This window comes from Microcoleus sp. D2_18a_B4 (assembly GCF_036702475.1).
GTDB lineage: Bacteria > Cyanobacteriota > Cyanobacteriia > Cyanobacteriales > Microcoleaceae > Microcoleus.
Window position 1 is genome coordinate 24,410 of sequence record NZ_JAUBTL010000031.1, and the last position, 57,671, is coordinate 82,080.

General features: G+C 44.7%; 48 protein-coding genes, 1 tRNA gene and 1 pseudogene (1 of these 50 cut by a window edge). 27 read left to right on the plus strand and 23 right to left on the minus strand.

Translation table 11 applies throughout. The features are described from left to right. Positions 1–319 precede the first annotated feature (319 nt). Positions 320–1,396 (plus strand): DUF3616 domain-containing protein, encoded by a 1,077-nt coding sequence (locus QUB04_RS18350; RefSeq protein WP_333286487.1) that lies wholly within the window; start codon positions 320–322, stop codon positions 1,394–1,396. A gap of 204 nt (positions 1,397–1,600) precedes the next feature. On the opposite strand, the gene QUB04_RS18355 is transcribed toward QUB04_RS18350, so the two are convergent. Both QUB04_RS18355 and QUB04_RS18360 read right to left on the minus strand, forming a co-directional pair. Further along, entirely contained in the window at positions 1,601–3,238 is a 1,638-nt protein-coding gene (locus tag QUB04_RS18355) for an AAA family ATPase (protein ID WP_333286489.1), read from the minus strand. 192 nt (positions 3,239–3,430) lie between these two features. Then, positions 3,431–3,715 (minus strand): DUF2470 domain-containing protein, encoded by a 285-nt coding sequence (locus QUB04_RS18360; RefSeq protein ID WP_333286491.1) that lies wholly within the window; start codon positions 3,713–3,715, stop codon positions 3,431–3,433. A gap of 143 nt (positions 3,716–3,858) precedes the next feature. Between QUB04_RS18360 and QUB04_RS18365 the strand changes: the two genes are divergently transcribed. Together QUB04_RS18365 and QUB04_RS18370 are read left to right on the plus strand one after the other, a co-directional pair. Then, positions 3,859–4,167, plus strand: a complete 309-nt coding sequence (locus QUB04_RS18365; RefSeq protein WP_333179556.1) for a type II toxin-antitoxin system HigB family toxin — start codon at positions 3,859–3,861, stop codon at positions 4,165–4,167. A gap of 37 nt (positions 4,168–4,204) precedes the next feature. Next, positions 4,205–4,621: a transcriptional regulator gene (locus tag QUB04_RS18370; protein WP_333286493.1), complete on the plus strand. Its 417-nt coding sequence runs from the start codon at positions 4,205–4,207 to the stop codon at positions 4,619–4,621. A 177-nt stretch (positions 4,622–4,798) separates the two neighbouring features. Here QUB04_RS18370 and QUB04_RS18375 read toward each other — a convergent pair whose 3' ends face one another. From QUB04_RS18375 to QUB04_RS18400, 6 genes and pseudogenes are all read right to left on the minus strand, one after another. Then, positions 4,799–6,154 (minus strand): WD40 repeat domain-containing protein, encoded by a 1,356-nt coding sequence (locus tag QUB04_RS18375; protein WP_333286495.1) that lies wholly within the window; start codon positions 6,152–6,154, stop codon positions 4,799–4,801. A gap of 102 nt (positions 6,155–6,256) precedes the next feature. Beyond that, positions 6,257–6,835, minus strand: coding sequence for a ferric reductase-like transmembrane domain-containing protein (locus QUB04_RS18380; RefSeq protein WP_333286497.1), 579 nt, complete (start codon positions 6,833–6,835; stop codon positions 6,257–6,259). 473 nt (positions 6,836–7,308) lie between these two features. Further along, positions 7,309–9,486 (minus strand): flotillin family protein, encoded by a 2,178-nt coding sequence (locus tag QUB04_RS18385; protein ID WP_333286499.1) that lies wholly within the window; start codon positions 9,484–9,486, stop codon positions 7,309–7,311. Positions 9,487–9,626: 140 nt separating this feature from the next. Further along, positions 9,627–10,004 carry a response regulator transcription factor gene (locus QUB04_RS18390; RefSeq protein ID WP_333286501.1) on the minus strand — a complete coding sequence of 126 codons (378 nt, stop codon included), beginning with the start codon at positions 10,002–10,004 and terminating at the stop codon, positions 9,627–9,629. A 53-nt stretch (positions 10,005–10,057) separates the two neighbouring features. Next, positions 10,058–11,116, minus strand: a pseudogene (locus tag QUB04_RS18395) (protein kinase domain-containing protein); the annotation flags it as partial. A 662-nt stretch (positions 11,117–11,778) separates the two neighbouring features. Beyond that, complete coding sequence (locus QUB04_RS18400) at positions 11,779–11,928, minus strand: isochorismate synthase (protein WP_333143642.1); 150 nt, start codon at positions 11,926–11,928, stop codon at positions 11,779–11,781. Between the two features lie 499 nt (positions 11,929–12,427). Here QUB04_RS18400 and QUB04_RS18405 point away from each other — a divergent pair, with 499 nt between their 5' ends. The 8 genes from QUB04_RS18405 (at position 12,428) to QUB04_RS18440 (ending at position 20,183) form a co-directional block, all read left to right on the plus strand. Continuing rightward, complete coding sequence (locus QUB04_RS18405) at positions 12,428–13,831, plus strand: nicotinate phosphoribosyltransferase (RefSeq protein WP_333286503.1); 1,404 nt, start codon at positions 12,428–12,430, stop codon at positions 13,829–13,831. Between the two features lie 227 nt (positions 13,832–14,058). Then, entirely contained in the window at positions 14,059–14,658 is a 600-nt protein-coding gene (locus QUB04_RS18410; RefSeq protein ID WP_333286505.1) for a nicotinate-nucleotide adenylyltransferase, read from the plus strand. Next, positions 14,619–15,368, plus strand: a complete 750-nt coding sequence (locus tag QUB04_RS18415; protein ID WP_333286507.1) for an NrtR DNA-binding winged helix domain-containing protein — start codon at positions 14,619–14,621, stop codon at positions 15,366–15,368. The genes QUB04_RS18410 and QUB04_RS18415 overlap by 40 nt, the downstream gene beginning before the upstream one ends. 70 nt (positions 15,369–15,438) lie before the next feature. Next, positions 15,439–15,732: an isochorismate lyase gene (locus QUB04_RS18420; protein ID WP_333105335.1), complete on the plus strand. Its 294-nt coding sequence runs from the start codon at positions 15,439–15,441 to the stop codon at positions 15,730–15,732. Positions 15,733–15,819: 87 nt separating this feature from the next. Then, entirely contained in the window at positions 15,820–17,583 is a 1,764-nt protein-coding gene (locus tag QUB04_RS18425; protein ID WP_333286509.1) for an NAD+ synthase, read from the plus strand. Positions 17,584–17,590: 7 nt separating this feature from the next. Next, positions 17,591–18,520 (plus strand): DUF192 domain-containing protein, encoded by a 930-nt coding sequence (locus QUB04_RS18430; RefSeq protein WP_333286511.1) that lies wholly within the window; start codon positions 17,591–17,593, stop codon positions 18,518–18,520. Positions 18,521–18,691: 171 nt separating this feature from the next. Continuing rightward, positions 18,692–19,024 carry a CRISPR-associated ring nuclease Crn3/Csx3 gene (gene crn3, locus QUB04_RS18435; RefSeq protein WP_333083735.1) on the plus strand — a complete coding sequence of 111 codons (333 nt, stop codon included), beginning with the start codon at positions 18,692–18,694 and terminating at the stop codon, positions 19,022–19,024. A gap of 529 nt (positions 19,025–19,553) precedes the next feature. Next, complete coding sequence (locus QUB04_RS18440) at positions 19,554–20,183, plus strand: hypothetical protein (RefSeq protein ID WP_333286513.1); 630 nt, start codon at positions 19,554–19,556, stop codon at positions 20,181–20,183. A gap of 234 nt (positions 20,184–20,417) precedes the next feature. On the opposite strand, the gene ureC is transcribed toward QUB04_RS18440, so the two are convergent. The 6 genes from ureC to QUB04_RS18470 form a co-directional block, all read right to left on the minus strand. Then, positions 20,418–22,208, minus strand: a complete 1,791-nt coding sequence (ureC, locus tag QUB04_RS18445) for an urease subunit alpha (protein ID WP_333286515.1) — start codon at positions 22,206–22,208, stop codon at positions 20,418–20,420. Positions 22,209–22,281: 73 nt separating this feature from the next. Next, on the minus strand, positions 22,282–22,953 hold the full coding sequence (locus QUB04_RS18450; RefSeq protein WP_333105345.1) for a DUF4276 family protein: 672 nt from the start codon (positions 22,951–22,953) through the stop codon (positions 22,282–22,284). After that, the gene (locus QUB04_RS18455; protein WP_333286517.1) at positions 22,950–24,092 is read right to left on the minus strand and encodes an AAA family ATPase; all 1,143 of its coding nucleotides are present in this window, start codon (positions 24,090–24,092) and stop codon (positions 22,950–22,952) included. Before QUB04_RS18455 ends, QUB04_RS18450 begins: the two co-directional genes overlap by 4 nt. Positions 24,093–24,248: 156 nt before the next feature. Beyond that, complete coding sequence (locus tag QUB04_RS18460) at positions 24,249–24,560, minus strand: urease subunit beta (protein ID WP_333286519.1); 312 nt, start codon at positions 24,558–24,560, stop codon at positions 24,249–24,251. 33 nt (positions 24,561–24,593) lie between these two features. Continuing rightward, a complete protein-coding gene (gene ureA, locus QUB04_RS18465) occupies positions 24,594–24,896 on the minus strand; it encodes an urease subunit gamma (RefSeq protein ID WP_006635319.1) in 303 nt (100 codons plus the stop codon). A gap of 172 nt (positions 24,897–25,068) precedes the next feature. Further along, entirely contained in the window at positions 25,069–25,944 is an 876-nt protein-coding gene (locus QUB04_RS18470) for an urease accessory protein UreD (RefSeq protein WP_333286522.1), read from the minus strand. A gap of 203 nt (positions 25,945–26,147) precedes the next feature. On the opposite strand from QUB04_RS18470, the gene fmdA reads away from it, so the two are divergent. From fmdA to QUB04_RS18490, 4 genes are all read left to right on the plus strand, one after another. Further along, positions 26,148–27,323, plus strand: a complete 1,176-nt coding sequence (gene fmdA / locus QUB04_RS18475; RefSeq protein WP_333286524.1) for a formamidase — start codon at positions 26,148–26,150, stop codon at positions 27,321–27,323. A gap of 281 nt (positions 27,324–27,604) precedes the next feature. Further along, complete coding sequence (locus QUB04_RS18480) at positions 27,605–27,868, plus strand: zinc ribbon domain-containing protein (protein ID WP_333286526.1); 264 nt, start codon at positions 27,605–27,607, stop codon at positions 27,866–27,868. A gap of 320 nt (positions 27,869–28,188) precedes the next feature. Next, positions 28,189–30,903 carry a DNA methyltransferase gene (locus QUB04_RS18485; protein ID WP_333286528.1) on the plus strand — a complete coding sequence of 905 codons (2,715 nt, stop codon included), beginning with the start codon at positions 28,189–28,191 and terminating at the stop codon, positions 30,901–30,903. Positions 30,904–31,153: 250 nt separating this feature from the next. Then, positions 31,154–32,929 carry an ATP-binding protein gene (locus tag QUB04_RS18490; RefSeq protein ID WP_333286529.1) on the plus strand — a complete coding sequence of 592 codons (1,776 nt, stop codon included), beginning with the start codon at positions 31,154–31,156 and terminating at the stop codon, positions 32,927–32,929. 338 nt (positions 32,930–33,267) lie between these two features. On the opposite strand, the gene QUB04_RS18495 is transcribed toward QUB04_RS18490, so the two are convergent. Continuing rightward, positions 33,268–33,352: transfer RNA gene (locus tag QUB04_RS18495), tRNA-Leu, on the minus strand. A 196-nt stretch (positions 33,353–33,548) separates the two neighbouring features. Here QUB04_RS18495 and ndhL point away from each other — a divergent pair. From ndhL to QUB04_RS18525, 6 genes are all read left to right on the plus strand, one after another. After that, complete coding sequence (gene ndhL / locus QUB04_RS18500) at positions 33,549–33,764, plus strand: NAD(P)H-quinone oxidoreductase subunit L (RefSeq protein WP_193972727.1); 216 nt, start codon at positions 33,549–33,551, stop codon at positions 33,762–33,764. After that, positions 33,765–34,070: a DUF3007 family protein gene (locus QUB04_RS18505; protein ID WP_333104690.1), complete on the plus strand. Its 306-nt coding sequence runs from the start codon at positions 33,765–33,767 to the stop codon at positions 34,068–34,070. A 205-nt stretch (positions 34,071–34,275) separates the two neighbouring features. After that, the gene (gene trpA, locus QUB04_RS18510; RefSeq protein ID WP_333286531.1) at positions 34,276–35,073 is read left to right on the plus strand and encodes a tryptophan synthase subunit alpha; all 798 of its coding nucleotides are present in this window, start codon (positions 34,276–34,278) and stop codon (positions 35,071–35,073) included. Positions 35,074–35,611: 538 nt separating this feature from the next. Continuing rightward, the gene (locus tag QUB04_RS18515) at positions 35,612–36,259 is read left to right on the plus strand and encodes a DUF6658 family protein (protein ID WP_333286533.1); all 648 of its coding nucleotides are present in this window, start codon (positions 35,612–35,614) and stop codon (positions 36,257–36,259) included. Positions 36,260–37,034: 775 nt separating this feature from the next. Then, complete coding sequence (locus QUB04_RS18520; protein WP_333286535.1) at positions 37,035–37,235, plus strand: hypothetical protein; 201 nt, start codon at positions 37,035–37,037, stop codon at positions 37,233–37,235. A 252-nt stretch (positions 37,236–37,487) separates the two neighbouring features. Beyond that, complete coding sequence (locus tag QUB04_RS18525; protein ID WP_333286563.1) at positions 37,488–39,905, plus strand: ATP-binding protein; 2,418 nt, start codon at positions 37,488–37,490, stop codon at positions 39,903–39,905. Between the two features lie 269 nt (positions 39,906–40,174). Here QUB04_RS18525 and QUB04_RS18530 read toward each other — a convergent pair whose 3' ends face one another. The 3 genes from QUB04_RS18530 to QUB04_RS18540 all read right to left on the minus strand — a co-directional run bounded on the left by QUB04_RS18530 (position 40,175) and on the right by QUB04_RS18540 (position 44,469). After that, on the minus strand, positions 40,175–41,509 hold the full coding sequence (locus tag QUB04_RS18530) for a serine/threonine-protein kinase (RefSeq protein ID WP_333286537.1): 1,335 nt from the start codon (positions 41,507–41,509) through the stop codon (positions 40,175–40,177). A 91-nt stretch (positions 41,510–41,600) separates the two neighbouring features. After that, on the minus strand, positions 41,601–42,596 hold the full coding sequence (locus QUB04_RS18535; protein ID WP_333138160.1) for a pentapeptide repeat-containing protein: 996 nt from the start codon (positions 42,594–42,596) through the stop codon (positions 41,601–41,603). Between the two features lie 181 nt (positions 42,597–42,777). Further along, positions 42,778–44,469 carry a hypothetical protein gene (locus tag QUB04_RS18540; protein ID WP_333286539.1) on the minus strand — a complete coding sequence of 564 codons (1,692 nt, stop codon included), beginning with the start codon at positions 44,467–44,469 and terminating at the stop codon, positions 42,778–42,780. A gap of 70 nt (positions 44,470–44,539) precedes the next feature. On the opposite strand from QUB04_RS18540, the gene QUB04_RS18545 reads away from it, so the two are divergent. Both QUB04_RS18545 and QUB04_RS18550 read left to right on the plus strand, forming a co-directional pair. Continuing rightward, complete coding sequence (locus tag QUB04_RS18545) at positions 44,540–46,039, plus strand: NAD(P)/FAD-dependent oxidoreductase (RefSeq protein ID WP_333286541.1); 1,500 nt, start codon at positions 44,540–44,542, stop codon at positions 46,037–46,039. Continuing rightward, positions 46,017–46,214 (plus strand): hypothetical protein, encoded by a 198-nt coding sequence (locus tag QUB04_RS18550; protein ID WP_333286543.1) that lies wholly within the window; start codon positions 46,017–46,019, stop codon positions 46,212–46,214. The genes QUB04_RS18545 and QUB04_RS18550 overlap by 23 nt, the downstream gene beginning before the upstream one ends. A gap of 855 nt (positions 46,215–47,069) precedes the next feature. On the opposite strand, the gene QUB04_RS18555 is transcribed toward QUB04_RS18550, so the two are convergent. Then, the gene (locus QUB04_RS18555; RefSeq protein ID WP_333286545.1) at positions 47,070–48,080 is read right to left on the minus strand and encodes a leucine-rich repeat domain-containing protein; all 1,011 of its coding nucleotides are present in this window, start codon (positions 48,078–48,080) and stop codon (positions 47,070–47,072) included. Positions 48,081–48,370: 290 nt separating this feature from the next. Here QUB04_RS18555 and QUB04_RS18560 point away from each other — a divergent pair, with 290 nt between their 5' ends. After that, positions 48,371–48,829, plus strand: a complete 459-nt coding sequence (locus QUB04_RS18560; protein WP_333286547.1) for an ABA4-like family protein — start codon at positions 48,371–48,373, stop codon at positions 48,827–48,829. Positions 48,830–49,232: 403 nt separating this feature from the next. On the opposite strand, the gene QUB04_RS18565 is transcribed toward QUB04_RS18560, so the two are convergent. Beyond that, positions 49,233–52,154 (minus strand): GAF domain-containing protein, encoded by a 2,922-nt coding sequence (locus QUB04_RS18565; RefSeq protein ID WP_333286549.1) that lies wholly within the window; start codon positions 52,152–52,154, stop codon positions 49,233–49,235. A 338-nt stretch (positions 52,155–52,492) separates the two neighbouring features. Here QUB04_RS18565 and QUB04_RS18570 point away from each other — a divergent pair, with 338 nt between their 5' ends. Then, positions 52,493–53,653, plus strand: a complete 1,161-nt coding sequence (locus QUB04_RS18570; protein WP_333286551.1) for a quinone-dependent dihydroorotate dehydrogenase — start codon at positions 52,493–52,495, stop codon at positions 53,651–53,653. A gap of 144 nt (positions 53,654–53,797) precedes the next feature. Here QUB04_RS18570 and QUB04_RS18575 read toward each other — a convergent pair whose 3' ends face one another. The 3 genes from QUB04_RS18575 to QUB04_RS18585 form a co-directional block, all read right to left on the minus strand. Then, positions 53,798–54,358, minus strand: a complete 561-nt coding sequence (locus QUB04_RS18575) for a hypothetical protein (protein WP_333138179.1) — start codon at positions 54,356–54,358, stop codon at positions 53,798–53,800. A 132-nt stretch (positions 54,359–54,490) separates the two neighbouring features. Then, positions 54,491–55,942: an anthranilate synthase component I gene (locus tag QUB04_RS18580; RefSeq protein WP_333286553.1), complete on the minus strand. Its 1,452-nt coding sequence runs from the start codon at positions 55,940–55,942 to the stop codon at positions 54,491–54,493. Between the two features lie 104 nt (positions 55,943–56,046). Further along, positions 56,047–56,718, minus strand: a complete 672-nt coding sequence (locus QUB04_RS18585) for an aminotransferase class IV (protein ID WP_333286555.1) — start codon at positions 56,716–56,718, stop codon at positions 56,047–56,049. 96 nt (positions 56,719–56,814) lie between these two features. On the opposite strand from QUB04_RS18585, the gene QUB04_RS18590 reads away from it, so the two are divergent. Beyond that, positions 56,815–57,201 (plus strand): ElyC/SanA/YdcF family protein, encoded by a 387-nt coding sequence (locus tag QUB04_RS18590; RefSeq protein WP_333286557.1) that lies wholly within the window; start codon positions 56,815–56,817, stop codon positions 57,199–57,201. Positions 57,202–57,448: 247 nt separating this feature from the next. After that, positions 57,449–57,671, plus strand: the beginning of a protein-coding gene (locus QUB04_RS18595; RefSeq protein WP_333286559.1) for a transposase. Its footprint extends 1,148 nt past the window's final position; the window shows 223 of its 1,371 coding nt (coding positions 1–223); its start codon is at positions 57,449–57,451; its stop codon lies off the right edge, out of view.

Genomic DNA, 57,671 nt, shown 5'->3' on the forward strand with positions numbered 1-57,671 from the left:
AACAGATGAATTTTCTTTTTGCACCATTGTCAGCAACAGGCAAGATGCCTGTTCCACAACAGATGAATTTTCTTTCTGCACCATTGTCAGCAACAGGCAAGATGCCTGTTCCACAACAGATGAATTTTCTTTTTGCACCATTGTCAGCAACAGGCAAGATGCCTGTTCCACAACAGATGAATTTTCTTTCTTGTGGGGAGTAGGGGTTGGGCACGCGAGGCCGCCCATAAAAGCCTGATTGAGAATGGTGCAACCTATGAGTTTCAAGCAGGTTTAACTATAATGACTTACCCTAAGAATAGTTTAGATCCTAATAATTATGCCAGAATCCTTTTTGCTCGGCCGGCTGATGCTGCAATTAAACAGCGAAGTCGCTGATATTATTACAGACTTATCCGCTGTTGCTTTAACTCCCGATGGCCATTTGTGGGTGGGTTCCGATGAAACGACTTCGATCGAGCGTTTGTCGCCTGTCGGGCCTCATATTTTTGGAGAACATCAAAGATTTGCGATCGCAGATTTTATCGATCTACCTGGAAAATCCGAAATCGATATCGAAGGAATGGATTTCAGCAGGGATTATCTTTGGTTGGTCGGTTCTCACAGCACAAAACGCAAGAAAGCTAAAGGCAAAGACGCAGACAAAGACATTGAAAGATTAGCACAAATCGAGACTGAGGTCAACCGCTATTTGCTGGCGCGGATTCCTATGAAAGACGGGATTTTGTGCAAGTCAATTCCCCATCCAGACAATCCCGAAACCCAACTGAAAGCGGGATGTCTTCAGCGGACAAAAACGGGGAATTTGCTGACAGACGCGCTCAAAGATGACACCCACCTCGGCTTGTATTTATCTGTGCCGATTCCGAGTAAAGAAAATGGCTTTGATATTGAAGGGTTGGCGGTGCGCGGAAATCGCATTTTGCTCGGTTTGCGGGGGCCGGTGCTGCGGGGTTGGGCGATAATTTTAGAAATAGAAGTTGAAGAGGCAGAACCGGGAGTTTTAAGGCTTAAGGAAATTGGGAAAAAAGGGAAATTGTACAACAAACATTTTGTTGATTTGAACGGTTTGGGCGTGCGAGAGTTGTGCTGGGACGGAAAAGATTTGATTGTTTTAGCCGGGCCGACGATGACTTTATCGGGGGCGACGAGGGTTTTTCGGTTGAAGGGAATTTTAGGGCGATCGGGCGACAGTATTACTGGACAAGATGGGGGAGATTTGAAGGTATTGTTTGACTTGCCTTTTAAGGTTGGTGCGGACAATGCTGAGGGGTTGAGCCTGTTTCCATATTTGGGGGAGGAGAATTCGCTGTTAGTGGTTTACGATTCACCGGATGCGGGGAGAATGGTTGATAAGAATGCTATTCTTGCGGATATTTTTAGGCTGGTTTTGTAGTTGCGCTGTTTTCGCTAAAAGGGTTTAAGATAACTGTCCATAAACTCTTGTAGGCTAGTAGCAGTAGTAGGGTGCGTCAGAAGGGGAGATATTTTGGAGGATTAATCAGCCATGAAATGATGCACGATCCGATTAGGAAGGTGCGTCAGATGGGAGTTTTCCGAGAATTAATTAGACCTTAACTGACGCACCCTACAAGTGGGGTTAATTGTCGATCGCATCCCTTCGCCGCTGGCTGTAGCGTTTCAATTCATCAATTAACTGAGTATCGTTAGAAGCTGTTCTCGCGCCCGCTTCAGCCGCCCAGCGCTTCAAATCTTCAATTTGCGATCGCGCGATCGCAGCTAAAGGTACTGTATCCTCGATCGACCTCAAAATATCCTCCGTCATCAAATCCCGGCGCTGTCCGTTGACAAAAGTGCCAAAAGCCCGATACAATCCATCTATTACCACTTGCTCAATTTCTGCACCGCTAAAATTCTCAGCGCGTTTCGCCAAAACTCCCAAATCAAACTCCCGCAATCTAGTTGGGCGCAGTCGCTGCAAATGCACTTTAAAAATATCTTGCCTTTCCGATTCTGAGGGCAAATTTAAAAAGAAAATTTCATCAAACCTGCCTTTTCTCAGCAACTCTGCCGGCAAAATCCTGACGTTATTTGCAGTTGCGACAATAAACACCGGACTGGTTTTTTCCTGCATCCAAGTAATCAAACTGCCGAATACCCGGCGCGAAGTTCCCGAATCGCCGTCGCTGCCGCTGATAATGTTGCCGAAGGCTTTATCTATTTCATCGATCCACAAAACGCAAGGTGCGATCGCTTCTGCTAATTGTATCATTTGCCTGACGCGACTTTCGCTTTCCCCGACCACGCCGCCAAACAATCTCCCAGTATCCAATCGTAGCAGCGGCAAACGCCATTCGCAAGCAATAGTTTTCGCAGATAAAGATTTGCCAGTGCCTTGAATTCCTACTAACAAAACTCCTTTTGGATTCGGTATACCGTAGCGACGCGCTTCGTCAGTAAAAGCATCTTGCCGCATCTTTACCCACTGTTTCAAATTCTCCAAGCCGCCCACACTTTTTAGGGATTCTCTGGAGTTAAAAAACTCCAAAATGCCCGTTTGGCGAATTGCTTGCTGTTTTTCCTCCAAAACTCCGTCAATATCTGACTCGTTAATTTGCTGTTTGGCGGCCAAAGCTTTAGCCAAAACCCGCCCGATTCTAGCGCGGCTCAAACCCTGACAAGCTTTAACCAACTGTTCCCTTGCTAAACCGCTAACTTGCAACTGTTGCGGCTTTTCCACAACGTGGGAAATTAAACTGTCGATTTCTTGGACGTTCGGCAAAGGGAAATCAATTACTGTCACTTCTTCTTTCAATTCCTCCGGCAATTCCAGCGTGTGAGAAGTCAGAACTATAGTTTTTTTGCTGCGCTTCAATTCCCGCGTTAAATTCCGCAATTCTCGCACTACCGCCGCGCTTTTTTCGCTGTATGGATATTTCAAAACAGGGTGCAAATCCCGCAGTACAAATATGGTATATTCTTCAACCGCAGTTTTGCTGATGCGATCGAGCGCCGCCATTACCGAACCTTTCCCAGAACCGTTATCCTCCCAGCCTCGCACAATATCCCACCGCAATACCCGGCGCGCGGGACTTACTTGCAGCGCTACTTGGGCAATTACGGCTTCGACCGATTCCTCCTCCGCGCCGACAATGTACAGCAGCGAATAGCGGGCGCGAATCATCAAATCTAGTCGCTTTACCAGTGCCTCGAAATGGGTATTTTTACCGCTATTGACGACATCTAATTCTCGGGATTTGGGGTAATTTTCTGTCATTTTATTTGATATCTTAAATATATATTCAACTTTATTATTAAATATTTTGTTTGCAGTCAGGACTTTAGTCCTTAAAAAGGATTTAACCGAACTAAACGTTGGTAGTAAGGACTTTAGTCCTTAACAACTATTTAGCCGCACTAAAGTCCGTACTGCGAACGTTAAAATTATAACAGAATCGTGAGCAGTTGGCTACTTAGCAACTTTTCGAGCTTGTTTCACCATTTCAATGAGAGTGTGGTGAGCATCTTCGGCATCGGTTAAAGTGCGATCAAAATTTACTCTGACAGGCACTGTTTCGTCGTTGACTTTAGCGCTTAAATCCATGCCGTTGGCATCAATAGCGAGCATTTGAGCTTCTGTCGCCTCTGGTTTGCCACCAAATGCTTGAGCGTACAGCACGACAGCGCTAGCGTGGTCTTCGTTCATGTGAGTGCAGATGCGATCGCTAATCTCAGTGGAAAACTGTTCTGACATGGGGAGATTCCTCGGATGCAATATCGATCGATTGTACTGCGATCGGAGTTGACAAAATACTTCGCAATTTGCTAAGATGAAATTCAAATGATTCTAGCGAGAGTCCAATCGATGCGTAAATTAGTTTGTTATCCAGGAACTATATGCACGTTATCTCTCAATCAGCACTCAGGAAATTCTGGGAAAAGTATCCTGATGCCGAAACAAGTCTGCGCTCTTGGTACAAACTAGCAACTACAGCCGAGTGGTCAAATTTAGCTGAAGTGAAAGCAGTTTTTTCCTCAGCCGATAGAGTTGGAAACTTTACTGTCTTTAACATCAGAGGTAATAACTACAGACTGATTACCTTCATAGATTATGAATATCGACCTAAAAAGGTTTTTATTCGAGCTGTACTTACCCATGAAGAATATGATGAAGAGCGATGGAAAAAAGACCCGTGGTATCAATAATAGATAATGTTCTACTTTCTTAATATTGCATAGTCACATGAAAAACTCTAGCGCTTATATCGAACTACTCAAAACATTTCCGCCGCGACCCATAGCTGCTGAGGAGGAGTTAATGGCAACTCAAGAAGCGATCGACTCTTTGTTGGATAAAGGCGAACTGACTCCCGACGAACGCGACTACCTCAACGTACTGGGAACCCTTGTTTATGAGTACGAGCAAACTTTAGAACCCATACCTGATATTTACGGAGTAGAACTGTTAAAGGCTTTAATAGAAGAATTTGAACTCAGACAAAAAGACCTAGTTCCTATTTTTAAAACCGAGTCTATTGTCTCTGACATCCTCCGTGAAAAGCGCCAACTTACGACCGAACACATACAAAAACTTGCAGAGTTTTTCTGCGTCTCGCCGGCTGTTTTCTTTCCGCTGCATCCAGTTAAAACAACTGCTTGAAATTCAAGCGAGCTTTGTGTACTCGCTCTTTTAATAAAACTTTGGGTAATGCTATGAATAATTTCTGTTGCAGAGCTTTTCATAGTATAGCAACCGCCAAGACCATTAGGATATTCTTAATCGCTGAAACCCTTGTTATTACTGGTTCTTCCTTCTTCTATATTATTACCTCCACCCTTACCACGGGCTGACCTCAAGCACCCCAGAGGGTTTTAACACTACCTTAAATTGACGAAAATGCTTTGGTTGATGAGCAACTTTACGAAAGGAAGAAAGAGAAACTTCTTGAATAAAATCACCTGCTGCTTGGTTCAGCGGCTGACAATCTGTAATTACCCCTTCTTCATTCACGGCAACACGATAAACTAATGAAGTGCTGAAGGTGGGAGTCGAGCGCCAACTCTTGTCAATTTGGTCGTAAACTTTCCGGTTCAAATGTGCAATTTCACCGGGCGAGATAATTTCAGAAGATGTTGCCTCTACCTCTGGCGCTGGAGAGTTAACCTGAGCCGCAATCGGGACAGATACAGGCCAAAGCTTAATAGTTTCATCTCCGCTACCGCTGGCTAAAACAGTATCTTTAGAACTAAAAGCAACTGACCAAACTGGCTTAGAATGCTCCGCAAAATTTGTCATCAGTTCGCCTGTTTTCAAGTTCCACAGCTTGATAGTTTTGTCGTAGCTGCCACTAGCTAAAGCTTGTCCATCCGCGCTAAAAGCAACTGACTGCACCGGGCCAGAATGCCCTGTTAATGTATGCAGAACTTTGCCATTTGTAAACTGCCACAGCTTAACAGTTTTATCCGCACTGCCACTCGCTAAAGTTTTCCCGTCAGGACTGAATGCAACTGAGTTCGCCGGCCCGGAATGCCCAGTCAGGGTGTAATTGCCGCCATCATCAAGCCACCAAATCTTGATAGTTCCATCCTCGCTGCCGGTTGCTAAAATTTTACTGTTCGGGCTAAAAGCGACAGATTGAATCCAGTCTGTATCTGGAAGTGTGCGGAGTAGTTTGCCATCGGCCAAATTCCACAATTTTACAGTTTTGTCGGTACTGCCAGAAGCGAGTAACCTTCCATCAGGACTGATACTTATTGCCTTGACATCATCCGCATGACCTTTCAAGGTATTGATGAGTATGCCGGTTTTGAGATTCCACAATTTAATCCGGTTATCCCAACTCCCGCTAGCCAGAAGATTGCCGTCAGGACTAATGGCGAGGGATTCAATTGCATCGGTATGTGCTTTTATGGTGTAAAGCAATTCGCCGGTTTGCAGGTTCCAGATTTTGATAATGCCGCCATAACAGCCGCTGGCTAAAGTTTTGCCGTCTGGACTGACTGCGATCGCGTAAATCCACCCTGAATTATCTTTAAAACTGCTAGAATATTGAGTAAATAGCCCTGATTTAAACTGGGCTCCAGTGGTTCCCAATTCCGAAATCGACCTAGACCAGCCCATGCCGACCGCAGTTACAACTGCTGTTAATGTCAAGGCTGATGAAACTTTCCATTTAACTGCTTTTGATATCATAAATATGGCCTCCACAACTCAGTTTATCTAAAATAAACTCCCCGATTTAAATCCCAGAAATTTATCTAGGAAGTTTCTGCTGCATTCTACCTTTGAGAAATGCTATCTAACACTTTTGTTTAGCACTGTTACTTGGTCGGCTGTTGGCTGATGTTTTTGTGGTCTAGGTTGGCGCTGAATCCAGGCGCGGCAGAGGAATAAAACTATTGTGGCGCTTATAGCTGCAATTCCAACGGGGGTTAAATATGTCCAGTGATCGGCCATTTTATCCCAGATATGCCAGGTTACTAAAAACATAGCAAGGTAAGTGAGACTCTGCAATCTTTTCCAATTTTTCTTGAGCCTTTTCACACTCCAATCATTAGACGTGATAGCCAAAAGAGTAAAAATAATGAACGTTGATACTCCCTGGAAGTAAACAAAATAAGTTTTGAGATCGAAGACATCAAAGTTTCTTTGTTTGAAAAAGATGAATCCGTGAGCTACAGCTAAAAAGAAAGAGAGCAGACCAATGAAACGGCGATTTTTCAGCAGCCATTGGGGAAAGCCAGTTTTTTTTGTGAGAGGGAAAACAATTCTCAAATTTGTGGGAAGCAGTGTCAGAATATAGCCTGTTAAGGCCGCGAATCCCAGGAGACTCGCCTGAGAAAATGTATCTAAATCCATCGTTGAAAGTTGCATAACTTACTCTAATTGCTAAGGAAGTAAACTCCAAATATGCCTGGCTCTTCCGTACTTAGTGTGCCAAATTATTAGTTTTCTGGTGTCCTACACCATAGCTGGCTAGGATTTCAAGGCGATCGCCCCGAGTTGAGCAAGTTGCCCGCAAGCGGATGTAAATAATCTCAAAGCCTTACCTAGCAAAGCCTGGAGGCTAAATTTAAAGTTAGATAGCACACTGAGTACGGAATAGCAATATGCCGAGAGTAGCATTTTAAAATCGAGATGTCAATTAAGTTTGAAGTTTAGAAAAAGTCTTCGCCAAAATAGCTGGTTAAAAGTTCAGTTTTTAACTATAAAAAAAGGTCAGGATTAGCTGACCTTGGGTTGAGGAGATTACCTGAACTTTTGGCTAGGTATGGCGCCCAACTACAAATTGGTAATATCCCCTTTTAATCACAGAGGACTGAAGTCCTCACTACAAACTGCACAGGCTAACTAAAAGATCGATCGTCAAACGGCAATTCATCAAACCGCGAATTAATATCAGCCTCAGCATTCGCAACAGGGGAATTAGCGTGAGATGTCGGCGGCTTTGCTGGATGCACCTTTGCTACTGGTAACTTTGTTGCAGATTCCAAAACAGTCGGCTCGGATTTCTGTAAATTAACTAACGGTAACTCCCCGCCATTTTCTCCATTTTTGCTCGTTTGATTCCACATCATCATTCCCAGCAAACCATCAACCAAACCGCCACCGCTACCGTTGCCTGTTACCGCAACATCCGGCACAACTCGCACGTTGCGATCGCCTATAATTTGCATTAACTGCAAAGCCGTATAACCCGAACCTCCCAAAGCCACAACACCCGCGCGATAAGCTTCAGCTTGAGCATTTCCCTTCACCCGAATCGACTCAGCTTCACCTTGAGCTTGTTTCACCTGAGAATTCGCTTTCAACTCAGAAATCTTGACACCTTGTTCCGATTTCACCATCTCTTGTTGAATCTCAGCCAGCGCCGTTTCCCGCACCAATTGTTGCCGCTGAGTTTGTGCTAATTGCTGCACCTCATAAGTCTTGCACTGTTCCTCAGCAATTTTGCGATCGGTTTGAGTTTGCATCAACTCTGCAGGCGGCAATATATCCCCGATTAAAGTATCAATTGCCTGCACGTCGTAGGTTCGCAAAGCTGCTTTGATATACTCGGCGGCTTCCGCTTGCCTGCCGCTTCTGGCCGAGAGAAAATCTAATACAGAATAAGCTTGAGCAGAATTGCGGAAATAATTCCCGATTGTCGGCTGCAAAACGTGGTCTACTAAATTCTGCATCGAACCCACGCGAGAGATAACTTTTGGAGCATCCAAAGCGCCGACGTGAATAATCTGAGCTACTTCTAAATCAAAGGCGAAACCGTCTTGAGAACGCACGGTTAAAGACGAAAGTTGAGAATCGTAACTGTGCCTTTCTGTTTTACCAGACCAATTCAAAACAATATTAGTAGTCGGCACTAACTCTACTTTCAAAATGCGAGTATTCAGCGGATGTTTGCCCGGATAAAGGGGAGTTACCCAAACCCCTTTATTGCCCACATTTACTAAATTTCCGTGAGTGAAAGCAGCGCCGCTCACATCTTCCGAGGTTTTGCCGACATAGGAAATAACCGCGCCGACATAGCCGATCGGGATTTCGGTCATCGCCACTTGGTCAACCCCGACAAACCAAGGATTTAAGTTCCACGAACCGGAAAGCAAAACCTGTTCCTGCAAACCGCGCCGCCCGCCGGCGGTGATAAATTTTTGCGCGTTTTGGAAGTTGTCGTGATTCGGAATAATCGGGCCGGCAATTTCGCCATCTTGAATCGGAACGCCGTCAAAAGTTGTGACAATTCCCACTTTATCTGGGGCAATTCTGTACAGCTTTAACTGTTCGGCTGTCATCCCGTGTTTGGCAGCATTAGCCGCTGTAATTACTGTAAATAATGCTGTATTAATTCGATAGCTACCGCCCGTTAAGATGCCGAGTTGTCTACCTTTTTCGCCGCCACCTTTGAGGAATTGGCGAGCATCTTGAAAATTGTCACATTCTGTGATTTTGCCGAGGATGCGCTGCGGTGGAATTGACTGACCACCTGCTGCGATAATTAAACCAATTTCACCTTGGGGAACTACAGTCAGAGACTCTTTGCGAACGTTGTACTGCAAAGGCCAATAACCCCAATGCCAACCGGGGGGCAAAGTATCAGCTTGATATCCAGCTTCTCCGTTTAAGGCAATTAAATCTCCGGGCGGTAAAGACTTGCCGCCAAAGCTAAACTTTTTACTGACAATGCCAACTTCCCGATCGCCAATTACTACCAATCCGCCAAAAAATAGCGGCAGCACCAGAATAATTATCATACCGCCGATCGCGATCGGGATAAATCCGCCCGGTTCTAGCTGCATTGTCTGCACGGGAACAGTGGTACGCAACTGCCCTAACTGCAAGCTAGAATCAGGTTTTGCGGCTAACTGAGTCGAGGTTTGATTTGCGGGGGGGATATTGCTAGCAGCTAATACCGGCGAGGGTTTCAAACTGGTTATTGAACTAAGTGCTAAAGACGCCGAAACAGCGGCTGCTAAATGTTTTAAAAAGCGGACTTGGACTTGAGATTTGGACAAAAATGAATAAAGCATTTTTTTTGAGCAGGGCTAATTTGTCCTAGGAGCTCCAGCTTAGCCTTACTAAAAAGTTTTTACATAAAACTTAAGGTCTTATTTATCATTATTTCCCATCATAATAGTCATATTTTTCAGTAAAAATACTTATAATTAAACTACAGGCTGACAATCCCCCGTTTTAATGCGGAAATCGCGGCCTGCGTGCGATCGCTAACTCCCATTTTGCTCAAAATATTGTTGATGTGAAACTTGACGGTGCTTTCGCTGATGTGCAGAACTTCACTAATCTCACTGTTGCTTTTACCAGCGACTATGAGGCGGATAACGTCTAATTCGCGATCGCTCAATTCAGACCCACTCAGGCGATCGGCTAACTTAACACCCACTGCCAGCGGAATATACTTTTTACCCTCAAAAACAGCCCGAATTGCTGCTAAAAGCTCCTTGGGTTCCGCATCCTTCAGCAGATAGCCCTTTGCACCAGCTTGCAATCCGCGATAGATGTTTTCATCGCCATCATAAGTCGTCAGCACCACAATCCGGGCGCTGGGAAACTCCGCACAAATCGCAGCAATGGCGGCGACTCCATAGCTGATTTGCCGATACCAGAATATCCCGAAATCAGCATCATTGAGCTTGTGGCACAGGCATCTTGCCTGTGACTGCTTGTGGCACAGGCATCTTGCCTGTGACTGCTGACTGTTTCAAAAGCTGTTAGTAAACTATCAATTTCTCGCTCTCTGCCGTAAAGTTTTTGCGGGATTTGAAACCTATCAGAAATATCTTGACTCCCTAGAGTAAAACCTGATATATTGTTAGGGCTGTGCAGTTGATTTAAACATTCTTCTAAATCCGCTTTAATGCCGATCGCACTTTGATACCGCTCCTCCGCATTTTTCCCCATCAGCTTCATCACAATATCGGAAACAATTTGCGGAATTTCGGGATTCACCTGAGATGGAGATAACGGCTGTTTAGCGAGATGACTGTGTACCAATTCCAGTACATCCTGAGTGTCAAAAGGCAATTTGTTTGTCAGCAGTTCGTAAAAGGTAGCCCCCAGGGAATAAAAATCCGTGCGGTAATCTAAACTTCGGTTCATTCTGCCGGTTTGTTCCGGCGACATATAAGCAAGAGTTCCCTCTAAAATGTTGGGATTTTTTAGGGTAGAATTCTCCCGCGTTAACTGCGTGGAAATGCCAAAATCGATGATTTTGAGTTCGCCACTAGCTGGATTGAAGACAATATTTGAAGGGTTAATGTCTTTGTGAATGATGTGGGCGCTGTGAATTTGTTGTAAACTTTCTGTAGTGGCGATCGCAATTCGCAAGAATTCTGCAATACTAAATTTTTGCTGCTGCATCCAAATTTTCAAGGATTCGCCGCCAAAATCCTCGACAAACATCACCAGCGTGTTTTGATATGGCTGCAAATCATAGGCTTTTATACAGCCGCTCAGGTTCAGAGATTGTGTAATTTTATACTCTGTGCGATAGCGGGCGAGTTCTTGGGGTGTGGGATAATTTTCTTTAAGGACTTTGAGCACGACGGGGAGACTGTCGGGTTGTCGGAATGCTCGGTAAACCAGGGAGTTTGCGCTTTCGTAGATGAGCTCTGTGACTTCAACGCCAGGAAAAGTGAGCATATTCAGCCTGCGGTCAACTTTGCAGTCGAACATAGCATAAATTTGCTCCTCACACCAGAGGTACGTGAGCCATCAGTCGATTTTAGATTTTAGATTTTAGATTTTAGATTTGACTCCACATCTTAGATTTTAGATTTTAGAAGCCAAGACAGGTTTCCCAGTCAATACAGCCTGTTCGATAATATCAGCGGCGCGCTTAGTTCCAATCAACTATTCAGGGTGCTAGTTTTGTTTTTGATAAGATCACTGAACCAACCCCAGTGCAACAAAAGCCTCTAGTTTTGCTTGGTGTTCCTCTAATTTATACGCAGTAAACCGGGCGCCAAAATCTTTAAAAAGCTTACTCTACACTGAATATGCCTTTGGTAAATTGGGGAAGTTCAGTGTAATTGGTGATTGGTAAGCTAATACGCATTTAAATTGCATGGGGAAATAAATTTTCCTTCTTGTGGGGTGGGCCGAAGAGCCCGCCCTCAACATACAATTTAAATGCACAACAGCTTAATTGTAGGTTGGGTAGAGTGAAGAGAAACCCCACCTACAATTACTATTAACAGTCAAAATCAAAAGTCAAAAGTTAACAGTCAACAGTTAATTGTTAACCGTTGACTGTTAAACTGAATGCGTGTGCCGAACTCGCTATAAACTGCCGGAAGGGCGGTTCATTCTTTCGATTTAGAACTTTTGGAGAGCTTACCCTCAAAAGGTTGAACTCCACTATTTGGATAATTGTCATCGCTGGGGCTAAAAATCCGCACCGCTGCTTCCGAAACGTAACGCATCGCGTTTGCCAAAGATTTAGAAAGATTCATAGAATCTGCCTCTCTTGTCTGGGTTCTGATACTTTTAATATTACTCAGATTTTTGGGCGGTGGATGACTTTAGCAATATTTATTTGAATTACTTATTAGTCTGCAACATCGAAGCAAGCTGAAGCTTTGAGAAATTACGCATTTTTGGACGATCGACCTTTTGGTGGTAGATTTTTCCTTGCTAAACTCAAGCAGTCGCGATCGCCCTCCGACGCTCAGAAACCGGGTTGTCTAACTCTATTCAAGGGCTGCAACGAAATATTTTCGCAAAAAACCCGGAACGCTTGAGTGTTTCTGCTTAATTCCTGAGTTTGTTAAATTAAGTATTTATATTGATTTTACCATAATATTAATCTACCACTTAACCGAAATCCGCTATTAAAGGGCATAATCAGCGAATTTTTCCGACAAATATCTGCAATCTTTATCAAAAATTTACAAAAAGATATGGTGTTTGTCACTATAATTAAGAAAAAGAAGTTTGTCCGGGGTTTTTCTTATGAAAACTACCACAGAAAGCCTGCAGCTCACAGGTTTTGAAGAAATCTTAGAAGACCAGGAACTGACGGTTTCTTCAGCAGATTACAGCCTTTTGACCGATCTCTACCAGCTAACGATGGCCGCTTGTTACGTCGGGGAAGGACTCGACGGGCGGGCCGCGAGTTTTGAGTTGTTCGCGCGCAGGCTGCCAGAGGGTTTTGGCTACGCGATCGCGATGGGTTTGGCTCAAGTTATCGATTATTTGGAAAAATTTCGGTTTTCGCCGGCGCAAATTCAGGCTTTGCACTCCACGGGGATTTTTGCCGGCGCCCCGGAGCAATTTTGGACTTTACTCGCCACAGCCCGCTTTACTGGGGATGTTTGGGCGGTGCCGGAGGGGACGGCGGTTTTTGCCAACGAGCCTCTGCTGCGAATTGAGGCTCCTCTGTGGCAGGCTCAGTTAGTGGAAACTTATTTATTGAATGCCATAAATTATCAAACTTTGATTGCGACGCGGGCTGCGCGGCTGCGCGATGTGGCGGGCCCGGAGGCTAAGTTGCTGGAATTCGGGACGCGCAGGGCTTTTGGGCCTCAAGCTGCTGTTTGGGCGGCTAGGGCTGCCTTGGCTGCGGGGTTCGACGGAACTTCTAATGTTTTGGCTGCTTTGAAGTTGGGCCGCAAGCCTGTCGGTACGATCGCCCATGCTTTGGTAATGGCTGTGGCTGCCCTCGAAGGCAGCGAGAATCAGGCGTTTGCAGCTTTTCACCGCTATTTTCCGGGGGCGCCGCTGCTGATCGATACTTATGATACTGTGGCTGCGGCGCGGATGTTGGCCGATCGAGTAAACAGCGGTGAAATGCTGTTGGAAGGCGTGCGGCTGGATTCCGGCGATTTGGCGGTGCTGTCTCGGGAAGTTCGATCGATCCTGCCTGGGGTTCCAATTTTTGCTAGTGGTGATTTGGACGATCGAGAAATTGCTAAATTAAAAAGTAGCGGCGCTTGCATTGACGGTTACGGTTTGGGAACGAAGTTGGTCAGCGGTTCCCCTGTGAACGGTGTGTATAAGTTGGTGGAAATTGACGGGATTCCGGTGATGAAAGAGGCAAGCGGCAAGGTAACATATCCAGGAAGAAAGCAAATTTTTAGACATATTGAAAATGGACACATTCTCGGAGATTGTTTGGGATTGTCAGGAGAAACTATTCACAATTGCGATTCTTACTTACCATTAATGGAGTTGGTTGTAAAGGACGGCACACGAGTGCAGAAGCCGGAAAGTTTGGACGATATCGCCAAACGAACTGCTGCTTCTGTCGCCAGTCTTCGACCCGAAACTCGCCAACTTGACAACCCGATTTCGCCGCCTGTGGAAATTTCTACAGATTTGCAGAGTCTCACCCAAAAAACGAAAAAGAGTCAGTAGTCAGTAGTCAGTAGTCAGTAGTCAGTAGTCAGTAGTCAGTAGTCAGTAGTCAGTAGTCAGTAGTCAGTAGTCATTAGTCATTAGTCATTAGTCATTAGTCATTAGTCAGTAGTCAGTAAACAATCAACAGTCAACAATCAACAATCAACAGTCAACAGTCAACAGTCAACAGTCAACAATCAACAGTCAACAGTCAACAGTCAACAGTCAACAATTACCGATTCCCTATGCAGAAGATTGCTCTTTTTGGAACCAGTGCCGATCCACCCACAGCAGGACACAAAACAATTCTGAGTTGGCTTTCCCAACATTTTGATTGGGTAGCAGTTTGGGCGTCGGACAATCCTTTTAAGTCGCACCAGACTTCTCTAGAACACCGATCGGCAATGCTGCTGTTAATGATTCAAGAAATTAATTCGCCCAGACACAATCTTTGCTTGCATCCAGAACTCAGTAGTCCCAGGACGGTGGAAACTGTGGAACAAGCAAGATTGCTGTGGCCGAATGCAGATTTGACGCTGGTAATAGGTTCGGACTTGGTGGGGCAACTGTCTCGCTGGTACAAATTTGAACAATTGTTAAAACAAGTGGACTTGCTGATAGTACCGCGACCGGGTTATCCGTCGGAACAATTAGATTTGTGGCAGTTGAGGCGCATGGGTGCAGAGGTGGCGATCGCATCTTTGAATGGTCCCAATGTTTCTTCTACCTTCTATCGGGAAACAGGAGACACCCAAGCCCTGACTCCGACCATCGAAGATTACATCAATAGGGAGCATTTGTACGCATGGCACGAGGCACGAAAAAGAGCGAAGGTTGCTCATTAGCTGACTTTAAAGTAGGAGTAGATAATGTGATTTTTTCCGTCGATGCCGTGCAGAACCGCTTGTTGGTACTGTTGGTAATGCGGCAAGACGAACCGTTTATGGATTCTTGGAGTCTTCCTGGTACTTTGGTGCGGGACGGAGAGTCTCTTGAAAATGCGGCTTACCGAATTTTGTCTGAGAAAATTCGGGTAAAAAATTTGTATCTGGAGCAATTGTATACTTTCGGAGAACCGGGGCGCGATCCTCGGGAAATTACCAGGGGCGATCGTTATCTTTCGGTGAGTTATTTTGCTTTGGTTCGCTTTGAGGAAGCTGAGTTAATTGCTGGGAGTGTAGTCGCGGGCGTGGGCCACCGCGTCGGCGGCATTGCTTGGTATCCCGTGCAACAAGTTCCTAAGCTGGCCTTCGATCACAATCAAATTCTCGAATACGGATACCGGCGACTGCGTAACAAACTTGAATACAGTCCGGTAGCTTTTGAAGTTTTGCCGGATGTTTTTACTTTGAGCGATTTGTATCAGCTTTATACAACTATTTTGGGGGAAAGTTTTTCGGATTATTCTAATTTTAGATCTCGATTGTTAAAATTGGGTTTTTTGTGCGATACCGGTGTTAAGGTTTCGCGGGGGGCTGGCCGCCCTGCTAGTTTGTACCGCTTTGATGCGGCCGCTTTTGCTCCTTTCAAAAATAAGCCACTGGTGTTTATCTAGCTGTTACTTAGATGACATTCTGGGATCAATTTAGTAACATTAGAATAGAAGCTATTAAGGAGTGCAGACGATGAAAGACCCTGATGAATGCGCTAATATTCACGAAGTTCGGGAGGAAATTGATATCATCGATCGAGAAGTGATCGAGGCTTTGAGCAAGAGATTTCAATACGTCATCGCGGCCGCAAGGTTCAAAACGAGTGAAGCTAGCGTTAAATCGTTCGATCGCTTTCACGATATGTTACAGCAGCGGCGCGAGTGGGCTCAAGAATCGGGTTTGAATCCTGATGTGGTTGAAAATATTTACCGGGATTTGGTAAATTATTATATTGAGGAAGAGTTGAAACATTACAAATCCAAGTAATCTTTCGCTACATTCAAATCTAGGACTATAGGAAAGTGAGTCCGCGCGGGCGGACTGTTAGCAATATTTATTAGGTGATTTGGTGGTATGAAAATTGCGATCGCACAACTCAATCCTACTATTGGTGATATCTTGGGCAACTCCAACCTAATTCTGGAGGCGGCGAAAAAAGCTGAGGTTGATGGCGCAAACTTATTGCTAACACCGGAACTTTCCCTGATCGGTTATCCGCCGCGCGATTTGTTAATCAATCCGAGTTTCATTGCAGATGCAGGTGCACAGTTGCTGCAACTGGCGCAAGCTTTGCCACCGGAGTTGGCAGTCATAGCAGGCACTGCCTTACCTAATGCTAATGCTGTTCAACTAGGCGGAAAATCCTTGTTTAATAGCGCTGTTTTGTTGCAAAATGGCGCTATTAAACAAGTTTTTCATAAACGCTTGTTGCCTAGTTATGATGTATTTGATGAAGACAGATATTTTGCACCGGGAGAAAACAGCAATTATTTTACTATTGGCGAAGTCAAAATCGGCGTGACAATTTGTGAAGATTTGTGGAACAATGAGGAGTTTTGGGGTAAACGCAGTTACGCGGGCGATCCGGTTTCCGATTTGGCAAAATTGGGTGTAGATTTAGTGGTGAATTTGTCGGCATCGCCTTATTCTGCGGGAAAGCGGGGAGTGCGATCGGCGATGTTGCAGCACAGCGTCATCCGCTGCGGGAAACCGATTATTTACGCTAATCAGGTAGGGGGAAATGACGATATTATTTTTGACGGCAGCAGTTTTGCTGTGAATCGAAAGGGTGATTTGATTGAGGTATTAGCTTCTTTTGAAACAGATTTTGTGGTGCTGGAATATGACCAAGCTAAACAAGATTTAGTGGGCAGAAATCAGCAAAGTGCAGCAGGAATTGAGGCGGCGCCGTTGAGTTTTTATCCGGCGGTTGGAGATGCAGAAATTTGGGCTGCTTTGGTTTTGGGAGTGCGAGATTATGTCCGCAAGTGCGGTTTTTCTAAGGTTGTACTCGGTTTGAGCGGCGGGATAGATTCGGCTTTGGTGGCGGCGATCGCCACTTGCGCGATCGGGCACGAAAATGTTCTAGGGGTGTTGATGCCTTCTCCTTACAGTTCGGATCATTCGGTTAATGATGCTGTGGAATTAGCCCGAAATCTGGGCATCGCGATCGAACAATTGCCGATCGGCGATTTAATGAAAACTTACGATCGCACTCTCGCCAATTTGTTTGTCAACACAACTTTCGGGATTGCTGAGGAAAATATTCAATCGCGGATTCGAGGCAATCTGTTGATGGCAATTTCTAACAAGTTCGGACATTTGCTGCTTTCGACGGGCAATAAGTCGGAAATGGCGGTGGGTTACTGCACTCTCTACGGCGATATGAATGGGGGATTGGCGGTGATTTCCGATGTGCCGAAAACTCGCGTTTATTCGCTTTGTCGGTGGCTGAATTCTGGCGGATATGTAGGGGCGGTGCCCCCGTGCCCGCCCTCTCCGTACCCACACCCGTGCCAGCCCCTGGGCAAGGAAATTATTCCGGTTAATATTATTAATAAAGCGCCGAGTGCTGAACTGAAACCTGGCCAAATTGACCAAGATTCTTTGCCGGATTACGATGTTTTGGATGACATCTTGTATCGGTTGATAGAACATCACGAATCTGCCCAAAAAATGGTCGCTGCCGGACACGATGAAGCCGTGGTTAAACGGGTAGTAAAATTAGTGAGGCAAGCGGAGTTTAAACGGCGGCAAGCAGCCCCTGGTTTGAAAATTAGCGATCGAGCTTTTGGTACCGGTTGGCGGATGCCGATCGCCAAATCTTCCTTCTATTAAACGCAAAATGGTTAACATCGACGGTACTTTCGGCTTCGATTTTCTCCTTGGAAGTCTCAGCAACGACACGATTAAAGGATTTGCGGGTAATGATACTATTCAAGGTTTGGGGGGAAATGACCGAATTTTTGGCGATCGGGAAAATGACTTGCTAGCAGGAAATGAAGGGGCTGATACGGTGTCTGGCGGGCAGGGAAGCGATACAATCTATGGAGGACAAGAGTCGGATTGGATTTTTGGCGATCGGGGTAACGATTTGCTAATAGGCGGCGAAGGCAAGGATATCTTGACAGGAGGCGCGGGGGAGGATTTATTTGTGATGAAAAAAACCGCCGCCACATCTACTATTACTCAAGCCGATATAATTACAGATTTTGGCAACGGCAATGATAAAATTGTCTTGACAGAAGGCATGAAAATTAGCGATTTAGAGCTTTCAGTTTCCGACAACCAAACTATTATGAAAGATAAAAACTCTGGTAATTATTTAGGAGTTGTTTCGGGAAATTCTAATCTGACTGAATCCAACTTTATGTCGCTGTTTGGCGGACTAGATATGGGTCAGCTTTTGCCAATTTCGGTTAACACGATTATAGCCGATCGCGCGATCGGACTGGAAGTGGCGCAAACTCCCCAAGAACAAGCCACAGGTTTAATGTTTCGCACAGAATTGCCAGACGACAGAGGAATGCTTTTCCCCATCGAACCCGCGCGAAACGTGCGTTTTTGGATGAAAAACGTGTTGATTGAGCTGGATATGGTTTTTCTGCGGGAAGGCGTCGTGCAGGCGATAATTCCTAACGTACCGCCGTGTTTGACCGAAACCTGCCCCAACTACGGCCCGGATGTTCCCGTTGACGGAGTTATTGAACTCAGAGGCGCAAGGGCGGCCCAATTGGGACTCAAAATTGGCGATCGGATTCCCAATTTACCCTAAAAAGGTAGATGATATCATGTCTGTTTGATTCGGACTTGTATGATATTAAATTTTGTATGGGCGGGTTCACCAACAATAATTGCCCATAATCTACAATATAATAAACCCGCCCCCGCCCATACTACCAGACATGATATGATTTTATCGCAGCATTCAACATTTGTGCATCCCATGAATCCTATTGAATTAAAAATAATCCCCCATCAAACTCAAGACGGTTTAGCTTACCAACATTTGCGCTTGCGAATTACAACTCAAGACGGTATTATCACACCCGATGATTTACAAGGTTTGAAACTTCCTCAAGACGTTCAATTAAGCCAAGGAATTGTCATTGAAGGTAGAGGAGCAATTTGGCTGTACGGGTATTTAGTGCACGAATGTCATCCTGCAGCTTGGGTGGGATGTTACGATCCGCGATTAGAAGGTGCGGTGGTAGTAGCGACGCACAAGCACGAGGTATCTGTTGGACAGGTATTAAAATTGAGTTTACCAAGCGATTAAGACTCTCCTGAGTTTTAGGTGATAATAAATAAAAATAAAACTTCCCGTGGTGGGGGCATATTACCTGCGTTAGCGACACGCTAACACTAATGTTTCCACCACAAATCCAGGAGAGTCGCGATTAAATTAGAGCGTTTTGAGTGAATAGTCCAGACTATTGTGCACCAGACTATCCAGCTATGAATGCAGCACGCGGCAGAATTGCTGTGGGAGGAATTGATATAAATGGCAGGAGAGATAAATCCTCTAACCGTGCAGGTTCCACACCTGTGGATTAGGTAGTTGCACCTCGACTAGATATCTTTTCTACAACTCGCTATCACACCTACGAAACCTAATATCTCACCTTTACTCAAAGAACACGATCGCGAATTACGCACTCCGACAGAGAAACCGGGTTTTTTACCGAATCTGCGAGTCACAACGCAGTATTTTCGTAAAAAACCCGGTTTCTGAACCCCCGTGCACAAGCCCTAGCAAAAAATGGTTTGACACGCAATATACTGTTCTTAGCTTTTAGTTATTAATTATGGCAAATTACAGAACTGTATTGTTGTTCAATAGTCTAACTTTAGTGCTAGTTGGGCTAGTGACGGCGTGTCTGAGTTTGTTCGGTTCATCAGTAAAAGGGTTATTTTTGCCGCCTTGTTCTGCCACGTATCCGGGTGCAGGTTTCTTTTTTTTGGCGTTTCAAATGTTATTTTATTTATCGGTAATGGTGTGCGCTTTTACCTTTGGATTGCTGAGAATTATTCAACCCGATCGCCCAGAAAATCGATTTATTTTATATTCGGCACTGTTTGCAGGTTGCTTTCTGTTTAATGAAGTTTTTCGCACCCACGTTCATCTGGGACGTGCGGGTTTTCCGAAAGTGACAATTGTCATATTTTACGCTGTGCTGGCAATTGCATACGGATTAGCTTTTCGGAGACAAATTCGCTCGACTCCCTATGCTTTACTGCTGAGTGGCGTTGGTTTGTTATTTGTTGCCTTTTTTGCAGAAGCGCTGCCTTTAAAAAACGAGATAATTTCGAGCTTGCTGGAGGGAATACCGAAGCTGTTGAGCGGGATTAATATTGCACTTTATTTTTGGTTTTTGTGTCAGGGTTTGATAGTGCGATCGCTCAATTTTTCTAACAGGAAATCACATCCCGAATGAAGTAAGATGAAGATTGGCCGTTGGGTGGGGGCGGGTTTTTTAAATTGTCGGTTTTGGGCAAATATTGTTGGTAAAACCCGCCCCTACATGATTGTATAATCGGTTAAAACTGAGATATTGCACCATTGTCAATTAGCTTTTTCTGAACAGGCTTTTCGGCCTGTTCCACAACATATAAATTTTCTTGTGGAACAGGCCGAAAAGCCTGTTGCTGACAATGGTGCAAAATATCAGTTAAAACAAAAAGTATCGCTGCGCCATTGGCAAAACTGTTGCCGGTTCGCAAGTTAACAATTCCCCATCCGCCCTGACTTCATAAGTTTCTGGATCGACTTCCATTTGTGGCAAATAATCGTTGAGTTTCATATCTCTTTTACTAATTTGTCGGGTCCCGGAAACTGCTACAGTGGGCTTGTGCAAACCTAGCTGTGCGGCAATATCTCGATCGCGCGCAGCTTGGGAAACAAACGTCAGACAAGTCGCCCCAATCGCACCGCCAAAACTGCCAAACATCGGCCGCATATGCACCGGTTGCGGCGTCGGAATGCTGGCGTTAGCATCTCCCATCTGCCCGTAGGCGATCGCCCCTCCTTTAATTACCAGTTCCGGTTTCACCCCAAAAAAAGCCGGCCGCCACAAACACAAATCCGCCAATTTCCCCTCTTCCACCGAACCGACATACTGACTAATTCCGTGAGTAATCGCCGGATTAATTGTATATTTCGCAATGTACCGCTTCACCCGAAAATTGTCATTTTCTCCCCCTGTAGAACGGGCATCTTGCCCGTCTAAATTACCTGTGGAACGGGCATCTTGCCCGCCCAAACCCCCTGTGGAACGGGCATCTTGCCCGTTCAAATTCCCCCTTTGAACCTTCATTTTATGTGCCGTTTGCCAAGTCCGAATAATCACCTCTCCAACTCTTCCCATCGCCTGAGAATCAGAAGAAATCATACTAAACGCACCTAAATCGTGCAAAATATCCTCAGCAGCAATAGTTTCCCTTCTAATTCTCGATTCAGCAAAAGCCACATCTTCAGGAATGCCTCGATCCAAATGGTGGCAAACCATCAACATATCTAAATGTTCTTCTAAAGTATTGACAGTGTAAGGGCGAGTCGGGTTAGTTGACGAGGGCAAAACATTAGCTTGTCCGCACACTTTAATAATATCCGGTGCGTGTCCGCCGCCAGCACCTTCGGTGTGGTAAGTGTGAATAGCGCGATTTTTAAAGGCGGCAATTGTAGCTTCCACAAATCCCGCTTCATTGAGAGTATCGGTGTGAATTGCAACTTGCACATCGTACTCGTCAGCTACACTCAAACAAGTGTCGATCGTTGCTGGTGTAGTTCCCCAATCTTCGTGGAGTTTCAAACCCATTGCACCGGCAAAGATTTGTTCAACTAATCCTTGGGGTTGACTGCTATTTCCTTTACCTAAAAACCCTAGATTTACGGGGAAAGCGTCAGCAGCTTGCAGCATTCGGTACATATGCCAAGGCCCCGGAGTGCAAGTTGTGGCGTTTGTACCCGTTGCGGGGCCTGTGCCGCCGCCGATCATTGTCGTGATTCCAGAGGCGATCGCCACTTCAATTTGCTGCGGACAAATAAAGTGAATGTGAGTGTCAATTCCCCCAGCGGTGAGAATCATTCCTTCACCGGCAATCACTTCAGTACCAGGCCCGATAATAATATCTACCCTATCTTGAATATAAGGATTTCCGGCTTTACCAATTTTGTAAATTTTGCCGTCTTTTATACCGACATCTGCTTTAACAATTCCCCACCAGTCTAATATTAAAGCATTAGTAATTACCGTGTCAACCGCACCATCAGCATTAGAAATAGGCGACTGTCCCATGCCGTCGCGAATGACTTTGCCACCGCCAAATTTAACTTCATCCCCGTAGGTTGTGAAGTCTTTTTCAACTTCTATGAATAATTCTGTATCGGCTAACCGGACGCGATCGCCCACAGTCGGCCCGAAAGTTTCCGCGTAGGCGCGGCGATCCATTCTGTAACTCATATTAATTAGCTCCTCATCAAATTTTCTAGAATTTTTCTCATTGCCCCAATGCTTGAGTATACATTAATTTATGCTAAAAATTTTCCGTTTGTATACCTTCTATAAACTCAACAAATGGTTTGAAACATTGAGGACATTTCTCGGCAATTTCTTGATACCAAGTCTTCCCTAGTATCAATTGTGGATCCACCCTTTTATCGTATTTTTTGCCAGAATCTCGGAAAAGTTGATCTACAATTTTCGAGGGGGGGCGATCGTGATTTTGGTCTTCTACTGGTATTGTCCAGGTGACAGCTAGAGAAGTAACTCCTAGTTTACCTCGTAATGCAGATTCAGCCGCCAAAATCAAAGCTTCCATTTCGTATTTAAAACAAAAAACTTTGAAGCGTTCTTTGAGACGTTCATCCTGAATACCTTTCTTTTGTAATGCTTGATAAAAATTCTCCATAATTCCAGCTTTTAGCTGTTGAAAAGTCTCATGGGGAAACCCTTTATTCTTAGGATATAAGTCTGGCAACAGAATTACAATTGAATTCGGAGTCCTGCAAAGAATATTAACAGCTTTTATTGGAGCATTCAGCAGCAACTCTTTTTTAGCGTCACCTCCTCTATCATTGTTCTCTCCTTTGATTGGAAAAAACTCTATACTGACACCTTCTTCAGATTTTTGGTCAATCAAATTTACTAACAATGCTTCCATTGCATTTTTATCTGATGGCCCTTCTACATAGATAATTACCCTCATGGTAGAAGCTCCAATTCATCACTGCGGTGGAGTTTTTCAATTTCCTCTGTCCCAAAGTCATCAAGCATATCTGTTAAAACTTTGGAATTACCAGGTTTAATAAACTTTGATTCTCCATTCTCCTTTCGCATCACAGCAATTTGGGAAATATCAAATTGGGTTAAAAAATAAGAAGAATGAGTAGCCAAAAGAACCTGAGTGCGTTCAGCAGCTTTTTCAAACAATCCTGCTAAAAGAGGGAGTGTCCGAGGATGAACACCTTGATCCGGCTCATCAATACAAATTAGAGAGGGTGGTTTCGGGTGCAAACAAAGACAAATCCAACAAATTAATCTTAGAATACCATCGGATAAATCCGCAAGACTTAAATCCTGGTTAATCCCCTTTTCCTGCCAAAATGCGATAACTTCTCCAGGCCCGCCGCGAGCTTTTACAGTCAATTTTTTGAATCCTGGAATAACTGATTGTAAATGTTGTTGCAGGTCATCAAAAACGGCGCTATGTTCAGTCATTAAATAGTGTAATACTGAACTCAAATTGCCTGCATCTTCATCCAACACTGGTTCTTGTTCAATGAGAACAGATTTGCGAATTTTGTGATTAGCAATGTTAAATGAACTGTAAAATTTCCAACCCCCGATATACTCTCGTAGTTTATAGAGAGTTGCTAAATCTGGATTTGTTATTGTCCTGAGTGCGAGTTGATTGCGTTTGGGAAATACGCGATTTGTCTCTGCATATCCTGGTTCGCGATACAAACCTTCAGTACCTTTAATATCCATGAACAAATGTTGAGATGACTCCACTCGCTCGAAAGAAATTTGCGGATTGCTTCTCGGCCCCATGAGTTCTCCTTGATAGGAGATATTAGACTCACCTGTATCAATTTTAAGCTCCCATTCAAACTTTTCTGAGCCGGTAATATGGAAAATCTGTTGACCGATAGAACCCTTAATAATTTCGTTAGGAATCTCGCTTTCCATACTGTCGGTCAAAAATTTTAGAAACTCAAACAGGCTTGATTTCCCAGAACCATTAGCTCCCACAATAATTTCTAGTGGTTCCAATGGAGCAGTAAAATCTCGGAATGGTCTATAACCCTGAATTTTGATTGAGGTTATTCGGGAGTGCGGTGTCATTTCGCTACCTGTCGTTTTAGTAATATTGTTGATAATACAGGACTTACGCACGGCTGCCAAAAACCAGGTTTTTCTGTCAATATCTATCGCATAGATGCACAATTTTTCTCAGAAACTGGGTTTTTCGCGTAAGTCCTATAATAGTCTAATTGTCTCTCATCCATCTAACATACCATTCACTTTTCCATTAAAGCCGTAGACTTGACGACTACCAACAAACGGCACTAATTGAACTTCCCTTTCATCTCCCGGTTCAAACCTGACTGCTGTACCTGCGGGGATATCCAACCGCATTCCTTTGGCTTGTTCTCGATTAAACTCTAAGGCTTCGTTGGCCTCATAAAAGTGATAGTGGGAACCGATTTGAATGGGTCGATCGCCTTTATTTCCTACAAGCAACCGCAGCGTTGGGCGATCGGCATTTAATTCTATTTCGCCTGCTGAAACAATCATTTCTCCTGGAATCATTTTTTCCTCCTCTGAGTCTCTGTGGTTAATTTTTTAACGGATCGGATCGTGCACTGTTACCAACTTAGTTCCGTCGGGAAAAGTCGCCTCCACCTGGACTTCATGCACCATTTCTGCTATCCCTTCCATCACATCTTCCCGCGTCAGGAGAGTTGTTCCATAACTCATTAAATCGGCGACGGTGAGGCCATCTCTTGCTCCTTCTAAAATGGCGGCGGAAATGTAAGCTAGCGCTTCTGGATAGTTTAATTTTAAACCTCTTTGTTTGCGGCGCTCTGCTACCAGGGCGGCGGTGAAAATCAGCAGTTTGTCTTTTTCTTGGGGGGTGAGTTGCATTTTTATTCTTGTAAGTGCGATCGCATTATTTGGTTATGATATCGTTTACGGTTGTTGCTGAATGATTAAGAATGATTAAACCGCAGAGGGCGCAGAGGGCGCAGAGTCAGAGAAGAGAGAGATGAATAATCTAATTAGGAGGGCAACTATAGATTGAAACTCAAAGATCATCCTATTTTATCCAAACTCTGGGCAAACAGCAAGGGCGTTCTGAAAAAGATAAGCGCAGCAAGTGCCAAATGTTGACAAACCAGTCTCTAGCTGCGGTGGTGGATGTACCGCGATATCGGCACAGCAAACCGTTAGGAATACGAGTCACGCCGACGGTGGAATTACCAGGATAAATTGTTGCCTCACATGGCAAATTTCGCACTTTTTCCACGATTTCTGTGGTTACGGGTTCGCCTACCCAAGCGAGGGTGGCGACTACGGGTTTTCCTGCGAGGCCGTGAGGACTTTCGAGCATTTTTTCTCCACCTTTGAGCAATTGTCTGTCAATCCATAAAGGGCTGTTTTGTTGCCAGATTTCGGTGTGCGAGATCCATTCTCCAGACAAGAACTTTTCGCCCCTAGCACTGCGTCCAAATCTGGTAATTTCCCACAGTAAAATCCTCGCTGTTGGTGCTAATTCTACCCGCAAATTTTGCCGATATATTGCGCCGTCAAAAACTATTGTTTCTTGTGGCAGCCATTCTAAATTAGCACCGGGTTCTAGTTTGATGTCAATATTTTGTTGTGATTCTAGTCCGCTGCTACGATATATTTTACCAGCGGCGGCGCTGGTAATCAAGGCTTTGGCGTTGGGTTGGAGGTGAAAATGGCTGGAAAGTCGATCGCCCCCGACAACTCCACCAGCCGTGTGCAAGATGACGCTGTGACAAATCTCTTTACCTTCAGGATAAAACGGGCGCTGCACCTTTAGGGGCGCTTGCATTTGATTGTGAATGATTTGAGTTGAGCCGCTGCGGTTAGCGTAGACTAAATCCAGGCTGCCGTGCCATCCATTTTCAACTTGATCTATATGTTGTTTGGTCAAATTTTCCGTCACTAATTTTTAAATTTAAAAACATTCCCAATCAAAAACATACCACGACTGCGGCGCTTCCCTGCAATTAGTTAAATAATGATAATCGTTCTCTGAAATATTTTTGGTTTCTGCACTTATTAGTATAAGAATTTACATTTATCAACCATCAGATCGGCGAAGATGCGCGTACCATGTAAAAATCAGTAACTAGAGGAGTGCAGAATATGCCTCAAGTTCTCTTCAAAGTTGATTTGACCAAACCGATGTCAGAACAGGAATTAGTCGGTCACAATCGCTGGCATCCAGATATTCCAGCAGTAGTTTCCGTCAATCCCGGCGATGTATTTCGCATCGAGTGCAAAGACTGGACAGACGGACAAATTAAAAATGACGACAATCCCGACGACATTCGCGATGTAGACTTAACAGTAGTTCACGTTTTGAGCGGGCCAATTTACGTTAACGGCGCGCAGCCGGGGGATATTCTAGTAGTCGATATCCTCGATATCGGGGCTTTGCAAGGGGACGAATGGGGTTTTACGGGAATTTTTGCTAAAGAAAACGGCGGCGGTTTCTTAACCGAACATTTTCCGACTGCTGCTAAAGCAATTTGGGATTTTCAGGGAATTTATACCGCTTCCCGACACATACCAAAAGTCAGGTTTGCTGGGATTACTCATCCGGGTTTAATCGGCTGCGCTCCTTCTCAGGAATTGTTGAATAAATGGAACAAACGGGAAGCGGAATTAGTAGCAACAAATCCCGATCGAGTGCCGCCTTTAGCAGCGCTGCCGAACTCCAAAAATGCAATTTTGGGCTCGCTGCAAGGGGCAGAATTCGATCGAGTGGCGGCAGAAGCGGCGCGCACTGTTCCTCCCCGCGAACACGGCGGCAATTGCGATATTAAAAACCTGTCGCGGGGTTCGAGAATTTATTTCCCGGTTTATGTCGAAGGCGCGAAACTTTCGATGGGAGATATTCACTTTTCTCAAGGAGACGGGGAGATTTCATTCTGCGGGGCAATTGAAATGTCGGGCTACATCGACCTCCACGTTGATATTATCAAAGGTGGCATGGATAAATACGCGATGGTCAACCCGATTTTCAAACCAGGGCCGGTGGAACCCCGCTATTCTGAGTACCTCGTTTTTGAAGGGATTTCTGTTGATGAATTTACGGGTCAGCAGTATTATATGGATGCCCACGTTGCTTATCGACGAGCTTGTTTGAATGCGATCGAATATTTGAAAAAGTTTGGTTTTACCGGAGAACAAGCGTATTTGCTGTTAAGCTGTGCTCCTGTGGAGGGTCGCATCAGCGGCATTGTGGATATTCCCAATGCTTGCTGCACGATTGCTTTACCGACAGAAATTTTCCAGATGGATATTCTGCCGTCTTAATTAGTAGGGCGGGCCGGGCCAGTCAAGGGGGTGTGAACTTAAGACTAAAGCCCTCTGTATCTCTCGCTTTTATCCGAGTCTAGATCCCCCTAAATCCCCCTTAAAAAGGGGGACTTTGAGCGCTCTTCTCCCCCCCTTTTTAAGGGGGGCTAGGGGGGATCTAGAGGAATGTGACTCAGACAGCAGACTGATACTAACTTTGACCTTAAGTTGAACTTAAATTAACACAAATGCGCGGCCCGCCCTAGTCATTGCATCCAAATTTACCCTCAAAAATTGATATGCCTCTATACGATTTTAAGTGTGAAACTTGCGGCATTTTTGATAAGTGGCGCCCTCTTGCAGAATCAGATACACCGGTGCTTTGCCCGAATTGCGAAACTGTTGCTAAACGCATCTTTTCGCCGCCGATGATTTTAACGGGAAAGCTGCGGTTGAAAGGTCAAGAAAATCGGGAACCGGAGGTAGTTAAGCGTTCTGAGCAACCTAAACCGCAGCGGAATCGCGAACACCGAGGGGGACGACCTTGGATGATCGGTCACTGATCCAGTTTGATATTCCGACAGTCCGATAGTCCGGCAGGGAATGAATTCCCTGCCTCAAAGCGAAAGTCCTCTTAAGAGGACTGTAAAGTTAGTATTTGCTTGCTGTGCGTAAGTCCTGTATTTCAGTCGGTTTCAACCGACTTTTGCTATTAGACAGGGACTTCAGTCCCTGGCGGGCCTGGCGGGCCTGGCGGGCAAAGGAAGTATGAATCAATTCTACTCTCTTTAAAAAAGGCTAGGGAGTATCGAAATTTTAAGCGATCGCTGCGTAACTTCTAACCAGATTATACTAATTAATATGCGTTTTAAATTATCCTCCCATGCCAGCAACCCCTGAAAGCCTCCAAAAATTCGTTACCTACTGCCAACAACACATTACAGGCGATGAAAAAGGACAAGCACAGGTATTTTTAGACCGCTTCTTTCGGGCTTTCGGCCACGATGGGGCATTAGAAGCAGGCGCAACCTATGAGGAACGCATAGAAAAAAGCAGCAAAAAAGGTCAAATGGGATTTGCTGATTTGGTGTGGAAAAAGCACGTTTTGATTGAAATGAAAAAGCGCGGTGAAGATTTGACTAAAAGAGAACACCGCACCCAAACAGAACGCTATTATATTCGCCTCAAAAAAGACGATCGCCCGCGCTACGTGATGATGTGCAATTTTGACGAGTTTCACATTTACGATTTCGACCTTCAGCCGGATCAGCCTGTAGACATTATATCCCTAGAGCAATTGCCCGCGCGATCGCCCGCTTTTGCCTTTATGGAATCTACTAGCCGCCGCCCCATATTCAAAAACAACCAAGTCGAGATTACCGAAAAAGCTGCTAGCAGAATGGGGATGCTGCTGGAAATGCTAATCGAGCGCGGCAAAGAGCGCAAATTTGCTAAATTTAATCAGTTTCAGGCACAGCGATTTGTGTTGCAGTGCGTCTTAGCAATGTTTGCCGAAGATAGGGGACTTTTGCCACCTGCACTATTTACTCGCTGCGTCAAAGATTGTCTGGAAGGAGCAAGTTCTTACGATGTCTTGGGCGGCTTATTTCAAGCAATGAATCAGCAGGGAGTCACGCCGGAAGGACGTTATGAAGGAGTCGAGTATTTCAACGGCGGATTATTTTCGGAAATACACCCCATTGAACTGCAACAGGGAGAGTTGAAAATATTAGAAGTTTGTGCCGAACAAAACTGGAGTCAGGTACGCCCTTCTATTTTTGGCAATATCTTTGAATCGGCTTTGAAAACAGATAAAAAACAGCGCCGCGCTTATGGGATTCACTTTACTACTGAGGGAGACATTCGCCGCATTGTTTTGCCCACAATTAGCTATTACTGGGAAGAGCGAATTAACGCTGCAAATACCGTAGCCAAACTGCAAAATCTGCACCAAGAATTAGGTCGCTATCGCGTCCTAGATCCGGCTTGCGGTTCAGGTAATTTTCTGTATGTAGCTTATCAGGAACTCAAGCAAGTTGAAAAGTTACTTTTAGATAAGCTAAACGAGTTCGACGGTACAAGAGGTTATATGAATTTAGTCACGCCGCAGCAATTTTACGGCATGGATATTAACTCGTTTGCGGTGGAGTTGGCGCGGGTGACGTTGATGATTGGCCGCAAGGTGGCGATCGATAATTTGGGATTGAAAGAACCTTCTCTGCCTTTAGATACTTTGGATAAAAATATTGTCTGTAAGGATGCTTTATTTACTGATTGGGTGAAGGCTGACGCGATTATCGGCAATCCTCCGTTTTTAGGCGGAAAGCACATGAGGATTGCCCTGGGAGATGAATATATTGACCGCGTGTTTAAACGCTTCCCTGATGTGAAAGATTCGGTTGATTTTTGTGCTTATTGGTTTCGCATAGCTCACAATAATTTAGAACTAAATGGCAGGGCTGGTTTAGTTGCTACTAATTCAATTAGTCAAGGTAAAAGTCGTGCTGCTGCTTTAGATTATGTCGCGCAAAATGGCGGTCACATTTATGCAGCCGTTTCTACTCAGCCTTGGTCTGGCGAAGCTAAGGTTCATGTTAGTTTGATTAACTGGAGCAAGGAAAAACCGAAAGTTTATTATTTAGATAACCTCGCGGTTTCTAGTATCAACTCTTCGCTGCAAGCTACGATTGATGTTTCTCAAGCTGCTAGGTTGTCAGCGAATTTAAACAAATGCTTTCAAGGTGTAATTCCAGTGGGAATGGGATTTATTGTTAGTCAACAGCAGGTTAATGATTGGATTAAAGCAGATGCTAAAAATCAAGAGGTTCTTAAACTTTTTTCAATGGGTGCAAATCTAGCAAAGAATCCTAACGGTATGCCGGAACGCTGGATTATTGACTTCAATGATATGAGCATTGAAGAAGCGAGTGAATATGTGCTGCCTTTCGAGTATGTAAAAGCTCATGTCAAGCCTGAACGAGATAAAAACCGCAGAGAAGTAACTAAAGTTAATTGGTGGAAATATGGCGAAAAACGACCAGCAATGAGAAAGGCGATCGCCCCTTTATCTCACTACTTTGCAGTTCCAGAGGTATCCAAATGGGCTGTTTTCGTTCCTTGCTCTTGTGAATGGCTGCCCGGAAATAAAACTAAAGTCGTTGTCTCTGATGATTTTTATATTCTCGGCATTCTCTCATCTAAAATTCACCGAATTTGGATGCACGCTCAAAAATCAACTCTCAAAGGAGATATCGCATACACCCACAATACCTGCTTTGAAACTTTCCCATTTCCCCAGACACCGACTCGTCAATCAGTAGAGCAAATTCGGGCAACGGCGGTCGAATTGCATCAATACCGCACTCAACAAATGTCAGCAAAGCAGTGGGGAATTACTCAACTTTACAACAAATTTTTTGAAGAACCAACAAGTCAACTTTATAAACTTCATGCTAAGCTCGATCGCGAAGTAATGCAAGCTTACGGATTTACTGACAACGACGATATTTTAGCAAAAGTGCTGGAATTAAACCTAGAACTGGCAGAAAAAGAAAAACGGGGAGAACCGCTGGTTGGGCCTTGTGTCCCAACCGACTAAAAATACTAATCGCTGTAATCATAAGTTTTGTAAATTTGCGTATTATCACATAGATTGTTGATAGAGATCACAAACGCTCTACTCTAAAAAGAGAGATACTAGGGGAAGCGTTGAGTATTGAGGGGTGAGTTTTGAGCTAAAGATTTCAAAATTCAAAATTAAACACTCAAAACGGCTTTCGACGTTCAGCATAAGTGCATTCTGCTTTTCTTCGCTCAATTACTCCTGATTTGTTTGGGAGGAACTTCCAATGTTATTATTTAACCACAGTCAGTCCAAGAATAGCAAGGTAGAGCAAGAACACTATGCTCAAAAACATTTGTTACAAAAATCAACTATTAATATAACTGGGCTAAAGGCAGAATGCAACCGTTTGCGGATCGGTCAAAAAATTAGCTATGGCTATGCTTTAGCTATCGGCATAGCGATTTTGGGAACTGGTGCGGGACTGAGATTGGGAGACTACTTTCACAAGCAAGCTTTAGTTCAGGTAAATGTTGCTGGGCAGCAGCAGCAAATGCTGCAAAATTTGCAAAATACCGTATTTGAAGCCCGATCGCACGCGGCGAGATTGCCGGCTGTTTTGGGAAACACGGTGTTGCTGCAATACGAACACGATCGGTTTTTCGGGCAAATCAATCAGGCCAAAATCCTGATTTCAGAAATTGAATCTTTCGCACGAAAAAATCCCAAGAGACTAGCAACAGAAGAGGCAGCATTGCACGCTATATTGAAGAAATCTGCCCTCGTCATTGATTACTACGGTCAGCTAATTAAATTGCAGTTAAAAGAAGCGGAAGTAGGGAACTTGCCACCCAACAGCATCGAGTCCGCACAGCTACAAATGTTGAGGACTAGCAGCGGCCAAGAGGCGATCGTACTAGATAAGCTTGCTCAACGTTTAACTGAGCTAATTTCTAAAGTAGAAATTCACAAACAGGAAGGAACCCAAGCATTAGAAGAAGCTGAAAATTTGCGAAACCGAATTATTCTCGGAAGTATGCTAATTTCAGCACTCATCGCTGTCGCACTGGCGGACAAAACCAGCCGCGCGATCGCCCAACCCCTCGAAACCGTTACTAATGTCGCTCAGCAAGTTGCTCGCGAATCGAATTTTAACCTGCAAGTACCAGTCACAACCGACGACGAAATCGGAGTTTTAGCGGTCTCTTTCAATCAATTAATTCAGCGAGTTAGCGAGTATACAAAAGAACTAAAAGAAACTCAATCCCAATTAATTCAAACCGAAAAAATGTCATCTCTCGGTCAAATGGTTGCAGGGATAGCCCACGAAATCAACAATCCTGTCAACTTCATCGGGGGCAACATTGACTATGCCAACCAATACATCAAAGATTTGGTAGATTTGGTAACTCTCTATCAAGAATATTATCCCAACCCACCAGATGCCATTCTAGATCGCATCGAAGACATTGAACTCGAATTTCTCAGAGAAGACTTACCAAAAACCCTCTCTTCGATGAAAATGGGAGCCGATCGCATTCGCGAAATTGTCGTATCCATGCGGAATTTTTCGCGATGCGACGACGGAAAAATGAAATCAGCCGACATTCACGAAGGAATTGATAGCACCCTCGTAATTCTCAATCATCGGCTCAAACAAGGTATTCAAGTTATTAAACAATACGGCAACTTGCCTGCGGTTGAGTGCTATCTGGCCCAACTTAATCAAGTATTTATGAATATTATTAGTAATGCAATAGATGCGCTGGAGGAAGTGAAAAAGGAAGACAAAGGCTATTCGCCAACGATTTGGGTTAGCACGGAAGTTACGGCCGACAATACTGTCACCGTCAAGATTCGGGATAACGGGCCGGGAATTGCCTCCGCAAGCGTCCAACAGATTTTTGACCCATTTTTTACTACAAAGTCGATCGGCAAAGGTACTGGATTAGGATTGGCTATTTCCTATCAAATCCTTGCCAAGCATCAAGGCAAAATTGAGGTAAATTCTCAAATAGGACAGGGCACGGAATTTGTGATTACTTTGCCAGTTGCTGCGTAAGCTGTCACGCATTTAAATTGCATATTCAGGGCGGGCGAGACGCCCACCCCACAAGACGCTTGATTATTTTTTGACATTCAATTTAAATGCACAACAGCTTAATATTACGCGGGGCGGGATGAACATAAAAAATCGGTTCCCACCGTCGCCCAATTTCCCAAACCAGCCGCTTTGCTCAACCAGTTGAATACCCGACGTAAAAATTCCGGGGCGAACTGGGCAGATATAGAGGCGCTTTTGGACATAGTAAAAAACCATTAGCGCGAAAATCGAGCGGAAAACAGAACTATTGGTGACAATAAATCTGAAACCATTGAATCACAAATGATTGAAATGGATGGGGGCGGAGGGACTTGAACCCACACGACCGTTTCGGGTCAACGGATTTTAAGTCCGTAGCGTCTACCATTCCGCCACGCCCCCCTTTGGTCAAGCTGCTGTGGTTTTGAGCCACTAACAGCAACAGCCTTTTATTCTACAGGCAAAACCCCAATTTACGCAACCCCTAATCAAAAAATTCCCAAAAGTCGCGCTGGCTCTCCCCAAGCGGTACAATAGTTAACCAGCTAACGGAGCGTGTCAACCGACTACCCGTGTTATTATTCCTCTAGAGCAAAAAATGTATATTACCTTACTGCTTTACGCCGTCTTGGCAGGAGCCTACCTCCTGGTAGTACCCGCCGCCACCTACGCTTACCTGAACAGCCGCTGGTACGTCGCTACCTCTTTTGAGCGCGGCTTCATGTACTTCTTGATGTTCTTCTTCTTCCCAGGTATGTTTCTGCTAGCTCCGTTTTTGAATTTTCGGCCCAAACGGCGGCAGATAGAAGCATAAATGCGACGTATTGACGTAATTGGAATCAGTGTCGGCTTTTTTGTAGCAGGTGGGTTTGTCTACTTGCTACTGCAATTTGCCGGACTCGACAGCATGAATGCAGGGATTTGGAGTCAGTTATTTTTGGTCGCCGGCTTGATTGGCTGGCTGGTGACTTATTTATTTCGAGCACTGACTCAAAATATGACCTACAGCCAGCAATTGCAAGACTACAAAGAAGCTGTCTTGCAGAAGCAGCTAGATGCACTCACTCCTGAAGAATTAGCCAAACTTCAAGCCGAAATTGAGCAGGAAAAAGATAATTAGTCATTAGTCATTAGTCATTAGTCATTAGTCATTAGTTATTAGCAATAAACGGTGAAAAAATGACTGCCGACTAAAAGCTAAGGAAGATGAATATAGACCGCCAAGTAATGATTGCTGACTAATGACTAATGACCGCTGACTAATGACTAATGACTAATGACTAATGACCAATGACTGATGACTAATAACTAATGACTAATAACTAATGACTATTTCTAATTGTTTTGAAACGTTACGCAAGAACCACCAATGTGCATTGATTCCTTTTATTACTGCTGGCGACCCCGACTTGGAGACAACGGCTAAAGCACTGCAAATTTTGGATGATAACGGTGCAGACGCGATCGAGCTTGGTGTTCCCTATTCTGACCCGCTAGCTGACGGGCCGGTGATTCAAGCCGCTGCTACTAGGGCTCTACAGCGGGGAACGCGGTTAGATTCGGTGCTGGAAATGGTAGCGAAAGTTAGTCCGAATTTGCGATCGCCCATCATTCTCTTCACATACTACAACCCGATTTTGTACCGAGGTATAGAAACGTTCTTGCAGCAAATCAAAAGTGCTGGAGTTCAGGGATTGGTTGTACCAGACTTGCCCTTAGAAGAAGCAGACAGTCTCATCCAACCTGCCAACAAATTAGGGATTGAACTAACATTATTAGTTGCTCCCACAAGTCCCAAAAGTCGTATAGAAGCGATCGCTCGTCAGTCTCAAGGATTTATTTACTTAGTCAGTGTGACGGGGGTTACGGGAGTACGCGAAGGCTTAGAAACGAGAGCCAAAGAGTTGCTGCAAGAACTTCGCACCGTCACCGACAAACCCATCGGCGTCGGGTTTGGTATATCGAAACCCGAACACGCTCGCCAAGTGAAAGAATGGGGTGCAGATGCTGCGATTGTTGGTAGTGCTTTTGTCAAACGCTTGGCCGAAGGAACTCCAGAACAGGGTTTAGAGGCGATCGGCGAATTCTGCAAAAGTCTAAAAACAGCGATTCAAAATGCTTAGTAAGTGTGCACATACTTTCAGCCATTAGACAGATGTGTGCGATCGGGATAGGCCACGACAATTGCGATTAAAGACCTTGTTGTACTTGAGATCATACATCCACTGCCTTCTGGTTCCTGACCGGAAGGTTTTTTTTTGAACTTAAAAGGCAAAACATCTCAACCTAGTGCGCGCACAGAGAACCAAACAGCCATGTAGGGAAACGACATTGCCTTGTCCGGTGCGGGATGCTGCGACTTTTAATAATAGGTAGAAGATTGAGGATTGTCCATTCCTTCTTCCTGATTGCTGATTTCTATCCGCTCGCCAAGCCGAAGAGCCTTCTTCCTTCTTCCTTCTCCCTTCTCCCTTCTTATTTCTTCCTTCTTCCTTCCTTCTTCCTTCTACTATAACTTAAGGAATGTAACTTGGGATAGATGAAAAGCTGCGGTTTCTATTCGTATACTTAAAAAAGTGTTTAAGTGCCTAATTTGGTAAGGCTAGACATCTACAAAGCCACAAAGCATTTGAGCATCTCACAATAGAAAGGAGCATTTTTATGAAGAGACTAACTGCATTTCTGAAAAAAATTCGAGCTGTACAAATCTTAACAGTTTTTCTGGCTGGCATTTTAGTATTAGTGAGTACAGCCTGCAGCGGCCCTGGTGTGGCGGCAGGAAAAACGGATGTGATGCCAGGAAAAGCTGATGCGAGGGTAGGAAAAACAGCCGACCAAATTAGAGAAGAAGTGCCGACCGGGGCTGTAACGTCCGAATTCAAAGGCGGCATGAACGACTACCCCGATGTCGATCCCAGAAACAAAAAGCTTACAACACAAGAAGCAAAAGCTCAGCTTCTCAAAGAGGAAGCGCAGCACCGCATTGACACGAAATCTAGCAACAATGTAGGCGAAAATGTACGGCGGGTAGCGGATGACGCGCCTGAGAAACTAGGCCAAATTGGGGACAAGGTGAAGGAAGATGCTCGCACCGCCCAGCGCAAAGCTGATAACTTTGGCGACAAAACCAAACAAGGCTTTTCTAATCTTAAAGAAAACACTCGCGATGGCTTGAAGGGAGCAAAAGATATTGTTAAAGAAGCCACGCAGGGAGCAAAAGAAAGAGTATCAGAGGGTACTGAGTCTCTGAGATATGGTACCAGCGGCGGTCAAGAAAATATCAATGATGCAGCACGAGATGCAAGATAGAACGCTGAAGAGGCCTCGGACAAGGTTCCCTAGAAAGTGAGTCGAGATATTGACTGACCTCAACGAGCGACAAAAAGAGCGACAGACGACTAATCTCAAATAACGCTGTTTCCTTCTCGGGAAGCTACATTCCGACAGGGGTTTTAACCCCTGTCGGAATGTAGGTAAAGTCAATCGATTTTAGATTTTAGATTTTAGATTTTAGATTAAAGAATTGAAGCCTTGACCCCACGGATAAATTAGGGGGCAAGTTTATCGGATACAGGTTTTTTATTTCTGGACGGATGAATCCGGGGGCTTGTATCCTGGATGCTTTCGGTCAATCGATTTTAGATTAAAGATTAAAGATTAAAGAATTGAAGCATTGACCCCACGGATAAATTCGGGAGACTGGAATGCCACTGCTTTCACGACGGATTTTTATAATTTCTATAGAGTATATTTGGACTTTTTAAGGTAGTAAGTTTTTGATCGGCTTCGCGGAAATTTGGGCGATCGCGCTATATTAAATTCACTTAATTAGCAATTGTATTTTTCAAGACATGATAAGGCAGCGTTTCTACCGTATTACGCCTTCATTGAATCGCATTTGAGATTAACAGCAGAAACTTATACGTAAGTAAAAAGCTTTAATCTCGATCGCCCAAGTATAAAATGTTGTTCATTAACAGATAATTGGAATTTGGGATCGACCGCTAGAAAATTATGGTATTTATGCCCTAAGATAGATACACTAAGTTTTGTCACCTTAATGTCTGGGTGGAGGCCAGCCGATATGGACGCAATAGTAGATTGGACTACGGTAATACCGGGGTATCGCCCGATCGCGCACTTGTACACAGATTCTCGATCGGCTATCGATCCGTTCGTGCGCGTGAAACACCGACAACCCGCCGCTAAAATTCTCAAACCTACGTCGTGGTGGCGGAGGATTTCCGGGACGCGGTGCTGCCACAATCGAATAAAGTTGCATTAGCGACCGTTAATTGCATCGGGAGAAATAGTCCTCAACCGAACAGACATTCTCGACGAACTTGAACGCAGACCGGTTATTTACAAATACATTAAACATTCCAATCTTTCAATTAATCTAGACTGTTATCTGCCAGATGGAGGTGTATAAATTTTAGCAAAAAGAGGCCACGGATGCGGGATATATTCGAGCCGTAATCCGCCGCCAATCGACAGGGGAAATGGAGGCAAACCTTATCTTGGGAATTCTGTTTTGATGCTAGTAACTATGATGCACGACTTTCATGATGCGCTGGCCGATTTGGCACTCTATGCAGATGCCACACCGGCGGAGCGCCAACAAATCCTTAAGCGCGTTGGGGCTAGTCAGAAAAAACTCAAAGAATTCGCGCACCATACGCCGATCAATTACCAACACAAGTTCGATCTGGTTGAGGCAGAATTGCTCGGCGTTTTGGGACAGACAGCAGAAGCAATGGAACTGTACGATCGAGCTATTACCGGAGCTAAAGCTCACGAATATGTCAATGAAGAAGCTCTTGCCTGCGAACTCGCTGCTAAGTTTTACCTGTCATTGGGAAGAGAAAAAATTGCCCGAATCTACATGATAGATGCCTATGATTGCTATGTCCGCTGGGGAGATCGAGCCAAAATTGATGACTTAGAAAAACGTTATCCTCAATTATTAAAACCGATTTTAGAACCCGCAAAACTCCCTGTACATCCCTTAGCAAATTTTCCAACACCTGCTGGGCAAAATCAATCGCTTCATCCATCCATTCATCCATCCATTCCTCCGTCTGTTTCGGCGAGCGTCTCAGATTTCGGGAATTTTTCAACACTGCTAAAAGCTTGTCAAGGGCTCTCTAGTGAAAGAGAACTCGATCGACTGATTGCCAAACTGATGCAACTGGCGATGAAAAATACAGCAGCTAACAAAGGGGCGCTGATTTTGCCAAATGGCAATCAATGGGAAATCGCGGCTACCAGCGCGATCGACAATTCGGGACTCGAATGGGCGATCGACTTATCATCGGCAAAACTCAATGAAAACAGCGATATCTTGCCCCTCACAATTGTTGACTGCGTTAAAAATTTATTGAAACCTGTGATTGTTCGGGATCTCGCACAACAACGTGATTGGGATTCCGACTCCTACATCCTCAAATACCAACCGCAGAGCCTGTTGTGTTGGCCGATTCTCGATCGAGGCAACTTAGTCGGCATTTTGTATCTGGAAAATCGCTTAACCGCAAGAGTTTTTACCCGCGATCGCCTGCAACTTCTCAATCTCCTGTGTTCCCAGGCAGCCATCTGTTTGCAAAATGCTCTACTCTATAAAAAATATCAGGATTACAACCTACAATTAGAGCGATCGCTAGTAAAAATTAGTCGAACCGAAGCTCAGCTTGCAGATCAGAAAACAATGCTCCAAGCGATTCTTGATGTCGCTCCGATTTGGATTTGGATGGTGAATCTCAGTGGTAAAGTACAGTTTTTGAACAAGACATTTTCTCAAGATGTGGGCGTGTCTCTGAGCGATTTCCTAGCTGTCGATCATTATAAAGATATACTGGGGGAGAATGCAGCGGGCTGTCTGGCTTCCGATGCCGCCTGCCTTGCTCAAGATTTGCCGCATTACTCCAGCGAAATTCTCAGACTTGTTGACGGCAAACTACACGATTTAGAAATCACGAAAGTCCAGTTAAAAAATTCCCTGGGCGAGACAATCGGGATTATTGGTTTGGCTGTTGATGCCACCGATCGCAAGCGAGCAGCCGAACTTTTGCAAGAGCAAAATCAACAGCTAGAACGAACTTTAAAAAATTTACAACAAGCACAACTGCAAATCGTGCAAAGTGAGAAAATGTCGGCTTTGGGTAATTTAGTCGCCGGAGTCGCCCACGAAATTAACAATCCGATTGGGTTTATTTCGGGCAATTTAAGCGAAGGTAAGAGAAGTTTGGAAGATGTTATCGAACACTTAGAATTGTATCGCTCCGGTGCATCGCAATCGGAAATAGCCGACCACGCCGAAGAGATAGACCTCGATTATCTTTTGGAAGATTTACCGAAGATGATTGATTCAATGCAGCTTGGGTGCGAGCGCATTTGCAGCATCAGCAACAGTTTGCGTACCTTCTCCCGAGGCGACAAAGACTACAAAGTTCCTTTTAATATTCACGAAGGCATTGATAGCGCTATTTTAATTTTGAAACACCGCCTCAAAGCAAACGAACACCGCCCGCAAATCGAAGTGATAACTAAATACGGCAATCTCCCTAAAATCGAATGTTTTCCCGGTCAATTGAATCAAGTTTTCATGAACCTGCTTGCCAATGCGATCGATGCCTTAGAAGAGTCAAATATAGGACGCACTTTTAGCGAAATTACCGCCAATCCCAACCGCATCACGATTTGCACGGAGCTAGTCGGCGAAGGGTACATTAAAATTAAAATTGCTGATAACGGCATCGGAATCAAAGAGGAAATTAAACAGCAGATATTCGACCATTTGTTCACGACGAAAGGTGTCGGAAAGGGAACGGGATTGGGGTTGACAATTGTCCACCAGATTGCGGTAGAGAAACATGGCGGCAGCATCGAGGTGAAGGGAGAGCTTGGAGTTGGCACTGAGTTTGCGATCGTTTTGCCTGTGAAGGGAGAAAATTGAATTCAAATTCAATGTTTTTTGGGCGATCGCGTAATAAGATATACTGAATTTTATTGGGGTCTTTTTTTGAAAGCCTTGGCATAACTATTTTAAAGTAGCATCATTTTTTTGATCGAGCAGTCTCGTTTACAAGCTGTTGCTACTGTACTTAATGAACCTGGAATATGCTGTATTTTAGACCCCCTATAAGTGAGTGCGTCACCCATTTTTAGTTGCGAGATGTCTATTATACAAAAAAATTAATCACCAAGGCTTCGCCCTACAAAAATTTATCTTAAATTTAACCAATCTTGAATTTCTTGCGCTAACCAAGCCGCCTCAAGCTCTTTCAATTTTTTTGCTAAAATATAAAAGTAAGTTCCCATATCGTTACCTGAACGAATCCTGATTTGATTTCCCTCACCCCTGTCATATATAAAAGTACCCAAAATTTCCGAAATTTCCCCAGTTTGTTGTGAATAAGTCCAACCAAATATCTGATGTTCCAGTTTAAAGTAGTTCCGGTTAAATGTAATTTTATTACCCTGACCCAAAAAATGTACTAATATACTTGCTATAATCGTAAACAATCCTAATCCGATATTTAAATTTAATAGAATAGAAAATGGTAAAATCATGGGCAACATTAGCAGTATAAATAATATTCCTCTAGCAGCAATTGAAAAAGGCTTTCTGACTAAACTAGACGGAATTTTAATGTTTAACTCCGTCGCTGATTTGCTAACTTGAATGCGACTGTGACGCGGTTTAGCAATTTTCCTCACAGTCTCAATTTGAAGATTAGCCCCTTGTATGTTTCCCGATTTCAAAGCTGCTAAAGCCTCTCTAGCCTCGCTGAAACGCTTTTCTAACGCGATTTCTGTCATCTTCTCAATCCAGCTTACCAAACTAGGACTCACACTGACGCGATCGCTAAACTGAATCCGAGAATCTTTCTGTGGCAAATCCGCAGGTGTCGCCCCCGTTAACAAATGAATTAAAGTAGCTCCCAAAGCATACAAATCCGAAGCCGCCACCGCCCGCCCCCAAAACTGTTCTAACGGTGCATAGCCACTCGTTCCTACCACTGTAAACGTTACACCTGTCACCGCCGCTTGAGCTTGTACCGCACCAAAATCTACTAGATAAACGTGCTGATCTTCCCCCAAAATTAAATTACTCGGCTTAATATCTCGGTGCAAAACCGGGGGACTCAATTCATGCAAATAAATTAAAATTTCCAGCACTTCAGTGGCCATTTTTTGCACATTCTTTTCGGAAAATCGCTTGCCTTTTTCTAATAATTCCTGAAGCGAAAACCCCGGAATATAATCTTGCACTAACCCAAACCAAGGCAATCCTGCTCCGGCTTCCCGTTCCAGGGAAAAATAATCTCGATAGCAAGGAATGCGGGGATGATTTAGCGCCTGCAAAACTTGTGCTTCTCGTTCAAAAAGCTTGAGTTCTTCCCACTGCATTTCCGGGCTAAAAGCTAACATTTTCAGCGTCACCTGTTCTTGAGACTCTAAATCTACTGCTAGCCAAGTTTGATGACCGGCCGCTGTGCGTCCTAAACGCTGTTGCAATTGATAACGTTCTTGTAAAATTTTTCCGGGATTTAACACAGCCTAGTCCTATTTTGTTTAAATATATGAAATTTCCTTAACTATTAAATTAACTATTTTGCCGACAGCGTTAAATTGCTAGTACAAGTAATTATCCGTGGATTTCTCCATTCGGCATAATTGTACCGCGCCACTGAGCACCCGTTAAATTAGCAGTGCTCAAATCTGCCCTAATCAAATTTGTGCGGTGCAAAATTGCCTCCCGAAAATCTGTTCTAGCCAGGTAAGCATCAGTCAGATCAGCTTCACTCAAATTTGCCTGATTCAAATTAGCTCGACTCAAATCAGCCCGCACCAAATTAGCTCGACTCAAGTCAGCCATAACTAAATTAGCATTGCTCAACTTAACATCAGGAAGAAATGCTCCCCGCAAGTTAGCGCCAGCGAATTCGGCATCAATTAACACAGCTCTTTCCAACTTAGCATTTGTCATTACAGCCCAGGAAAAATTTGTTTCTACCAAAGTTGCTTCAGTCAAAAATATGCCATCTAAAATAGCTTCGCTCAAATTCGCCTGAGTCAGATTTGCTTCCCCCAGAGATGCTTCTGTCAAATTCGCGTGACTGAGATTAGCTTTAGTCAAATCGGCACCTTGCAAATTGACGCCCCGCAAATCGGCACCTTGCAAATTTGTACCCCGCAAATTTGCACCCTCAAAAATCCGCACCTCCTTCCGCAAATTTGCACCCCGCAAGCACGCCCCGCGCAAATCTGCACCTTGCAAATTCACACCTCGCATATCTGCATCGCTCAAATTTGCATCAATAAAAACTGCCAAAGAGATGTTGGCTTTGCGAAAGTCTGCCCCTTGCAAAGTAGCTCCGTGGAAGTCTGCATCCGACAAATTTGCTCCGCTCAAGTTTGCTTGATTTAAGTTAGCACCGCACAGCTTTGCATTAGTTAAATTTGCGCGCTGAAGGTTAATTCTGCTCAGGTACGACATCGCTAAGTTTGCACCCCAGAGGTCAGCATTACTTAAATTGACGCCAATTAAATCGGCACCGCTCAGGTATACCCCTCTGAGATTCATACCTTGAAAATCTAGTTCTCCTGATGTATATCGCCTTAAAATTTCGCTGGCATTCATATTTTTTTTGTTGTTAATTAGGTACAATCTGCTATTTCTAGACTGCTTAAATTTCTGTTCGCGCAGGCGGACTTAGTTTTTGTAGCCCCAGACTTGAGTCTGAGAAATTTGATGAAATTTCTTGATTTTCAGTTGACGCAGGCCGACTTAGTTTATGTAGCCTCAGACTTGAGTCGAGCATTTAATGAGTTTGATTGACAAATTCTTGACTCCATAAGACTGTTTTGCTACCTAACTGTCGTCCGTGAATTTTCACATGAGTAAGATATTTTGATTTTAAAGTACACAGTTTTTTGTGAATGTATGTAGCTGTAGCCTGTTGGTTTGGTACTTCAGCAGACTCCAGAATGACGTGGAGCCAACCGTCTTTAAATCCTACTGTAGCAGCAATTCCTTTAGGCTGTAGCAATTGATTGATCAATTGGGCGATCGCCTTTGGTTTGCCTTGTTTTGCCATTTCCAGAAGCTGATACTGATTTGCTTTATGGCTAGAGTTGTCCGGCGGTATTTCGGAAATATTGTCCCCCCGGTTTTCGGTGATTTCAGAAGGAGATTGCCCCCTTTCTTTTAACTCCAATTCGCTCAAAATTTCCAGCAATTTATCGGTGAACTTCTGAACTTTTCCTACATACTCTCTGAGATTTTTATATTTCCAATACAAACGCTCCTCTGCACTTCCCGTAGAAAATTTTCCGTTCAAAGCAGCTTCTAACTGGGTGAATATATTTTCTATTTGCGCCGTTGCGGAGTTAGCACTTTGACTGACTAATTCTGTCATTTCTTCTTCCAATCCCAACTTTCGTTTGATGGAATCGCTAATATTTATAATAACAGGAGCCGCCGGTTCTAAAGTTTCGATAATAGTCTGCATTTCTGCAACAGGGAATGTTTCTACCATTTCCTGTCTGAACTCGGTAGCATAATTATTGCTGCTTTCGGGTTCTTTAAACGGTACATTTTCTGCCGTGTCCGGCACTAAGTAACTCTTTTGGGGGTCATAATGATAATGAGGTGGAGCAGGTTGAAGGATGTGAGTAATCTCGCCTGGATCAAAATAATCGGTGCGCCTGTCCACCAGCTCGCTCTGTTCATAAACACTGTTGTTTAAATGTGTCTGATCGTAATCTTCACTAGCCGAAGATTCGGCTTCATGGAGTTCTTCCTGTTGCATTTTTGCGTAACAAGGATTCATCGCTTTGATGATTACGCTCGCAGCTTGGTCGTTTTCATCTCTGTTGTCGAGATTGCTAGCCGTTCTGTACAAATGAGATTCCAGTTCGGCTAGGCTGCCACAGACATTAAACAGTTGTCGCAGCAGAGTGTCAAGTTCTTGAGTTTTCAGCAGTAGCCAGTCGCGATCGCTAAAAGTGAACTCGTGATAAAGACTAGAAAAAATTAGGATTTTCGCCCTCAGCGGATTTGTTTGCTGCAATATTTTTTGTCTGACATCAAATAAAGGGCCGGGGTTTCTTGCCCTTTCTTCGCTGCTGGGTATTTCCGAACTAAAGTGCTCTTCAAATGCGGGAGCTTCCTGACCGCCAAAACTAGATATGTTTATTTCTAATTTGGTGAAATCTTCAAATTCATACAGCCTGCTAAGTTGACAGACTATGAGGTCGGCTACTAAAGCATACTCGGTTTTTTTATTAACCTTAGAGACTATACTATTTAAAACAGCTTCAATATCTTCTAACCTGCTGTATTTGGCGCACAGTTCTTCAATTAAAATCCTTACATCGGCGCTGGCGAGTTGTGCCGGGTCGTTTTCCCAGAAATCTTTACAAGCAAAAAATATTATTTTTTTAATGCGCGAAAGATTCACGTCTTGTTCTAATTCGCGAACAACTTCATCTAAAATAGATAAAGCTTTCATAGTTTTCCTCCCATAAAACTACCCTGTCAACCGTAAGTAAGAAATAATACAATTATACCATATTTGATAAATGCAAGACTTTGATGCGATCGTAATTGGCAGCGGTATTGGCGGCTTAGTCGCAGGCTCGATGCTAGCCCGCTACGGGAAGCGGGTGCTCGTCTGCGAGAGCCACACAATAGCGGGCGGGGCAGCTCACAGCTTTTCGCGCCGGGGATTTCACTTTGATTCGGGGCCTTCTTTTTATTGCGGTTTGACTGACCCCCGGTCGTTCAATCCTTTGCGGCAAGTTTTTGATGTTTTGGAGGAATCGATCGCAGCAATTTCCTACGATCCGCTGGGGCATTACCATTTTCCAGAGGGAAGTTTACCGATTTATGCTGATGCCAGAAGTTACTTAGATGCTGTAGCTAAGTTCGCACCGCAAGGTGCCGTAGAATTGCAGCAATTTCAACAAAACTTATTAGTTTTGTATGAAGCTTTGCGTGGAATTCCGGCTTTAGCGCTGAGATCCGACTGGCAGTTGATACCTGTTTTGCTGTCTCGGTACTCGCCTGCTTTGCTGAAGCTGTTGCCGCTAGTAGGTGCGATCGCTGGTTCAGCAGGTTCCTTGATGGATCGGGACGTGCGTGACCCTTGGGTGCGGCGTTTGATCGATTTGGAGTGCTTTTTGCTGTCGGGTTTGAAAGCGCACGGAACTGTCGCGCCGGAAATAGCTTTTATGATTGGCGAACGATCGCGCTGTGCGATCGAATATCCTGTAGGTGGCAGCGGTGCGATCGTCGATGCTTTAGTCAGAGGTTTGCAGCGCTGGGGAGGAAAATTGCGCCTGGGAACTCCCGTCGAGCAAATATTAGTTGAAGCGGGCAAAACCACTGGCGTTCGCTTGAAAAATGGCGAAATTATCCGCGCCCCAATTGTTATTTCAAATGCCACCGTCTGGGATACTTATACAAAATTACTGCGGCCTGAAGATTTGCCGGAAAGCTACCGAAAAAACGCTTTGTCGATGCCAGCAGTAGACAGTTTCATGCACCTGCATTTAGGAATTAAAGCCGAAGGACTCGAAGGTTTAACCGGCCACCACGTCGTCGTTCACGACAGCAAGATTGACATTACAGTACCCGGAAATACTTGCATGATTTCGATTCCTACAGTGTGGGATGCAACTCTCGCGCCGCCCGGACATCACGCCATTCACGCTTATACATTGGAACCTTACGAAGGTTGGGAATATGGCGAATTGTATCAGCAGAAAAAGCAAGAGCGATCGCAATCTCTGTTTCAAGCTTTAGAAAAAATTATACCCGATTTGCGATCGCGGATAGTCTTAGAGTCGATCGGCACACCGCTAACCCACGCCCGATTTTTGCACCGATATCAAGGAACTTACGGGCCTGCGATTGCCGCCGGAAAAGGCACATTTCCCGGCCCGCAAACACCAGTCAAAGGCTTGTATCGCGTGGGAGACAGCACCATGCCGGGAATTGGCGTACCCGCCGTCGCAGCATCGGGTATTTTGTGCGCGAATACTTTGGTAAATTCCGATGTTACAGCACAATTTTTGTAAGCGAAGGAAGTTCGGCAACGGATTATGTAACGGATGTAACGGATGTAACGGATGTAACGGATGTCAGGAAGAAGCAAGTTCGGCAACGGATTATGTAACGGATGTAACGGATGTCAGGAAGAAGGAAGAAGGAAGAAGGAAGAAGGGAGAAGGAAGAAGGAAGAAGGAAAATTAACTGGTTCCCTGGCTCTGGCTGGGAACCGAGATCCAGAGGCTCTGCCTCGCTGGCAAAAAAACAGGAGGCAGAGCAATAGTGAAATGCGTTCCCAGCCAGAGCCAGGGAACGAGGAAAACGAGGAAAAAACTACTTTTTACAAAATCTGCCTGCTGCCAAAACTGATTATCCACCAGCGGCAAAAGCGCCCATAATTGCGATCGACAAAGCCAAACCTGGCAACAGCAGCAATCCTAACATCAAAGCATCGTGTCCGCTCATCACTTTCTCCTGATATTTACCTTTGACATTATACTCTTTGACACTCCCCTGGCTGAAGCCGAGGGGATTCTTAATTCAGCGACTGACCTTAAAATTTTCTGTCCTTACGGCAATACTTAAACCTTTCAACCGTGGGGATACCACCAATTGACGAGCCTAATTCAGAAGCATCCCAGCGGGTCTATCTCCAAAAGCGTACTAGGATATTTCCCTAGAGTTTGGGTATGCCCTACCCTACTTAACAATTCGAGCGTGAAAAAGTTTATTTGCTGGATTGAAACCTACATTTTCGGTTTCGACTGTTTATAGTGTTTTCGCCGCACTTTGTCCCCCAGTTTATGCCTAAAAGTGTGTCTCATGTCCTGTTTCACGATGGCAAGGGAGTTTAACCCTGACTGTTTCAGTTTACCATACTGTCCCGTTTTGTCCAAAGCTTTTTAAGGAAGTTTTTTGAATTAAAAAGATTGGATTTTGGGTTCATGACTGAGGTAAAGAGAACAGGCAGGATAAATCCTGCAACGCCCTTTCATCCCCGGACTGAAGTCACGGGGTTTTCAGGGTATTCCTTATAAACCGCTATCTCGCCCTTAAGAATTAAAACCGGCATATAGATTCAGGATTGACAGGGCAAATTTTATTAACAATGGGATTACCGCGCAAGTCCAGTGTAGTTAACTTTTGCAACGATTGCAGGGAACTGATATCAGAGATTTGATTGTTGTACAAGTCTAGTAAAAATAAATTATTTAAAGCTTGTAGCGCGCTGCTATCCGAAATCGGATTGTTGAACAAATAAAGTTCAGTCAAATTAGTTAAGGATTTCAGGGGACTGATGTCTGATATTTGATTGTTACCGAGGTTGAGTTCAATTAAATTAGTGAGCGATGTCAAAGGACTAATATCTGATATTTTATTGTGGAATAAAACCAATTTATTTAAGTTTGTTAGAGAAGCCAGCGGAGTCAGGTCAGATATTTCATTTCCGAAGAGAAACAGCGTTTTGAGATTTTTCAAGGAAGCCAGCGGGGTGATATCCGATATTTTATTATTGTAAAGGTAGAGTGTCTGGAGTTCAGTTAAATTTGCCAGAGGAGCGAGATCGGAAATTTGATTTTTGTAGAGAATCAGTGCATTTAAGTTAGTTAAATTTTGCACCGGAGTGATGTCTGAAATTTTGTTTTCAAACAAGACAAGTGCGGTAAGATTAGTTAGACCTGCTAGGGGACTGATGTCTGAGATTTGATTGGTATCGAGAACGAGTATACTCAGATTTATTAGAGATGAAAGCGGACTGATATCTGATATTTGATTGACATCTATAACCAGAGCTTTCAGGTTAGTTAAAGATTGCAGGGGAGCGATGTCAGATATTTGATTACTGCCGAGGATGAGATTAGTAAGTTGAGTGAAAGATGAGAGGGGACTGATATCGGTAATTTGAAGATTTTTGAGGTTAAGTTCTGTTGTATTAGAAAGCAGTTCGTTAGCTCGATCGCACTCGGAAGTCTCTGATATTTGCAACAGTATGTCTACGGTATGTTTGGCGCTGCTCGATAGATTTTCTTTCTGCTTGCACCACTCGGAAAAGTTATTATAAGTTGTCATGGGCTGTGCTGCCTTAATCGATTTTAGATGGGATATTTGAAATTTTAGATATAGCGGTTCTCAAACGTGGTGAGGTATGGGGTGAGTCCTATGCCGATGCCCGATGCCCGATGCCCGATGCCCGATGCCCGATGAGCACCTCATGTTACTGAGAAAGGCTATAAGTATAGCAATTCTATTCCATTTGTGAATGAGATTTTTTTCGGGTTTTGAGAAATTTCAGCAAAAATTGTGTAAAGTAATCTTAACATCCTTAATTGCATTGCCTTCGCAGGAGCCAAGAGCCAACTATGACACCAGAACTAATTTTTAATGCCGGTAATCTGTTCGTTGTGCCTTTCTGGGCAATTATGATTTTATTACCCAACTGGGGAATTACCCGAAAAGTGATGAATTCCTTTATTCCGTTTGCAGTGCTCGCCGTTTTGTACATATATTTGTTTGGTAGCAGTCTGACTGCGGAAAATGCGGCTGCTTTGTCGAATCCCAAGTTAGCAGATATTGCTAAGTTTCTGGGGGAGGAAACGGCGGCGGCTACGGGATGGATACATTTTTTAGTGATGGACTTGTTTGTCGGGCGGTGGATTTATTGGGAAGGACAGCGGACAGGAGTTTGGACTGTTCATTCTTTGGCTTTGTGTTTTTTTGCGGGGCCGATGGGATTGCTTTCTCATATTGTAACTGCTTGGATTACTCAAAGGTTTTTTCCGAATTCTGAGGCGGCGGAAACTGTTACTTCATCGGTTTAGGCAGAGGGTTTTTAATACCTTGGATGTTAATCATTCATAAAAAAATTTGGTAAGTGGGAAACTCAGTCCCTTTAGTTAGTAGGGTGCGTCAGGGCTGAATGTGACGACCAAAGACTAAAAAATTTTCCCCTGACGCACCCTACAATAACTACAATCCTCGATCGCAGCGAGGTAGATGCCGGTTTAGCCTTGGGTGGGGGCGGGTTTATGAAATTATGGGTTTTAGGCAATTATTGTTGGTGAAACCGCCCCTACAATCCTCGATCGCAGCGAGGTAGATGGCGGTTTAGCCTTGGGTGGGGGCGGGTTTATGAAATTATGGGTTTTAGGCAATTATTGTTGGTGAAACCCCCCCCCTACAATCCTCGATCGCAGCTTGGAACTTTTACAAAATTTTACCAGATTAAGAATTGGCTAGGGGCAGCACTAAACTAGCGACAATTAAATTGTTTTCTAACATTTCTATAGAAAAGTTTCCCCCCATTAAGTCTACTGCTCGCTGACAAATTAAGAGATTTTGCACGATCGACCTATGGGAACTAGAAACCGCTAATATATCGGGTTCGGAACCGCCGTTGAACGCAGCAATTAACTGTCGATCGCACGCGCCGCTATCGATCACAGACAATTCTAACAAATCTTCCCCCAACAACTGAGAGCGAATCTCAATCTTGGCGCCAACAGCAGAGCGCCTGCAAGCCGTCGCCAGCAATTCGCACAGTATCAAATCCAGCTTGATACAGTCCCCGCGAACGCTCAAAGTCTGGCCGGCCGGCATCGACACAGCAGCTTCTCTGTGCACTTCCAGCAAGACTTGCGACTGTTTGACCAGGGGGGCCGTTCGATCGATCGATCGCCTCAGCCAAGCGCTCACAGCCACCGCATCTTGTGCGAATTGCAGCCGCCAATGTTCCTGTTTGAGCAGCAAATGAGTTGACCCCAAAGCATTGCCAATTTGTCGCAAAACCTGTTGGTAGCGCAAAATTTTCAGAGCATCCTTTTGTTCCTTCGCCGACTGCAAAATCGACTGACTCAACTCCCCCAACTCCTTCACCCCCGCTCCCACAGTTCGGTAAAACTCCTCAAAACGGCGCTGTTTGTACCAGTTGAGCAACTCCAGATCCAATCGCTGCGACTCGGCGGCTGATTGCACCGCCAAATACCTGCGCCACCAAGCCAACTGAGACGCCATCGAGCTGAGTAAACTCACCGACAACTCCGACCATTGGCGGCCCGGAGCGTCTGCAGCCACCACAACGCCCACCGGAGCGTGTTCTGGGGCCGTCCGCAGCGCCACCGTCATAATCTCGCCAATTCCCGGACTGCGGAGCCACCGCTTTGTCGCCAGTTGCAGTTGGCTCGTGCTCTGTTGCACCACGCAGTTAGCAGCCAGGGTTTGTTGGATCAAAGCATCTGTTTGGACAGGAATCACCGCCTCGGGATTGAGGGCAAATACGGGATTGGCAGCTACCGTCGCCACGATGGAACCTTCCTCATCACCGGGATTCCAAGTAATTACGGCTACTAAAGGACAGGAAATTGTCTGGGAAACGTGTTGAGCAAAGTTACGATCGAGCTTTTCTAGCGGCAACTCTGGGAACATCGTCGGTGAAGCAGCAGATATCTCTTGCTCAGATTGCTCATCAGGAGAATGGTGCAAAACCGCCAAACCCGATTTGATCGATCGCTCAAATTGCTGATATTTGTCGATTGCCGAACTCTGCTGCCACGAGTGCAGGATCAATCCGAGTTGTTCGCCCACTAGCCGAACTAATTCTTGCTCAGATCGCCTCCAAGTGCGAGTTGCACTGTGCCCGACAACCAGCAAACCCTCGATCGATTTGCGATTGGCGATTTTCGATTTGAGATTGGGGTTTTCTCCCTGTTCCTTTTTCGCCCTAGTGTTCGATGCCAAAAGCGATCGCACCCCAGCTTCCCCCAACACTTCCCGCCAAGCGCCCAACCGCCCGTCTTCCTCCCAATTTTCAATAGCTAGAGGTGCACTTTCTTGCAACAGCCCCAAGTCAGCCACATCTAGGGCGTTGAGTGGCGACGGCACTGGCCTGCGATTGCGGGGCAAATGTTGGCAGACAATTTCAAAGCGATTTTGTTCTTCGCCGTACAGCAGCAGCAAAAAGTATTCGCATTTGAGCCGATCGCACAACTGTGCGGCGGTATTTTTCAAAGTCGCCTCCCAGTCAGCATCGCTGTAGATGGCGTGAGCTATTCCGGCAGTTAAATCTCGATCGATCTCAGTTTGTTGAATTTTCTCCTCCATCTCCGACATAGGAGCCGTCAGAGCCACTAACTGCGCCACTCCCCGCAGGTAATGCTTTTCATTGTCTTGCCAAATCCGGGGTTCGCTGGCTTCGACTGCCAAAAATCCCAACAATTCCCCTTCTGAAACAATCGGCGCAGCCAACAGAGAGCGAGCGCGGATTTGCTGCATCAACCGCCCCGTCAGCTCAGTTTTCAGAGAACTTTGAGATTCACCGATCCAAACCATTTCTTCCCGGCCCAAAGCCTGATAAAATTCGCCCAAGTCTTGGACGGTGATGCCCGAAGCCGGTCGGGCCGGCCCGCCCAAACCCGGAGTAACTTCGCGGTTGCTGACTCGGCGCCAAAAATAGCGTCGCTCTCGCTCGAACCAATAAACATTGGTGCGTGTCGGCTCGATAAATTCATGAGTTTGTTCGACCACCGCTTGCAAGTATTGGTCGAGCGATCGCAATTCCCCCAACTGCGAAATCAGCGCAAAAAGAGACTCGTCTGGGTGTTTAACTTGTTGTCGCTGCCAGTCTTTTTCTATTTGGTAAAGAGCAGTTGCCAGCGCTCCAAATACGATCGCCAACTGCGTTTTTTCCCCCGATTTTGGCGACGCTCCCCACACGTCTGTGCCGAGCAAAATCACGCCGTAGCAGCGGTCTTTGTAGCGCAGCGGAAACAGAGTCGTGCCTTGAATATTGAAAGTTTGAGCTGCTTTGCGCCATTCTCCGGCTCGGTTTTCCGATCGCAAATCCGGGACTCCCACCGGCCGGAGCTGAATCACCACTTGTTCCAGCAAATCCCCCGGACTGAGAGCAAACCGCTGTTTGAGAAAAGACTGGTCGCCGTTAGGAGTTATGCCGCCTTTCCCGAACAATCTGTGGGCCTGTCGATCGTACAACCCGATCCAAATCAACCGCCAGTCAAATTCCGCTTGCAAGTAACCGAGTGTGGTCGAAAGTAGCACTTCAACATTCTCCTCTTCTCGGAGAGTCTGGAGAACGCGCTCTAGGGTCGCGATTTGTTCGTCTAAATCCCTTGGTCTTTGCTGCTGCCCCATTTCCAAGCTTCCCCGCACCTTGTCTAATTTAAAATTACTAGCTTAAAAATTCAAAAAATTAAAATGCCAAAGAGTCAACTTATAATATAATCGTCTCATATCAAATCCGTTAGCATCGGAATAGTAAATTCGAGTTCACTGTTCACGGCGTCAACAGTCAACCGTCAACAGTCAACATCATTCCGGTGTAACCGGAAATGATATCACTTATCCTTCAATCTCAAACATTGGATAAAGTCGATCGAAGTTGAAGTAACAACCTCACCTTCACTGTCTGCTCGTGAATATTTTTATGTCCCTTCTCCTTTCTAATTTGTAAATTGCCCCAGTACAAATCATTGGATATTTATCAATCAAGTGTACGCCCGCTGTTGTTTTCCGTATTGAAAACCGATGCCGAGTGGCTGCACAACCGCACTCTCCAACTTCTCGAACTCGCAGCCAGAACCCAGTCAAACCCCGCCACCAGCCAAATGCTCTCTCGATTGCAGAAATCTTTGGGAGTGCAAGATTCTCGCCTCGAACAATCTTTGTGGGGACTGAGCTTTAACAATCCTGTCGGCTTGGCCGCCGGATTTGATAAAAACGGCGTAGCTGCTGACATTTGGGCAAATTTTGGCTTTGGCTTTGCCGAACTCGGAACTGTCACTTGTCAACCACAGCCGGGAAACCCCCAACCTCGCTTGTTTCGCTTGACGGAGGACAGTGCAGCCCTCAACCGCATGGGATTTAACAATCAAGGAGCCGCGGCAATGGCAGCCCGGTTTCAGGCCGCACAGAAACCGTCCCCACTCGATGCCCAGCGCCCCATGCCTCAGTCTCGGTTCCCCTTGGGCATCAATCTCGGTAAATCTAAGGTAACACCGTTAGAGCAAGCAGCAGCCGACTATTTTGAGAGTTTTAAGCTGCTGAAAGATTGGGGCGACTATTTTGTAGTCAACGTTTCGTCTCCGAATACGCCTGGGTTGCGATCGCTCCAAGATGCTGCTGGGCTCAGCACAATTTTGGAAATTTTGCAACAAGAAAATCAGGGAATCAAGCCAATTTTAGTCAAGATTGCGCCGGATTTGGAGTCGGAGGCGATCGTATCAATCCTCGACTTAGCAAAAACCTACCAACTAGCAGGAATTATCGCCACAAATACCACCATCCGCCGCGACGGATTGAAAACACAAATATTGCGAGAAACAGGCAAACCAATCGCCGAAGAAGCCGGGGGAATTAGCGGGCTTCCTGTGCGGGAGCGATCGACAGAAGTAATCCGATTTATCTGGCAATATACAAAAGGCGAATTGCCCATAATTGGAGTTGGTGGCATTTTCACCGCCGAAGATGCTTGGGAAAAAATAGCCGCCGGTGCGAGTTTAATTCAAGTTTACACTGGTTGGGTTTACGAAGGGCCTTGGATGGTGCGTCGGATTCTCCAAGGTTTGTTGCAAAAGTTAGAAGAAAAAGGATTTAATTCGATTTCTGAGGCAGTAGGTTCGGAAAATCAATAGACATAGGAGTGAAAAGCAAGTCTTGGGCAGGATGCCCGATCAATATTACCCTTGTTGCACCCTTCGATCAGTGCATTGAGCAGCCATCCACTCCCGGAAATAATCGCCGCCACCTTTAGTATCTGATTAACTCTTGAAATTTCCTTATAAAGGCACTAGCCGATCGCTGTATTTGATCAAAACTTTATAATCTCGATCGTACCACGCCCTAGGTATCATATCTTGAACTTGAGCGACATCAACAAGCTGGCTTTTCGTTCCGTAGGCAGATTCCGTTTCATAGATGATTTTTTGCTGGAGAATTATCTCTCGCTTGAAGGGAAAAATCATCATAGGAACACCGTATTTTTGCAGGGGAGGCAAGTAGTTTTCAAGTAAGGAAATATCTACCGGATAGCCTCGACAAAGGTCAACGGTTGAATAAACTGCCACTATCAATTTACCGTCTATATATGTCCAGCCAGCTTCATACAACTTGCTGATGTTTAGACAGTCTTTATAGCAGTTGATTGTACCTCGTTGAGGATGATACACAGGAATCAGCCATTCAGGGGCTTTGTTAATTGCTTCTGCTTTTCCTTTGCGATCGTGATAGTGAGCTTCTCCAACAGCTAACCAGCTTTGGCAGTCTCGTCTAATATCCATGAGTTCACCCAGAATCTGACTCACTGTGCGATCGCTAAAAAAACTATCAGGCAACACCATACCAACAGTTCCCTAACATTAATACTACAAAATTTTTTTGTTTTTCCTCGATTTCAATCAGTATTACATCAAAAGTAAATCGGGTATCGTAATCTTCAATAATCTTAACAACTCGATTTAGCTAAGACGCATCTAATCAAATATTTCTGCTAACTTCAAAGCATTAACTTGAGCTTGAGCTTTATGCAGCGACTCCTGCCATTCCCTTTCTGGATCGCTATCAGCAACAATCCCCGCACCCACTTGTCCCCAAACAACTCCCCCCGTCGTACCGTCACTTTTTGGTGCATATAAAAGGGTGCGAATCAAAATATTTAAATCCAGGTTGCCGCGCCAGTCCAAATAACCGCAGGAACCGTAAAATAAATTGCGCTTCACGGGTTCCAATTCTTCGATGATTTCCAGACAGCGCACTTTCGGACAACCTGTAATCGTACCGCCCGGAAATACCCCTCGAATTAAGTCGATCGCGTCGCAATCTCGTCTTAATGTACCGATAACATTACTGACGAGGTGCATCACGTGACTGTAGCGTTCAATCGTCAGAAATTCGTTAACTTTTACCGAACCCCATTCACACACCCTCCCGATATCGTTGCGCTCTAAGTCAACTAACATAATATGTTCGGCTCTTTCTTTGATATTCTCTATTAATTCCTGTGCTAACTGCTCATCTTGAATGCAGGTTAAACCTCGCGGTCTCGTTCCCGCGATCGGTCTAGTATCCACTTTTTTTCCTAATAATTGAACCAGTCTTTCCGGCGAACAACTAACTATCGCCCCCCACGGAGTTTGCCAATAACTTGCAAAAGGCGAAGGATTGATCTGTTGCAAAGCGCGGTAAATTGACCAACTACTGCAATCTGTACGGGATTCAAACCGCAAAGATAAATTAGCCTGAAAAATATCGCCCGCATGAATATACTTCTGAGCTTTTTGCACTATTTCTTTATACTCACTTTGAGATAATTGGAAAATAGGAGTAGCCGAATTTTGTTGAGAATTTTCCGGTAAATTATTCTCGATTATTTCTGGCTTGGTTTGCTCTAATTGATGCTGCATAACATCGAGGTGAGAAGGTTGACTCGCAGCCAACCAGAGAATTTGCGTTTGATGGTCTAAAACCGCAAAAGATTCTGGTTCGTACCAACAGCTAACCGGGAAAGGAAGCGGATCGGTATTGAGTTGGGGCAGGTGTTCGATTTCCCATGCTAAATCATAACCTAGCCATCCCAACCAACCCCCACTAAAAGGAATTTCCGGCGGTACATTCACTGCTAAATTTTGCTCTTGAGAGTCCAAAAGAGCGCGCAAAAAAGGTAAAATTTCCCCGACTGGCGGTGTCCATAGCTGAGATTGACCATCAATTATCCGGGGAGAACCTGCACAAATAGAATATCGTGCCAAGTTAGTAGAAGATGTAACTGGACTTTCTAGCAGAACGGCCATATCGCGGGGGAAACAATCCGATATTGAGCTTGCACTGTCGGCGGTTTGACCTAGAAATAAAGTTTGAAAAATCTCCGATCCGCTGCGCTGATTTAGGGGAAGCTTTCGCCAATGCCAAGGTTGTATTTTTTTCATTATAGATTGCACTATGTTTAACACTTTCAGGACTTACGCAAAATGTCAATTCTGTAGTAAGGTGCACAGTTCGCACCCTCTTAAAATCGATTAAAAGCGTTATCTCAGTAATTACTGACAACTTTCCAAACATCTCGGCTTGCTTCTTTTTTGAGGCGTATCCAACCCCTAACGGAGTTAATGAGAAATAGAGTTTCGGTACGGCGCAAATCATCTAAGGTAATTAATTCTTCTCTGATTTTTCCCTCCTCTAAAAGTTGACAACGAAACGTCCCCGGTAATAAACCGCACTTGAGGGGAGGTGTGATTAGACCTGCGGGTGTATCGATCGCGATATTGGCGATCGTGGATTCGGTGATCACTCCATCTTGATTCCACAGAAAGACATCCTGATATTCGGGCTGCGACTCCAAAGCCATTGTATAAGGCAATCGGTAAGTTGTCTTGTGGTAAAGAAATGGGTTTTGAGAATCGATCGGTTGGCGGGCAATTCCCACAGATGCACCGATTTTTAAGATACCGCTATCTAGTGTCTGAGCTTGTAATGTTATGTTTCCCTCACAAGATATTGTTAACCGTATTTTTTGTTTGACTGACCCGCAATTCATACTTAATGCTTGTAAAGCTTTGCTTGTTTCTGTTAGCGATAGGGGAAAATTAAAATAATCTGCCGATCGCTCTAATCTTTGAAGATGTCTGTCTAGCAAAAAATAGCCGTTTTTGGGTTGCCATAAAAGTGATTCCAGCAATTCAAAGTTTGGCTGGTGTTGAATCATATTTTTGTCAATATAATGTAAATTCGGCAACAAGACAATTATTAGACCCGCGAAGCGGTCTGTTTGTGTAATTATATAGGAAGTTAACTTGAATTTATGTTGCCTAAATCCTTTAGATTTCAATGGCGCCTTGTCATCGGGCTGTTAATATTAACCTCAGCGATCGCACCTCTAGCCCTCAACTACTACGTCCGATTTGTTACCCGCAACTACCGCCACAGCGATATAGCTAATGTGCCGGCAGAACCCATTGCTATAGTTTTTGGTGCCGGACTTTGGGAAGACGGCACTCCAAGCCCCATGTTAGCCGATCGAGTGCAAGCAGCCGTCGATTTGTACAAAGCGGGCCGAGTGGACAAACTTTTGATGACAGGAGACAATAGCACGGTCGATTACAACGAAGTCCAAGCAATGCAGGACTACGCCGAAGCCCAGGGCGTACCGATTAATAATATCGTTCTCGATTATGCGGGATTTAGCTAGTCAGACGGGAATCCCCACACGCTTGTCGCTTCGATTAGTGTGGGATGAGAGGCGCGTGAATCGAGGATTCCACATTTTCATGTCCTAGCCAGCATAGCGGGCGAGCAATGAAGGTGTGGATGACGAGATGAACAAATCTTTATTTACAAACATCGTTATTTGACATAAATTATTAAATCACTACTTGACTTTGTATAGTATTTCCTGGTATTTTTATTACCAGCAAATGCGTAAAGGTCGTAGCGCAATGAAAGTGACATATCAGTATAAGTTCTATCCCGAAACCAGTCAAAAGCTAACCCTCAATCATTGGTTGAGAATTGGTCGCTATTGGTACAACAGACAGCTAGGCGATCGATTTGATTGGTGGGCAATGAACCGCACTGCTATAAACGCTTGTCCATTGGTTGCTAGCATCTCTGCGCCTCGTGAAAGGCCAAACTACTACTCTCAAAAACAACAATTGCCCG

Bases quoted from the DNA above. Each gene is read 5' to 3' on its own strand.
- QUB04_RS18350 (WP_333286487.1), top strand. From the start codon at position 320: ATGCCAGAATCCTTTTTGCTCGGCCGGCTGATGCTGCAATTAAACAGC.
- QUB04_RS18355 (WP_333286489.1), bottom strand. From the start codon at position 3,238: ATGACAGAAAATTACCCCAAATCCCGAGAATTAGATGTCGTCAATAGC.
- QUB04_RS18360 (WP_333286491.1), bottom strand. From the start codon at position 3,715: ATGTCAGAACAGTTTTCCACTGAGATTAGCGATCGCATCTGCACTCAC.
- QUB04_RS18365 (WP_333179556.1), top strand. From the start codon at position 3,859: ATGCACGTTATCTCTCAATCAGCACTCAGGAAATTCTGGGAAAAGTAT.
- QUB04_RS18370 (WP_333286493.1), top strand. From the start codon at position 4,205: ATGAAAAACTCTAGCGCTTATATCGAACTACTCAAAACATTTCCGCCG.
- QUB04_RS18375 (WP_333286495.1), bottom strand. From the start codon at position 6,154: ATGATATCAAAAGCAGTTAAATGGAAAGTTTCATCAGCCTTGACATTA.
- QUB04_RS18380 (WP_333286497.1), bottom strand. From the start codon at position 6,835: ATGCAACTTTCAACGATGGATTTAGATACATTTTCTCAGGCGAGTCTC.
- QUB04_RS18385 (WP_333286499.1), bottom strand. From the start codon at position 9,486: ATGCTTTATTCATTTTTGTCCAAATCTCAAGTCCAAGTCCGCTTTTTA.
- QUB04_RS18400 (WP_333143642.1), bottom strand. From the start codon at position 11,928: ATGAATCTTTCTAAATCTTTGGCAAACGCGATGCGTTACGTTTCGGAA.
- QUB04_RS18405 (WP_333286503.1), top strand. From the start codon at position 12,428: ATGAAAACTACCACAGAAAGCCTGCAGCTCACAGGTTTTGAAGAAATC.
- QUB04_RS18410 (WP_333286505.1), top strand. From the start codon at position 14,059: ATGCAGAAGATTGCTCTTTTTGGAACCAGTGCCGATCCACCCACAGCA.
- QUB04_RS18415 (WP_333286507.1), top strand. From the start codon at position 14,619: ATGGCACGAGGCACGAAAAAGAGCGAAGGTTGCTCATTAGCTGACTTT.
- QUB04_RS18420 (WP_333105335.1), top strand. From the start codon at position 15,439: ATGAAAGACCCTGATGAATGCGCTAATATTCACGAAGTTCGGGAGGAA.
- QUB04_RS18425 (WP_333286509.1), top strand. From the start codon at position 15,820: ATGAAAATTGCGATCGCACAACTCAATCCTACTATTGGTGATATCTTG.
- QUB04_RS18430 (WP_333286511.1), top strand. From the start codon at position 17,591: ATGGTTAACATCGACGGTACTTTCGGCTTCGATTTTCTCCTTGGAAGT.
- crn3 (WP_333083735.1), top strand. From the start codon at position 18,692: ATGAATCCTATTGAATTAAAAATAATCCCCCATCAAACTCAAGACGGT.
- QUB04_RS18440 (WP_333286513.1), top strand. From the start codon at position 19,554: ATGGCAAATTACAGAACTGTATTGTTGTTCAATAGTCTAACTTTAGTG.
- ureC (WP_333286515.1), bottom strand. From the start codon at position 22,208: ATGAGTTACAGAATGGATCGCCGCGCCTACGCGGAAACTTTCGGGCCG.
- QUB04_RS18450 (WP_333105345.1), bottom strand. From the start codon at position 22,953: ATGAGGGTAATTATCTATGTAGAAGGGCCATCAGATAAAAATGCAATG.
- QUB04_RS18455 (WP_333286517.1), bottom strand. From the start codon at position 24,092: ATGACACCGCACTCCCGAATAACCTCAATCAAAATTCAGGGTTATAGA.
- QUB04_RS18460 (WP_333286519.1), bottom strand. From the start codon at position 24,560: ATGATTCCAGGAGAAATGATTGTTTCAGCAGGCGAAATAGAATTAAAT.
- ureA (WP_006635319.1), bottom strand. From the start codon at position 24,896: ATGCAACTCACCCCCCAAGAAAAAGACAAACTGCTGATTTTCACCGCC.
- fmdA (WP_333286524.1), top strand. From the start codon at position 26,148: ATGCCTCAAGTTCTCTTCAAAGTTGATTTGACCAAACCGATGTCAGAA.
- QUB04_RS18480 (WP_333286526.1), top strand. From the start codon at position 27,605: ATGCCTCTATACGATTTTAAGTGTGAAACTTGCGGCATTTTTGATAAG.
- QUB04_RS18485 (WP_333286528.1), top strand. From the start codon at position 28,189: ATGCCAGCAACCCCTGAAAGCCTCCAAAAATTCGTTACCTACTGCCAA.
- QUB04_RS18490 (WP_333286529.1), top strand. From the start codon at position 31,154: ATGTTATTATTTAACCACAGTCAGTCCAAGAATAGCAAGGTAGAGCAA.
- ndhL (WP_193972727.1), top strand. From the start codon at position 33,549: ATGTATATTACCTTACTGCTTTACGCCGTCTTGGCAGGAGCCTACCTC.
- QUB04_RS18505 (WP_333104690.1), top strand. From the start codon at position 33,765: ATGCGACGTATTGACGTAATTGGAATCAGTGTCGGCTTTTTTGTAGCA.
- trpA (WP_333286531.1), top strand. From the start codon at position 34,276: ATGACTATTTCTAATTGTTTTGAAACGTTACGCAAGAACCACCAATGT.
- QUB04_RS18515 (WP_333286533.1), top strand. From the start codon at position 35,612: ATGAAGAGACTAACTGCATTTCTGAAAAAAATTCGAGCTGTACAAATC.
- QUB04_RS18520 (WP_333286535.1), top strand. From the start codon at position 37,035: ATGGACGCAATAGTAGATTGGACTACGGTAATACCGGGGTATCGCCCG.
- QUB04_RS18525 (WP_333286563.1), top strand. From the start codon at position 37,488: ATGCTAGTAACTATGATGCACGACTTTCATGATGCGCTGGCCGATTTG.
- QUB04_RS18535 (WP_333138160.1), bottom strand. From the start codon at position 42,596: ATGAATGCCAGCGAAATTTTAAGGCGATATACATCAGGAGAACTAGAT.
- QUB04_RS18540 (WP_333286539.1), bottom strand. From the start codon at position 44,469: ATGAAAGCTTTATCTATTTTAGATGAAGTTGTTCGCGAATTAGAACAA.
- QUB04_RS18545 (WP_333286541.1), top strand. From the start codon at position 44,540: ATGCAAGACTTTGATGCGATCGTAATTGGCAGCGGTATTGGCGGCTTA.
- QUB04_RS18550 (WP_333286543.1), top strand. From the start codon at position 46,017: ATGTTACAGCACAATTTTTGTAAGCGAAGGAAGTTCGGCAACGGATTA.
- QUB04_RS18555 (WP_333286545.1), bottom strand. From the start codon at position 48,080: ATGACAACTTATAATAACTTTTCCGAGTGGTGCAAGCAGAAAGAAAAT.
- QUB04_RS18560 (WP_333286547.1), top strand. From the start codon at position 48,371: ATGACACCAGAACTAATTTTTAATGCCGGTAATCTGTTCGTTGTGCCT.
- QUB04_RS18565 (WP_333286549.1), bottom strand. From the start codon at position 52,154: ATGGGGCAGCAGCAAAGACCAAGGGATTTAGACGAACAAATCGCGACC.
- QUB04_RS18575 (WP_333138179.1), bottom strand. From the start codon at position 54,358: ATGGTGTTGCCTGATAGTTTTTTTAGCGATCGCACAGTGAGTCAGATT.
- QUB04_RS18580 (WP_333286553.1), bottom strand. From the start codon at position 55,942: ATGAAAAAAATACAACCTTGGCATTGGCGAAAGCTTCCCCTAAATCAG.
- QUB04_RS18585 (WP_333286555.1), bottom strand. From the start codon at position 56,718: ATGATTCAACACCAGCCAAACTTTGAATTGCTGGAATCACTTTTATGG.
- QUB04_RS18590 (WP_333286557.1), top strand. From the start codon at position 56,815: ATGTTGCCTAAATCCTTTAGATTTCAATGGCGCCTTGTCATCGGGCTG.